The 57,083-nt window shown below is 65.5% G+C and carries 53 protein-coding genes and 1 tRNA gene (2 of these 54 running past the window's edge); 18 read left to right on the top strand and 36 right to left on the bottom strand.

The annotated features are described in order from the left end of the window. Positions 1-213 carry the 3' end of a threonine aldolase family protein gene (locus I6E04_RS05440; protein ID WP_235422176.1) on the top strand. The gene continues 861 nt to the left of window position 1, outside the view, so the window shows 213 of its 1,074 coding nt (coding positions 862-1,074); the start codon falls outside the window, past its left edge; the stop codon is at positions 211-213. Here the strand turns inward: I6E04_RS05440 and I6E04_RS05435 are convergent. The 3 genes from I6E04_RS05435 to I6E04_RS05425 form a co-directional block, all read right to left on the bottom strand. Continuing rightward, positions 210-1,190: a DMT family transporter gene (locus I6E04_RS05435; protein ID WP_235422174.1), complete on the bottom strand. Its 981-nt coding sequence runs from the start codon at positions 1,188-1,190 to the stop codon at positions 210-212. The genes I6E04_RS05440 and I6E04_RS05435 overlap by 4 nt on opposite strands. Positions 1,191-1,667: 477 nt before the next feature. Continuing rightward, complete coding sequence (gene pyk / locus I6E04_RS05430; protein ID WP_235422171.1) at positions 1,668-3,125, bottom strand: pyruvate kinase; 1,458 nt, start codon at positions 3,123-3,125, stop codon at positions 1,668-1,670. 319 nt (positions 3,126-3,444) lie between these two features. Next, positions 3,445-4,293, bottom strand: coding sequence for a class II fructose-bisphosphate aldolase (locus tag I6E04_RS05425; RefSeq protein ID WP_235422170.1), 849 nt, complete (start codon positions 4,291-4,293; stop codon positions 3,445-3,447). Positions 4,294-4,677: 384 nt separating this feature from the next. Between I6E04_RS05425 and I6E04_RS05420 the strand changes: the two genes are divergently transcribed. From I6E04_RS05420 to I6E04_RS05410, 3 genes are all read left to right on the top strand, one after another. After that, the gene (locus I6E04_RS05420) at positions 4,678-5,475 is read left to right on the top strand and encodes a DeoR/GlpR family DNA-binding transcription regulator (protein WP_235422168.1); all 798 of its coding nucleotides are present in this window, start codon (positions 4,678-4,680) and stop codon (positions 5,473-5,475) included. A gap of 373 nt (positions 5,476-5,848) precedes the next feature. Then, positions 5,849-6,781, top strand: a complete 933-nt coding sequence (locus I6E04_RS05415) for a hypothetical protein (RefSeq protein ID WP_235422166.1) — start codon at positions 5,849-5,851, stop codon at positions 6,779-6,781. A 72-nt stretch (positions 6,782-6,853) separates the two neighbouring features. Further along, positions 6,854-7,534 (top strand): PspA/IM30 family protein, encoded by a 681-nt coding sequence (locus tag I6E04_RS05410; RefSeq protein ID WP_235422165.1) that lies wholly within the window; start codon positions 6,854-6,856, stop codon positions 7,532-7,534. Between the two features lie 114 nt (positions 7,535-7,648). On the opposite strand, the gene I6E04_RS05405 is transcribed toward I6E04_RS05410, so the two are convergent. Continuing rightward, on the bottom strand, positions 7,649-8,584 hold the full coding sequence (locus I6E04_RS05405) for a hexose kinase (protein WP_235422163.1): 936 nt from the start codon (positions 8,582-8,584) through the stop codon (positions 7,649-7,651). A 229-nt stretch (positions 8,585-8,813) separates the two neighbouring features. On the opposite strand from I6E04_RS05405, the gene I6E04_RS05400 reads away from it, so the two are divergent. Then, positions 8,814-9,869, top strand: a complete 1,056-nt coding sequence (locus tag I6E04_RS05400) for an aldose epimerase family protein (protein WP_235422162.1) — start codon at positions 8,814-8,816, stop codon at positions 9,867-9,869. 552 nt (positions 9,870-10,421) lie between these two features. On the opposite strand, the gene nagA is transcribed toward I6E04_RS05400, so the two are convergent. The 21 genes from nagA to tmk all read right to left on the bottom strand — a co-directional run bounded on the left by nagA (position 10,422) and on the right by tmk (position 30,483). Further along, entirely contained in the window at positions 10,422-11,582 is a 1,161-nt protein-coding gene (gene nagA, locus I6E04_RS05395; protein WP_235422160.1) for an N-acetylglucosamine-6-phosphate deacetylase, read from the bottom strand. A 116-nt stretch (positions 11,583-11,698) separates the two neighbouring features. Further along, on the bottom strand, positions 11,699-12,856 hold the full coding sequence (locus I6E04_RS05390) for an SIS domain-containing protein (RefSeq protein ID WP_235422159.1): 1,158 nt from the start codon (positions 12,854-12,856) through the stop codon (positions 11,699-11,701). A 145-nt stretch (positions 12,857-13,001) separates the two neighbouring features. Then, complete coding sequence (locus tag I6E04_RS05385; RefSeq protein WP_235422158.1) at positions 13,002-13,736, bottom strand: GntR family transcriptional regulator; 735 nt, start codon at positions 13,734-13,736, stop codon at positions 13,002-13,004. Between the two features lie 195 nt (positions 13,737-13,931). Then, on the bottom strand, positions 13,932-15,005 hold the full coding sequence (locus I6E04_RS05380; protein WP_235422156.1) for a PTS system mannose/fructose/sorbose family transporter subunit IID: 1,074 nt from the start codon (positions 15,003-15,005) through the stop codon (positions 13,932-13,934). Further along, positions 14,995-15,792: a PTS mannose/fructose/sorbose/N-acetylgalactosamine transporter subunit IIC gene (locus I6E04_RS05375; RefSeq protein WP_235422155.1), complete on the bottom strand. Its 798-nt coding sequence runs from the start codon at positions 15,790-15,792 to the stop codon at positions 14,995-14,997. Before I6E04_RS05375 ends, I6E04_RS05380 begins: the two co-directional genes overlap by 11 nt. Positions 15,793-15,880: 88 nt before the next feature. Continuing rightward, positions 15,881-16,363 (bottom strand): PTS N-acetylgalactosamine transporter subunit IIB, encoded by a 483-nt coding sequence (agaV, locus tag I6E04_RS05370; protein ID WP_235422154.1) that lies wholly within the window; start codon positions 16,361-16,363, stop codon positions 15,881-15,883. 107 nt (positions 16,364-16,470) lie between these two features. Next, on the bottom strand, positions 16,471-16,758 hold the full coding sequence (gene yajC / locus I6E04_RS05365; RefSeq protein ID WP_235422153.1) for a preprotein translocase subunit YajC: 288 nt from the start codon (positions 16,756-16,758) through the stop codon (positions 16,471-16,473). Continuing rightward, positions 16,758-17,195 carry a PTS sugar transporter subunit IIA gene (locus I6E04_RS05360; protein WP_235422151.1) on the bottom strand — a complete coding sequence of 146 codons (438 nt, stop codon included), beginning with the start codon at positions 17,193-17,195 and terminating at the stop codon, positions 16,758-16,760. The genes yajC and I6E04_RS05360 overlap by 1 nt, the downstream gene beginning before the upstream one ends. 627 nt (positions 17,196-17,822) lie before the next feature. Further along, positions 17,823-17,898 (bottom strand) — tRNA-Thr (locus I6E04_RS05355). A gap of 111 nt (positions 17,899-18,009) precedes the next feature. Then, on the bottom strand, positions 18,010-19,242 hold the full coding sequence (locus tag I6E04_RS05350) for a purine-nucleoside phosphorylase (RefSeq protein WP_235422150.1): 1,233 nt from the start codon (positions 19,240-19,242) through the stop codon (positions 18,010-18,012). 9 nt (positions 19,243-19,251) lie between these two features. After that, positions 19,252-20,331 (bottom strand): SurA N-terminal domain-containing protein, encoded by a 1,080-nt coding sequence (locus I6E04_RS05345; protein WP_235422149.1) that lies wholly within the window; start codon positions 20,329-20,331, stop codon positions 19,252-19,254. Positions 20,332-20,379: 48 nt separating this feature from the next. Then, the gene (locus tag I6E04_RS05340) at positions 20,380-21,075 is read right to left on the bottom strand and encodes a hypothetical protein (protein ID WP_235422148.1); all 696 of its coding nucleotides are present in this window, start codon (positions 21,073-21,075) and stop codon (positions 20,380-20,382) included. A gap of 6 nt (positions 21,076-21,081) precedes the next feature. Continuing rightward, a complete protein-coding gene (locus I6E04_RS05335; protein WP_235422146.1) occupies positions 21,082-21,513 on the bottom strand; it encodes a hypothetical protein in 432 nt (143 codons plus the stop codon). 3 nt (positions 21,514-21,516) lie between these two features. Next, positions 21,517-22,608: an NAD(P)-binding domain-containing protein gene (locus I6E04_RS05330; protein WP_235422145.1), complete on the bottom strand. Its 1,092-nt coding sequence runs from the start codon at positions 22,606-22,608 to the stop codon at positions 21,517-21,519. Positions 22,609-22,706: 98 nt separating this feature from the next. Further along, positions 22,707-23,660, bottom strand: a complete 954-nt coding sequence (locus I6E04_RS05325; RefSeq protein ID WP_235422143.1) for a DegV family protein — start codon at positions 23,658-23,660, stop codon at positions 22,707-22,709. A 118-nt stretch (positions 23,661-23,778) separates the two neighbouring features. Then, positions 23,779-24,363: a ribosome hibernation-promoting factor, HPF/YfiA family gene (gene hpf / locus I6E04_RS05320; RefSeq protein WP_235422142.1), complete on the bottom strand. Its 585-nt coding sequence runs from the start codon at positions 24,361-24,363 to the stop codon at positions 23,779-23,781. 189 nt (positions 24,364-24,552) lie between these two features. After that, on the bottom strand, positions 24,553-25,512 hold the full coding sequence (locus I6E04_RS05315; protein WP_235422140.1) for a substrate-binding periplasmic protein: 960 nt from the start codon (positions 25,510-25,512) through the stop codon (positions 24,553-24,555). A gap of 646 nt (positions 25,513-26,158) precedes the next feature. After that, on the bottom strand, positions 26,159-26,983 hold the full coding sequence (locus I6E04_RS05310) for a ComF family protein (RefSeq protein ID WP_235422139.1): 825 nt from the start codon (positions 26,981-26,983) through the stop codon (positions 26,159-26,161). A 79-nt stretch (positions 26,984-27,062) separates the two neighbouring features. Continuing rightward, positions 27,063-28,673, bottom strand: a complete 1,611-nt coding sequence (gene ricT / locus I6E04_RS05305; protein WP_235422137.1) for a PSP1 domain-containing protein — start codon at positions 28,671-28,673, stop codon at positions 27,063-27,065. Continuing rightward, positions 28,664-29,803, bottom strand: a complete 1,140-nt coding sequence (locus I6E04_RS05300; protein WP_235422226.1) for a DNA polymerase III subunit — start codon at positions 29,801-29,803, stop codon at positions 28,664-28,666. The genes ricT and I6E04_RS05300 overlap by 10 nt, the downstream gene beginning before the upstream one ends. Positions 29,804-29,808: 5 nt before the next feature. Further along, on the bottom strand, positions 29,809-30,483 hold the full coding sequence (gene tmk / locus I6E04_RS05295; RefSeq protein WP_235422136.1) for a dTMP kinase: 675 nt from the start codon (positions 30,481-30,483) through the stop codon (positions 29,809-29,811). A 197-nt stretch (positions 30,484-30,680) separates the two neighbouring features. Here tmk and I6E04_RS05290 point away from each other — a divergent pair, with 197 nt between their 5' ends. After that, entirely contained in the window at positions 30,681-32,846 is a 2,166-nt protein-coding gene (locus I6E04_RS05290) for a zinc-ribbon domain-containing protein (RefSeq protein ID WP_235422135.1), read from the top strand. Between the two features lie 122 nt (positions 32,847-32,968). Here I6E04_RS05290 and I6E04_RS05285 read toward each other — a convergent pair whose 3' ends face one another. From I6E04_RS05285 to I6E04_RS05255, 7 genes are all read right to left on the bottom strand, one after another. Then, entirely contained in the window at positions 32,969-35,548 is a 2,580-nt protein-coding gene (locus I6E04_RS05285; protein WP_235422134.1) for a DNA topoisomerase I, read from the bottom strand. 188 nt (positions 35,549-35,736) lie between these two features. Beyond that, positions 35,737-36,411 (bottom strand): hydrogenase nickel incorporation protein HypB, encoded by a 675-nt coding sequence (gene hypB, locus I6E04_RS05280; RefSeq protein WP_235422133.1) that lies wholly within the window; start codon positions 36,409-36,411, stop codon positions 35,737-35,739. Between the two features lie 90 nt (positions 36,412-36,501). Next, positions 36,502-36,855, bottom strand: coding sequence for a hydrogenase maturation nickel metallochaperone HypA/HybF (locus I6E04_RS05275; protein ID WP_235422132.1), 354 nt, complete (start codon positions 36,853-36,855; stop codon positions 36,502-36,504). A gap of 5 nt (positions 36,856-36,860) precedes the next feature. Continuing rightward, positions 36,861-37,652 carry a twin-arginine translocase subunit TatC gene (tatC, locus tag I6E04_RS05270; RefSeq protein ID WP_235422130.1) on the bottom strand — a complete coding sequence of 264 codons (792 nt, stop codon included), beginning with the start codon at positions 37,650-37,652 and terminating at the stop codon, positions 36,861-36,863. Continuing rightward, positions 37,652-38,248 (bottom strand): Sec-independent protein translocase subunit TatA/TatB, encoded by a 597-nt coding sequence (locus tag I6E04_RS05265; RefSeq protein WP_235422128.1) that lies wholly within the window; start codon positions 38,246-38,248, stop codon positions 37,652-37,654. Before I6E04_RS05265 ends, tatC begins: the two co-directional genes overlap by 1 nt. 148 nt (positions 38,249-38,396) lie before the next feature. Further along, positions 38,397-38,711 (bottom strand): STAS domain-containing protein, encoded by a 315-nt coding sequence (locus tag I6E04_RS05260; RefSeq protein ID WP_235422126.1) that lies wholly within the window; start codon positions 38,709-38,711, stop codon positions 38,397-38,399. Between the two features lie 103 nt (positions 38,712-38,814). Beyond that, a complete protein-coding gene (locus I6E04_RS05255) occupies positions 38,815-40,098 on the bottom strand; it encodes an aminotransferase class I/II-fold pyridoxal phosphate-dependent enzyme (RefSeq protein ID WP_235422125.1) in 1,284 nt (427 codons plus the stop codon). 257 nt (positions 40,099-40,355) lie between these two features. On the opposite strand from I6E04_RS05255, the gene I6E04_RS05250 reads away from it, so the two are divergent. Both I6E04_RS05250 and I6E04_RS05245 read left to right on the top strand, forming a co-directional pair. Further along, entirely contained in the window at positions 40,356-40,610 is a 255-nt protein-coding gene (locus I6E04_RS05250) for a hypothetical protein (RefSeq protein ID WP_235422124.1), read from the top strand. Positions 40,611-40,654: 44 nt separating this feature from the next. Then, positions 40,655-41,068 (top strand): hypothetical protein, encoded by a 414-nt coding sequence (locus I6E04_RS05245; protein ID WP_235422123.1) that lies wholly within the window; start codon positions 40,655-40,657, stop codon positions 41,066-41,068. A gap of 277 nt (positions 41,069-41,345) precedes the next feature. Here the strand turns inward: I6E04_RS05245 and nhaA are convergent, their stop codons facing one another. Then, positions 41,346-42,767: a Na+/H+ antiporter NhaA gene (nhaA, locus tag I6E04_RS05240; protein WP_419179989.1), complete on the bottom strand. Its 1,422-nt coding sequence runs from the start codon at positions 42,765-42,767 to the stop codon at positions 41,346-41,348. Positions 42,768-43,309: 542 nt separating this feature from the next. On the opposite strand from nhaA, the gene thiS reads away from it, so the two are divergent. From thiS to I6E04_RS05215, 5 genes are all read left to right on the top strand, one after another. Continuing rightward, the gene (gene thiS / locus I6E04_RS05235) at positions 43,310-43,507 is read left to right on the top strand and encodes a sulfur carrier protein ThiS (RefSeq protein ID WP_066828748.1); all 198 of its coding nucleotides are present in this window, start codon (positions 43,310-43,312) and stop codon (positions 43,505-43,507) included. After that, a complete protein-coding gene (gene thiF / locus I6E04_RS05230) occupies positions 43,507-44,154 on the top strand; it encodes a sulfur carrier protein ThiS adenylyltransferase ThiF (protein WP_204563170.1) in 648 nt (215 codons plus the stop codon). Before thiS ends, thiF begins: the two co-directional genes overlap by 1 nt. A gap of 107 nt (positions 44,155-44,261) precedes the next feature. Beyond that, complete coding sequence (locus I6E04_RS05225) at positions 44,262-45,071, top strand: thiazole synthase (RefSeq protein WP_066828750.1); 810 nt, start codon at positions 44,262-44,264, stop codon at positions 45,069-45,071. Between the two features lie 2 nt (positions 45,072-45,073). After that, on the top strand, positions 45,074-46,405 hold the full coding sequence (thiH, locus tag I6E04_RS05220; RefSeq protein ID WP_235422121.1) for a 2-iminoacetate synthase ThiH: 1,332 nt from the start codon (positions 45,074-45,076) through the stop codon (positions 46,403-46,405). Between the two features lie 57 nt (positions 46,406-46,462). Next, the gene (locus I6E04_RS05215; RefSeq protein ID WP_235422119.1) at positions 46,463-47,182 is read left to right on the top strand and encodes a thiamine phosphate synthase; all 720 of its coding nucleotides are present in this window, start codon (positions 46,463-46,465) and stop codon (positions 47,180-47,182) included. A gap of 330 nt (positions 47,183-47,512) precedes the next feature. On the opposite strand, the gene I6E04_RS05210 is transcribed toward I6E04_RS05215, so the two are convergent. Then, positions 47,513-48,439 (bottom strand): DHH family phosphoesterase, encoded by a 927-nt coding sequence (locus I6E04_RS05210; RefSeq protein WP_235422118.1) that lies wholly within the window; start codon positions 48,437-48,439, stop codon positions 47,513-47,515. A 281-nt stretch (positions 48,440-48,720) separates the two neighbouring features. Beyond that, positions 48,721-49,575, bottom strand: coding sequence for an AraC family transcriptional regulator (locus I6E04_RS05205; protein WP_235422117.1), 855 nt, complete (start codon positions 49,573-49,575; stop codon positions 48,721-48,723). A gap of 412 nt (positions 49,576-49,987) precedes the next feature. On the opposite strand from I6E04_RS05205, the gene I6E04_RS05200 reads away from it, so the two are divergent. From I6E04_RS05200 to I6E04_RS05180, 5 genes are all read left to right on the top strand, one after another. Next, positions 49,988-51,103 carry an ABC transporter ATP-binding protein gene (locus I6E04_RS05200; RefSeq protein WP_235422116.1) on the top strand — a complete coding sequence of 372 codons (1,116 nt, stop codon included), beginning with the start codon at positions 49,988-49,990 and terminating at the stop codon, positions 51,101-51,103. Between the two features lie 21 nt (positions 51,104-51,124). Next, positions 51,125-52,408: an ABC transporter substrate-binding protein gene (locus I6E04_RS05195; protein ID WP_235422114.1), complete on the top strand. Its 1,284-nt coding sequence runs from the start codon at positions 51,125-51,127 to the stop codon at positions 52,406-52,408. A 12-nt stretch (positions 52,409-52,420) separates the two neighbouring features. Beyond that, entirely contained in the window at positions 52,421-53,284 is an 864-nt protein-coding gene (locus I6E04_RS05190) for a carbohydrate ABC transporter permease (protein ID WP_235422113.1), read from the top strand. Beyond that, positions 53,284-54,129, top strand: a complete 846-nt coding sequence (locus I6E04_RS05185; protein ID WP_235422110.1) for a carbohydrate ABC transporter permease — start codon at positions 53,284-53,286, stop codon at positions 54,127-54,129. Before I6E04_RS05190 ends, I6E04_RS05185 begins: the two co-directional genes overlap by 1 nt. Before the next feature lie 174 nt (positions 54,130-54,303). After that, positions 54,304-56,499 (top strand): alpha-galactosidase, encoded by a 2,196-nt coding sequence (locus tag I6E04_RS05180; protein WP_235422108.1) that lies wholly within the window; start codon positions 54,304-54,306, stop codon positions 56,497-56,499. Between the two features lie 345 nt (positions 56,500-56,844). Here I6E04_RS05180 and I6E04_RS05175 read toward each other — a convergent pair whose 3' ends face one another. Beyond that, positions 56,845-57,083 carry the final stretch of a UDP-glucose--hexose-1-phosphate uridylyltransferase gene (locus tag I6E04_RS05175; RefSeq protein WP_235422107.1) on the bottom strand. It continues 1,429 nt past the right edge of the window, so 239 of the gene's 1,668 nt are visible here — the last part of the coding sequence; its start codon lies off the right edge, out of view; it ends in the stop codon at positions 56,845-56,847.

The raw sequence follows: 57,083 nt of genomic DNA, 5'->3' as shown, positions 1-57,083 counted from the left end.
GAGCCGTATCTGGAAGCCACAGGCAACCAGCAGTTCTTCTGGGTCGCACCCGAGATCGGCGAGCGGCTGGGCCACGCGCTCGGCGCCGAGGTCTCGCTGGTGGACGACCCCACGGGCGCCGGGCGCGTCGTGGCGCGCTTCGTCACCAGCTGGGCGACGCCCGCGGACGCCGTGGATAAGGCCGTCGCCTGCGCCGCCGAGCTGCTCGCCTAGACCCGAGCGCGTGCGCGACGCCCGCGCCGCAGGAACGAGAAGTGGGTCTCCGACAGCACGATCGAGCAGAAAATCAGCGCGAAGCCCGCAAGGAGACGGCCGGTGAGCATCTCGCCGGCCAACACGACCGAGAAGAACACACCCGAGGGCGACTCCATCGACAGCAACAGCGAGCCGGTGGAGGAGGGCACGTGCGCCAGACCGATGTTCTGGATGAGCAGGCCCACGCAGGTGCAGATGATCGAGAGGAACGCGATCACGCCCACGAGCTGCGGCGTCCAGGCGCTCGCCGGCACAGCGGGCTCGCATGCCAGCGAGCTTACAAGGCTCAGCACGCCCACCGCGGCGAACATCCAAAACGTGAGCACGTTGATATCCATGTCCTGGCCGTACTTCGCCGCCATCGCGATCTGGAAGGCGAAGAAGATCGCGCCGCCGAGCGTGAGCGCGTCGCCCAGCCCGACGGTAAGGCTGTCGAGCGCCACCAGACCGATTCCCGTCAGGCACAGCAGCGCCGCTCCCAGGTTGTAGCGCGTCAGCTTCTCGCGACTGATCAGGTAGCTGATGAAAGGCACGAGGATGCAGTAGGTCCCGGTCAGAAACGCGCTCTTGCCCGCCGTGGTATCCGTGAGGCCGATGGTCTGCAGGCTGTAGGCCGCCCATTCGAGGACGCCCATACCGAGCCCCACGGCCAGGTAGCGAGCGTTGAAGTGCGCCCGAACGCGGCGCCGGAACAAAACGAGCATAATGATCGCCGAGGAGCCGAAGCGCCACGCGAGCAGATAGAAGCTCGGCAGCACATCGAGGGCATCCTTCACCACGTAAAACGAGAAGCCCCAGATACAGGCCATGGATACGAGCAGCAGTTTCCAAAAGAGCGGCGAGCGCGCGCCGGCACCGCGCAGGTGCCCCGCGCCGCGGTCCTCCGGCGCGACCGGCGCGTCGCTGCCCCATATGTGCTTCTTGATGGTTTCCATGCGGACCAATGTATCAGGATGCGCATGTCCGCTCAACGCAGGACGAAAACGGCGTCGAGAATTAACACGGCGCCCGCGGCGGATTTCGCGGAGCCTGCGGAGACATGTGGGGCTCTTCCGCGAGATGTCGCCCGCGTCGGACCGCGCATGCGGCCGTATATGGGACCATGTGGGCCCCCGAAAAAACAAAACCCGCTTTATGGTTCGGTTTATCCGGGGCAAGCCGAGTATACGGCTCAGTGCACCCTCAATCTACCTGCAGTTCTTTGCGTTGCCATCGGCGTTCTACTCGGCATGTCCCCATCAAACCGAACCATAAAGCCGATCAGTACGTCGGATGGTGGATTCCGCTCGACCAAGAGGCATCCGATGGGGCAAAACGCATGCGAAAACCCGCACGTCGGAGGCCGCGCAGCGAAAAGGGGATCGCCGCAACCCGCAGCGATCCCCTTCGTCGTTCGGCTATCGGGTGTCCGATTAGCGCACCTGCGCCACGTGCACCACGTTGGTGGAGGTCACGCCGTCGGTGAAGGTGATCGAGGTGTCGGGGTCGCCCACCGTGAGGACGGCGACGTCGCCCACGCGCACCACGCCGCGCTTCTTGGCGCACTCGAGCGCCGTGCGGACGATGTAGCGCTTGTCGCCGATCTCGCCCTCGGTGACCGGGTCGACGCCCCAGTAGATCGTCATCTTGCGCGTGGCGGCGTCGTGCGGCGTCACGGCCAGGATCGGCAGCATGGGACGGAAGTTGGACACCAGGCGCGCGGAGCGGCCGGACTCGGTCGGAATGATGATCGCGCGGGCCTTGACGTTGAAGGCCGTGCTCACCGCCGCAAGACCGATGGCGCTGTTGATGGCGCGGATGCCCGTCTCGTCGGTGTGGATGTCCAGGCGGTTGTGCTCGGGCATGGTGGCCTCGGCGATCAGCGCGATGTTGGCCATCATCTTGACGGCCTCGAGCGGGTACTTGCCGGCGGCGGTCTCGCCGGACAGCATCGTGGCGTCGGTGCCGTCGTTGATGGCGTTGGCGACGTCGGTGACCTCGGCGCGCGTCGGACGCGGGTTGCGGATCATGGAATCGAGCATCTGCGTGGCGGTGATGACCGGCTTATACGCCTTGTTGCACTTCTGGATGATCTCCTTCTGGATGGTCGGGCACACCTCCGGCGCGACCTCGACGCCCAAGTCGCCGCGGGCGACCATGATGCCGTCGGACTCCTTCAGGATCTCGTCGAAGTGGTAGACGGCAACGGCGCACTCGATCTTGGGGAAGATGTCGATGTTCCCGCCGCCGTTCTCCTGGCACAGCTTGCGGATCTCGCGCACGCCGGCGGCGTCGCGGATGAAGGACGCGGCGATGAAGTCGATGCCCTCCTCGATGCCGAACAGGATGTCCTTGCGATCCTGCTCGGTGATCGTGGGCAGCGACAGCTTGGCGTTGGGGACGTTGACGCCCTTCTTCTCGCCCAGCTCGCCGCCGTTGTCCACATGGCAGATGATGTCCTGGCCGGAGATGCTCTTGACGGTGAGGCCGATCAGGCCGTCGTCGATCAGGATCGTGCCACCGGGGTGCACTTCGCGCGGAAGCTCGAGGTGGTCGAGGTAGAAGTGTTCAGCGGTGCCCTGAAGGTCCTCGGAGGTCTCCGCCGCGGTGACCGTGACCGTGGAGCCCGCCGCGAGCGTGACCTTGGCATGGTCCTTGAGGAAGCCCGTGCGGATCTCGGGGCCCTTGGTGTCGAGCAGGATACCGACGGGGATGCCCAGCTCGCGGGAGATGCGCTTGACGCGCTCCATGCGGATGTGCTGTTCCTCGTGGCTGCCGTGCGAGAAGTTGAAGCGGGCGACGTTCATGCCCGCCTTGATCATCTCGCGCAGGATGTCGTCGTCATCGCAGGCCGGTCCCATCGTGCATACGATCTTGGTGCGCTTGTTCATACAGAACCTCCGTCTTCCGTTGTCCGAACCAGTTTGCAGGGGTTAAACGTAGTCGGTCACAGACAGATTCAGCTTACTGCAAATCTGTCCTCGGAGACGACGATATCGGCGACGGACGGTAATGTTTGGTGAGCGTACCACCAGCTCAGCGATATCAGGCATTCCCGAATGTTATATCTCCCAATCGCGCCAACCGGATGGGCGGAGACGGCACAGCCGGGGGTGTTCAACAGGGCGCGGCGGCAGAGCACCGCCCCTCATGAAAAAAGCCCCGAAGCGCGAGGCTTCGGGGCTCGATGCGACAGGGGGGATCGGCGTCTTACGCGCGACCGACCGAACCGAGGTTCTCCATGCGGATCTTGACGATCTTGGTGATCTCGGCCATGCCCGCCTGGCCCGGCTTCTTGGGATCGAAGCAGGTAGGGTTCTCGGCCATGTAGGCCATGAAGCCCTTCGTGAAGGCCTGGCGCAGCTCGGTGGCGTAGTTGACCTTGCAGATGCCGTTCTTCACGGCCTCGGCGACCTGCTCATCGGGCACACCGGAGGTGCCGTGCAGGACGAGCGGCACGTCCACGGCGGCGCGGATCGCCTTGACGACGTCCTGCTCGATGTGGGGCTCGGCGGTGTAGACGCCGTGCGAGGTGCCGACGCCGATGGCGAGCGAGGTGCAGCCGGTGCGCTCGACGAACTCGCGGGCCTCATCCGGATCGGTGTAGGGGCTCTCGCCCTCGACCTCGACGTCGTCCTCCTTGCCGCCGACCTTGCCGAGCTCGGCCTCGACGGGCACGCCCATGGCGGCGCCGGCGTCGGCCACGAGCTTGGTCAGCGCGATGTTGTCCTCGAAGGTCTCGTGGCTGCCGTCGATCATGACGGAGGTGTAGCCGCAGCGCAGGGCCTTCATGCAGCGATCGTAGCCGTCGCCGTGATCGAGGTGCAGGGCCACGGGCACCGAGGTGCGCTCGGCGGCGGCCTTGACCATGCCGTAGAAGTAATCGAGGCCGGTCATCTTGATGGTGCCGGACGTGGTCTGCATGATGACGGGGGACTTGGTCTCCTCCGCGGCGGCGAGCACCGCCATGACGAACTCGAGGTTCTCGACGTTGAAGGCGCCGACGGCGTAGTGGTTCTTCTGCGCGTCGAGCAGCATCTCCTTGGTGGTCACGAGCATGGGCGATTCGCTCCCTCCTGCCGCCGCGCACCGCGCGGACCGGCACACTTGGCGCCGCATCCCTCAGCGCGGCGCTCCCGTTGCCCCTATTGTACGAAAACGCGAAACCGCCTGTTCATCGCATAGGCGAGCGGCAACCGTACAACCGGAAAGCAAAGGTAAGCCCCCGCGCGCGACGCGCGATCGCGCGCAACGCGGACGGCCGCGAAACGGTGCGGCTGGTGCCGGCCCGGTCGTTCGCGCCGCTCCGACTGGGCCGCCCACCGTACCCGATTTGCGTTAAAACAAAGGAAACGCACGTCGTTTGCTTTCCAAAAAGAAAAGTAAAGCAAAATAGCATCAGCACAATCAGCACACATTTCCCCGACAGCAGAGGAGCCACCGATGGCGGAAACCACCCATTCGTTTGCCGAGGAGCGCCGTGCCGCCATCATGGACATGCTCGATCGAACGGCATCGGTGCAGGTATCCGAGCTGTCGCGCACGTTCGGCGTGTCGGCGGTCACCATCCGCGGCGACCTCGACGCACTCGAAGCCGACGGCAAGCTGCGCCGCACGCACGGCGGGGCCGTCTCGCTGCACAAGACGCTCACCGTCTCCATCCAGGACCGACGCGTGAACGTCAACGTGGCGGCCAAGCAGGCGATCGCGCGCACGGCGCTGCGTCTTGTCGACAACGGCGACGCGCTGCTCGTCGACTCCGGCACCACCGCCCTCGAGTTCGTGCGCATGCTCGGCCAGCGCTCGGATATCACCGTCATCACCGCCGACCTGACGATCGCCAACTTTATCGATGAGAGCCTGCCGGGGGTGGACGCCATCCTGCTCGGCGGGTCTCTGCGCAAGGGCCACCGGTACCTGCAAGGGCCGCTCGCCATGCGCTCGCTCGACATCATCCATGCCGACAAAGCCTTCCTGTGCCCCACCGCGATCGTGCCGGGATGCGGCCTCATGACGAACTACGAGCAGATGGCCGAGGTCAAGGCCGGCATGATGCGCGCGGCGCGCCAGCGCATCATGCTCGCCGACGCCAGCAAGATCAACGGGCGCGGGCTGTTCCGCTTCTCCGGTCTCGACGAGATCGATATCGCGGTGATGGACGATGATCCCGACGGGGTCGTCGCCGCCGAACTCGAGCAGCTGCCGGAAGGGACGCCGCGGCCGCGCCTCATCTTCGACTGAGCGCCTCATCGAGAAAGCGCATCGACCGCAGTCGGCATCGACCGGAGCCCCCTCATCCCCTTTGTCGAACACGCCGCTCTCGAGGGATTCGAGGGGGCATCATATAAAACTCCGGTTGACGGGCAGGCACATCCGGACAAGTGGGCATAATCTGTTCTATGGAAAAGATCGCGCGGATGTCCGCGCAAGCGCGAAAGGGTGCACGGTGGGCAGATCTGGTTTCGGCGGAGGAGGCCGTGGCGGCGGATTCCGCGGCGGTGGCGGCCGCTCATCAGGTGGATTCTCCGGAGGTCGGCGTGGCTTCGGCGGAGGTCGCAGCCCGTTTGGCGGCGGCTTCGGCGGGGGCTTCGGCGGCCCGCGGCCCGGCGGCCCGATGGGCGGACCTCCGCGGCGTTCGTCGGGCGGCGGTTTTCTCACCGGCATGATGCTCGGCAGCCTCATGAACCGCAACCGTACCGTCATCGTCAACAACGGTGGAGGCGACAACCCACCCGCCTCCCCCGCCGTGCAGGCGACCGGATGCGCCGGCGGGTGCCTGGGCATCGTCGTGGCGTTCATCATCCTCGGCCTCATCAGCGCCCTGGCCACGACCCTGATCCCCTCCTGCTCGACCGATTACGCCGAGCAGGGTGCCTCGACGGTCGTGCGCGAGCCGCTACCGGCGGGCTCGGTCCATAAGACCGCCTATTACACCGACGAGGACGGCGACTGGATCCACGACGCCTCCGAGCTCGAATCTGGCCTGCGAGCGTTCTACGACAAGACGGGCGTCCAGCCCTACGTGTACATCCTGCCCAACGGCACGACCGCCTCGGTCTCGCAGCTCACAAGCGCCGCCGAGCGCGCCTATGACCAGCTGTTCGACGACGAGGGGCACTTCCTGCTCGTGTTCTGCGACGACGGGAACGCCTCCTACAACTGCGGATACACCTCAGGATCGCTCGCCGCGCAGGTCATGGACAGCGAGGCGATCGGCATCCTTTCCGAGCAGATCGAGCGGGCGTATAACGATTACTCGCTGTCCGAGGAGGAGATCTTCTCGGAAGCGTTCTCACGGACCGCGGACCTGATCATGGGGGCCGCCGAGCGCCAGCAGACCTCGGACACCATGGCCAAGGTCGGCCTCGCCGTCGTCGCCGTCGTCGTGATCGGTGGCATCGCCTACGTCGTGATCAAGCGCCGCCGCGATGCCGAGGAGGCGCGCCGCAGGCAAGCAGAGGAGATCCTCAACACGCCGCTCGAGAAGTTCAACGACGACGACATCGAGGACCTCGCCGACAAATATGAGGACGACGCCGACAGGTGACCGGCGCTCCGACAGTGCGGCCGCCGTCGCACGCAACCAGGTAATCGGGAGCCCACGAGAAAGGATACGACCATGGGAATCCTCGACCGCTTCGCAACCATCGTGAAGGCCAACATCAACGAGCTGCTCGACCACGCAGAGGATCCGGCGAAGATGATCGACCAGTACCTCGTCGACCTCACCGACTCGCTCACCGAGGTCAAGAAGGAGACCGCCTGCGTCATGGCGGAGGAGAAGCGCGCCAAGCGCATGGTCGACGAGAACGCCTCCGAGGTCGCACGCATGGAGGAGCTCGCCAAGAAGGCGCTCACGGCGGGCAACGAGGGCGACGCCCGCGCCTTCCTCGGCAAGAAGCAGCAGCTCGCGACCGCAGGCGCCGAACTCGTCAAGGCCTACGAGGCCGCGCATGCCAACGCCGACAAGATGCGTCAGATGCACGACAAGCTCGTGAGCGACATCGAGAACCTCAAGAGCCGTCGCGAGACCATCAAGGCCAAGGTCGCCGTCGCCAAGACGCAGGAGAAGGTCGCCGGCTTCACGTCGAGCGCCGACCGCGCCGAGAGCGCCATCGCCGCGTTCGACCGCATGGAGGCCAAGGCCGATCGCATGCTCGACACCGCCGACGCCATGGCCGAGCTCAACGAGGAGACTGTCGACGAGGTTGCGTCGCTCGAGGAGAAGTACGCCTCGGCGACCGACGATGCCGCCGTGGAGGACGACCTCGCCCGCCTGAAGGCCGAGCTGGGGCTGTAACGCCACGGGACCGCGGCCGGCGGGAGGCCGCGATGCGGATTCGCGCAAACGCAAGGCGCCTGCCGGCGGCGATCGCCGGCAGGCGCCTTTTCCATGCTATGCGCGGGACCGCCGCTACAGCTCGAAGATCTCCACACCGCCGTGGATCTCGTCCCACTTGTCCATGACCAGATGGCCGGTCTGCGGGTCCATCGCGTTGAGCGTGCCGCACGCGTTACCGCAGCGCAGCACCTCCTCGTCATCGGCACCGGCGGCGATGGCGTGCGCGAAGCCCGCGATGGTGGAATCGCCCGAACCGGTGGCGTTCACGGCCTCGATGCGCGGTGCGCGGGCGCGCAGCACGCGACCGCCGTGGAAGGCGACCGATCCGGCGGCGCCCATGCTCACCACGACCCAGTCGATGCCCGCGAAACGCGGATCGGCGGCAAGCGTGCGCTGCAGGTCGAGCAGATCATCGGAGGTAAACGACGTGCCCAACAGATCGTTGATCTCGGTGAGGTTGGGCTTGACGAGCGTCGGCTTGACTTCGGCTTCCAGTGCGGCATCCAGCGCGGCGCCCGATGTGTCCAACAGCACCGGCACGCCCGCGGCGGCCGCGATCGCGATCAGGCGCGCGTAGGTATCGGCGGGAACGCCCTTGGGCAGCGAGCCGGACAGGGTCACGCAGGATGCCTGACCGACAAGATCGGAGAAGTTCGCGACGAACGCCTCGAGCTCCTCAGCGCTTACCACGGGACCGCTTTCCAGCAGCTCGGTCTGGTTGCCGTCGTGCAGCAACGCGATGCACGTGCGTGACTCGCCGGCGATGGGCGTGAAACGATGGGGGATGCCGTCGGCATCCATCAGATCGCCGAGGTAGGCGCCCGAATGGCCGCCGAGCAGACCGGTCGCGACCACCTCGTCGCCCAGCTGCACGAGCACGCGGCTGACGTTCAGCCCCTTGCCGCCCGCCGTCTTGGCGGGCACCACGCGGTTCACATCGTCGACGACCAGATGGTCGATGGTATAGCGGGTATCGATGGAGGGGTTCATGGTCACGGTGAGGATCATAGCCGTCCCTTTCTTCGGACAGGTTGACGATGATGCCATTGTAGCGCGGGCGGACGGCGCGCCCACACCGCCCGCGCCGTGCAGCGCCTATCGGTCCGCAAGCAAACGCAAGCGCCCCCGTCCTCCGACAGCACGGCGGACATGTGGCAAACGCCGCATCGACGACAACGAATCCCCTGCCCAGACGTATAATAGGCGCGTCGCTGTTATTCCGTCGTAAGGATCGCCCATGATCACCACCGCACCTTTCGGAACCGCCCCCGACGGCTCCCCCGTCACCTGCTACAGCATCTCGGCAGGCGGCATCACCGTTCGCGTCATGGACTTCGGAGCCACCATCCTCGGCATCGATGCTCCCGACGCCGCCGGCAACGTCGCCGACGTCGTGCTGGGCTATGGCTCGCTCGACGGCTACGCCGCCGCCAATCCCTCGTGCTACGGCGCCACAATCGCACCGTCGGCCAACCGTATCCGCGGTGGCCATCTCGTCATCGACGGTACCGAATGGCAGCTCGTCAAAAACGAGGGCGACAACAACCTGCATACCGACTTCGATCGCGGCCTGCACAAGCGCGTGTGGGACGTCGAAGTCGACGAGGATGCCGACACCGTCCGCATGACCACCGCACTCGCCCACGGAGAGCTCGATCTTCCCGGTGAGCGCACCTTTACCGCCGAGTTCTCCGTGAGCCCGGCCGGGGTCTTCCGTCTGTACTATCGCTGCGAGTCCGACCGCCGCACCTTCGCGAACATGACGAACCACGTGTACTTCAACCTCGGCGGTCATGATTCCGGCACGATCCGCGACCATGTGGTGTCCATCGACGCCTCGCGTTTCGCCGTCATCGACGCCGGTTCGGTCTCCACCGGCGAGCTGCGAGATGTCGCCGGCACCCCGCTCGACTTCCGCACACCCAAGCCCCTGGGCGCCGAGATCGATGCCGACTACGAGCAGATCCAGCTCGCACACGGCTACGATCACTGCATGTGCGTGGACGGTTTCTGGGCCTGCGGGCGTCTCCGTCACGCCCTCCACGCCGAGGACCCCGCAAGCGGCCGCACCCTCGACATCTCGATCACCGCGCCCGGCGCGCATCTCTATAGCGGCAACTTCCTCGGCGACGAGCATGCGAAGGATGACGCCACCTACAGCGCCAACGACGGCTTCGCCTTCGAGCCCGAGTATTATCCCGACTGCCCCAACATCCCGAGCTTCCCGCAGTGCTTCTGCGGGCCGGGTTTCCCCTACGAGAGCACCATCGAGTACCGCTTCGGCACGATCTGATCTACGCGGAGGCCCTCGTCTCGGCAGGATGCGCGTGTATGCACATCTGAGGCGGTTATATGCATGTTTTTTGGGAGCGTCGCCCTCGCGGGCGACGCTCCCTCGTTTCATAAACGGACATACCTGACATTTTGATCTTCCCGCATCGGTCGCATTCGTTCATACCGCCCAGCAGTTACAAAAACGCGTACTTTCTAGTTGATTATTCGAGTCGCAGCGCCCGACCAGCAAATCAAATGAACCTTCCACGCACCTCGGACACCGAAATCCCCCGAATTCATGCCATGGACCCGTCTGCCTGTCGATGTATAAAGATCCCCGCAGCCCCAAAGCGGTGTAGAACACGAGGCCTTGGCGTCCATTCAGCTAGAACGCGTGCGTTTTTGTCACTCGTATTCCGGATGAACATATTCCGTCCGATTCTGCGCCGCCCAAATGGCCGATTCGGCCACCCTCGCAACGAAACGAGGGCGACCTCCGTATGGAGATCGCCCTCGTGAGCGTCGATAGATTCCAAGGGGAAGTCAGCCCCCTCGGGAACGCGCGCGGCCGTTACGCCTTGTACACCGAGGTGCCGCCCAGATAGGTCTCGGCGAGCGTCATGTCGTGCCCCAGCACGACGAAATCGGCATCGCGGCCGGGACGGATCGAGCCGCAAACATCGTCGATCTCGTTCGCCTCGGCGGGAGCCTGCGTCGCCATGTAGATGGCCTCGGCGGGAGACGCGATACCCCAATCGACCACGTTCTTGACCGCTTGGTTCATGCGCAGGATGGAACCGGCCAGCGAGCCGCCGTCCTTGAGGCGCGCGGTGCCGTTCTGCACGATGACGGGCAGCTCACCCAGGAAGTAATCGCCGTCGGGCATGCCGCCGGCGCACATGCAGTCGGTGATCAGACAGGTGTGCTCATGGCCCTTGGCGCGCATGACGATCGCCGCGGCGATCGGGTTCACATGATGCCCGTCGCAGATGAGCTCGGAGAAGGACTTGTCGCCCGAGAACAGGGCGGCACCCACCATGCCCGGCTCGCGATGGTGCAGCGGGCTCATGCCGTTATAGGTGTGCACGAACACGCTCGCGCCGGCATCGAGGCAGGCCAGGGCATCGTTCGCGCCGGCATCGGAATGGCCGAGCGCCACGACGACGCCCATCTCGCGCGCCTCGCGGATGAACGCGGGGCTCTCGGGATACTCCGCGGCGATGGCGATCTTCTTAATCAGACCATGCGCCGACTCCTGCCACGCGCGCAGCGTGTCGATATCGGGAGCCGAAAGGTAGGCGGGGTTCTGGGCGCCCTTGTGCTTCTCGGTGAAGAAGGGGCCCTCGAGGAAGATACCCTGGATGCGCGCCATGGGCTCGTCGCCCGGGTTCTCGGCGGCCTCGTAGGTGCAGGCGCACGCATCGGAAAGCTGCTCGGTGGTGGCGGTGAGCGTCGTCGGCAGCCACGAGGTCACGCCGTTGCGCAGGATGCCGCGCGAGATGGTGCGGACGCTGTCGGCCTTGCAGTCCATGACGTCGCAGTTATCGAAACCGTGGATATGCGTATCGACGAAACCCGGTGCGATCTGGTAACCGGTGTAGTCGACGATCTCGCAGTCGGGCTCCTCGGTCGTGTAGGCGCCGAACACGCCGTCCTCGACCAGCAGGTATCCGCCGCGGGCGACACGGGTGGGCAGATAGAACGTATCGGCCTTGATGGCATAGGTGCTCATTGAGCTCTCCTCTCACATTCGATGCGACGGCGTCCCCATCGCGGGGCCGTCATCGCAAAGCGCCCGCCCGCCGGAATCGACGTGGCGGGCGCCGGAAACATCACGGAACGCGTATGTTAGCCCCAAGGATGGATCGTCACACCCTTGACGACACGGTTCACGGTACCGGTGGGGCTCGGCGTGTCGGGAGTGTTGCCCACGCGCACCGAGTTGAGCAGGCTCACGGTCTGGCCGACCATGATGAAGGGCAGCGCGAGGTAGCCCTCGGGCAGCGCGTCATAGCCCTCGAAGGTGAACGAGGCGTGGCCGAACGCGGTCTCGCCGGCCTGCTGGACGGCGATCGTCTTCATGGCGATGCCGTCGCCGTTGATCTCCTCGAGGATGTCCAGGTCGTACTGACGCGTGTAGGCATCGTTGTTCACGAACACGAACACGAGGGTCCTATCGTCGACGAAGGACTTGGGTCCGTGGCGATAGCCCATGGAGGTGTCCCACGACGTGGCCACGAGACCGTGCGCGAGCTCGAGGATCTTGAGCTGAGCCTCCTGAGCCAGGCCGCCGAAGGAGCCGGAACCCAGATAGGTCACGCGGTTGAAGTCGCACGCCAGGAAGTCGGCGATCTCCGCCTCGCGGGCGACGACCTCCTCGCCCATCTTGGCAGCGGTCTCGACCCACGCGGCCTTCTGCCCCTCGTCGGAGCAGTCGAACAGCAGCATCGAGATGAGCGACATGCAGGAGTAGCTGCCGGTCATCGCGAAGCCCTTGTCGTTGGCGCGCGGGATGAGGATGGTGTAGGCGTTGGGGTCGTCGGCGCTCTCGACGGCGAGCTTGCCCTCGGGCGCGCAGGTGATGTTCAGGAACTTGACGTTCTTGACCACCTTGCGGGCGACCTCGACGGCAGCGAGGCTCTCGGGGCTGTTGCCGGAGCGGGCGAAGGACACGACGAGTGTCGGGTCCTCAGGACGTAGGAAATCGAGGGGCGCGGACACGATGTCGGTCGTGGCGACGGGCATGAAGTTGTAGGCGTCCGTATCGCCCGCGTGACGCAGGTAGGGCGCCACGGTGTCGCCGACGTAGTCGGACGTGCCGGCACCGGCGAACACGACGGTAACGCGGCCGAGCTCCTTGAGGTCGGCCAGAAACGCCTCGACGGCATCCTTGTTCTGCTGGTAGATGGTATAGGCATCGCGCCACAGATCAGGCTGCTGCTTGATCTCGAGCGTGGTGATGTCGGCGCCGAGGGACTTGAGCTCCTCGATATCCTTCTCGAACATTGCAACTCCTTTGCTCTATAGCCGCCCGGCCCCTTCCCGGGCGCTGCCAATCCCTATGGGATATGACGTTGAGAACAGGTTTCCCCTCTGCGTGCGATCATCACGCGACGAATCGACAGTCACGAAATCTGCTCTGAACGGCACATCACCCCTCGGTGCGATAGTGGAAGATCTTGTACTTGAACTGGTCGGCGCGGGCGACCGACAGGGTGTACTCGATGATCTCGTTGCCGGTATCGTACGTCGTGCGGACGAGGTCGAGCACGGGCGCCCCCTCGCCGATATCGAGCAGGTGGGCGTCGGCCGGACGCGCGATGCTCGCGAAGAACTCCTCCTCCGCCACGCGGATCTTCTCGTGGAAGTCATGCTCGATCACGTGGTAGAGCGAGGCGCGCTCGAGCATCGGCCGCTTGAGCGACATGAACTTGCGCACCGGCAGGTACGTGCGCTCGACCATCATCGGCATACCGTCGGCGCTGCGCAGGCGCTTGAGCTTGAACAGCTTGTCGCCGATGCGGACGCGCAGGTTCTCGGCAAGATTCTTGTCAGCTTCGATCTCGCAGAACTCCAGTATCGTCGTCTTGGGTTCGCGACCCATCTCGCGCATTTGGTCGGTGAAGCTGTACGTCTGGGAGAGGTTGGTCGTCTGGACGGAGCGGTCGGCGACGAACGTGCCGCGTCCGTGCTGGCGGACCACGAGCCCCAAGCGCTCCAGCTCCTGCAGGGCCAAGCGGACCGTCGTGCGGGACAGGCCGTAGTGACGGGACAGATCGCGCTCGGAGGGGATGAGGTCGCCGGGGCGGTACTCATGCTCGATCTTCTCGGCGAGGATATCGACGAGCTGATCGTAGAGCGGCTGCTTGCGAGCTCCGATTGCCATAGCGGTCGCCCTCCTTATCCGATCGTGTCATATGGCCTGCATATCTGCGATGGTGCCGTGCGCCGGCACCGAAGCGAGCCGTGGTGAGAAAAACGGCCGCGTCCCTCAACGCGTGCGGGGCGCGGCCGTTCACATCAGACACGGCTGATTGGAGGGACGCGCGACCGCGCGGTGCGCGTCCCTAAAGAACCGTTCCTAGCCCCAGAGGTTGATCATGGGGAGAGCGCCCACGATACCGATGAAGAGCAGCAGGATGATGCCCTTGATCGGGGTGAAGTTCTTCTTGGCGAACAGGAAGTACAGCAGAAGAACGAGCGCGAGCGGAACGAGCTTGGGCAGCACGGAGTCGAGCGTGGAGGCCACGGAGTAGGAAACCGGGGTCTCGGTGACCTCAGCGTAGGTCACGGAGCTCATGCCGTTGCCCAGGTCGGTGATGCCGGTGGTGACGGCGTTGCCATCAGCGTCGGCAGCAGCCAGGCCATTGCCCTCCATGTCGGAGATGGCGAGGGTACCGGCCTCGGCGGTGTCGGTGTCGACGGCGAGGTCGGCGAAGTTCTCGGCATCCTCGTTGGAGACGACGACCGTGTGGGCCACGAGGCCACGGGTGGTGCCGTTGGGGATCGTCAGGTTGATCTGAGTGGCACCCATGGTGACGGTCAGGCAGCCGACGACGAAGACGCCCAGGATGGAAGCGGCGCGGGTGAAGGCCTGCATGTTGGCGGTCAGCGCGTCGATGGCGCCGGTGCCGACACGGTAGGACCAGTTCATCAGGCCGAAGCGGCACGCGAACTGCGCGATGTTGAAGATCACCAGGAAGATGATCGGGGCCGCGATGTTACCGGCGATGGCCATGTTGGAGGTGATGCCGGCCGTGATGGGCACGAGCGTCAGCCAGAACAGGGCGTCGCCGATGCCGCCCAGCGGCGAAGCCGCGGAGATGCGGACGGCGCGGATGGTCTGGGTATCGACCTTGTTCTGCTCGAGGGACAGAACGATACCCATAACGAAGGTCACGAGGAACGGGTGCGTGTTGATGAAGTCCAGGTTGTGGTACATCGACGCAGCGAGGTCCTTCTTGTTGGTGTGGACCTTCTCGAGACCGGGGATCATGGCGAAGAGCCAGCCGCCGGACTGCATGGTCTCGTAGTTGAACGAAGACTGGAGCCAGCAAGAGCGCAGGGCCATACGGTTCAGGGTCTTCTGGTCGACCTGCGGAGCAGGGGTCAGATCCTCATAGCGCTCGGGGACAACGAACTCATTAGATGCCATCGGTGAAGTCACCTCCGTCAGCAACAGCACCCTTCAGCTCGGTCTGCTGCTGGAAGTCCCAGAAAGCGATGCCGAAGCCGATGAGGGTGAGGATGAGCAGCGCGGGGCCGGCGATGGCCTCGATGTTGCTCGCGATCAGGGCAAGGCCGAAGCCCATGAAGAAGAAGCCCCACATATCGCGATTCATCATGATCTTGAGCAGGATGGCGAAGCCGACGAACTTCATCATGTTGCCCGCCTGGGACAGACCGGTGTTGAGCCATGCGGGGATGGCGTCGACGATCTGCTGGCCGACGGCGAGGCCGCCGATGAAGAACAGGGTCACGATCACGGCGAAGATCACGCCGAGAATGCACTCGGAGATGATCGTCCACTTGGTGATGGCCTTGGTGTCAGCGTTCTCGGCAGCGCCGCGGAAGAACTCGAGCAGCGGAGCACGGAGCGTGAAGAACAGGGTCACGCCGTACTGGCCGAGGAGCGCGAACGGGATCGCGGTGGCGACGGCCATGTCGGGATCCATGTCCAGCGTGCAAGCGAACACAGCAGCCATAATGCCGCCGATGACCGCGTTGGGGGGCTGGGCACCTCCGATCGGCATGTTACCGATGGTCATGAGCTGGTAGGTACCGCCGACGATGAGGCCGGTGTTGATATCGCCCAGGATAGCGCCGATGACGGCACCGGTGACGATAGGCTGGTACAGCGACTCAAGGAAGTCGAACTGGTCGATAGCCGCGACGAAGGTGACCAAGAAGACCAACACGATCTGAACAGCATTTACGTCCATCTATGCTCCTCCTTTCAAAGATGTTCTGAAAACGAACCGTCACGTACGCGCGCACGGGCACATGCAACCGTGCGCAGAGGATGAGCCCTTACGCGAAGAGCTTGTTGACATCCTCAACCGGCGTGCTCGGAACACGCCTGATCTCCAGTTCCACCCCCAAATCCTGAAGCTCCTTGAAAGCGGCGACGTCGGCGTCGTCAACGGCGACCGTCGTTGCAACCTGCCGCTTTCCTTCCGACATGTGCATGTTGCCGATGTTGACCTTCTTTATAGGCACCCCGCCCTTGACGAGCTTGAGCACGTCATGCGGGTTCTCGGCCACGATGAAGATCTTCTGCTTGGGCGACGCCTTCGAGATGATGTCGATGGTGTGCTGCAGCGAGAAGAAACGGGTGGCGACGCCGGCCGGGGCCGCCATCTTCATGAGGTTCTGACGCATGGTGTTGGTGGACACCTCGTCGTTGGCGACGAGGATGAGGTTGGCGCCCAGCGTGGAGTTCCACTGCGTGGCGACCTGGCCATGGATCAGACGGTTGTCGATGCGGGTAAGGAGAATGTTGGGCTCAGCCATGGTTGGTACGCATCCTTTCCTATGCCTTACGGGCCTGTACGTACAATGTCCTATCGCGAAGTCCTCGGTCTATCCGACCAGGACCCGTGGGAACCGAACGGTAAACGCTACTTCGAGATCTGCTGGATGGCGTAGCGGGACACATCCAACACGGCACCGGAGCGGACCTTGACCTCGATACGGTCGCCGTCGATGCTCTTGACCGTTCCGAAGATGCCGCCCGCGAACATGATCTCCTGGCCGGGGGCGAGCTCGGTGTGGAGCTCCTTGAAGTAGTTGCGCTTCTTGCGCACGCCCACCTGCGTCCAGATGATGTAGACGACACCCATGATGGCGAAAAGTATCAGCAGCGCCACCGAGGATGCCAGCACGTTCTGCCAGAAATCGGCACCCATTAGATGCCGTCCTCATCGAAGTCGTCGGCCTCGGCGGCGACGGGCTCGAGCTTCTTGTGGACGATGCCGGCCTGGCCCACCGCGACCGCCTGGTCGGCGAGCTCGTCGAGCGTGGAACCGGCGCCGCGGGTGAGCAGCAACTCGATGAGCATGGGGAGGTTGGTGCCGGTGACGACCTCGACGTTGTCGATGTCCTGGGAGATCATCATGGCCTGGTTGAACGGGGTGCCGCCGAGCAGGTCGACGAAGACGAGCACGCCCTCGCACTCGCCGCGCATGGCGGTGATGGCGGCGCGGAGGTCGTCGCCGTAGGAAGCAGCCTGGGCGCCGTCGAAGGGCACGATCTTGAACGCAGGCTGATCGCCCGCGACCATGTCGACCGCGCTGGCGAGACCATTCGAGAACTCCGCATGTCCCGTAAGGATGAATCCGATCATCTAAGCCACCTCTCCTGCGCATCCCTGCGCCCCGGACCACCAAACTGGTAGTAACCATGTAACGTGTGCCCCTATCATAGCAGGCTCGCTAGTGTTCTTCATGTGTTTTCGCCTCAGCGGCTGTTTTGTGCCGTTCGCAGGCCGTTCCCTACCGTTCATCGTGAGATGGCGAATTTTCCTGCGATTTTGTTGACAACTTGACAAAGAGATGTCCGATTTTGACAAATCGGACAGTCGATATAGGAAATACCAGTGGTATGTTCATCCATCCATACTTCCTCCACCATTGTGGAGAAATCGCCACTGGTATGAAATCGGTCCCATGGTCGCGCCCCAAGCGGAGCCACGTCCGACCTGAGCTCGCATGGTCGCGGTTCGAATCCGCCCGTCTCTCACGTAAACGAAAAGGACCCCTTTGCAGGAGCCCTTTTGGATTCGATGGAGCCAACGAGCGGATGTCCCCATGCCTTCGGCATGGGGCGGCTGCGGGCGCTCACGCGCCCTTGCCCGCTGCGCTGGCAAACGCTCGACGCGTTCGCCGAGCTCCGCGCCGCCATCGCGGTTCGAATCCGCCCGTCTCCCCCGTAAACGAAAAGGGCCCCTTTGCAGGAGCCCTTTTGGATTCGATGGAGCCAACGAGCGGATTCGAACCGCTGACCCACGCATTACGAGTGCGTTGCTCTACCAGCTGAGCCACGTTGGCGTACCTATCCGCAGCGCACATGGGTGTCGCTGCGGTTATTTATAGTACGGGCAAACGCCGGGAAGTGCAAGCGGATTTTTGTATCTTCACGAGCACGCTGCCCGCCCTCCCCTAGCGGCCTCCCAGCGTGTGCAGCACGCCCAAGATCACCTTGCCCGCATCGTGCGCGGCGGCATCCGCGCAGCACAGCACCTCCTCGTGGGCGTTGCCGGCAAGCCCGGCCTTGTTGGTCACGATCGTGAGGCCGAGTGCCTGCATACCGAGGGCATGGGCCATGATCGCCTCGCACACCGTCGACATGCCGACGAAATCGGCGCCGAGCACGCCGAGTGCACGTACCTCGGCGACCGTCTCGTACGTCGGCCCGAGCAGGCCCGCATACACTCCGCGCGCGAGCGCCACGTCGGCGTCGTCGGCCGCAGCTTGCGCGCACGCGGACAGATATGCGGAATAGGCGCCCGCCATGGCGACGAACGGTTGGTCGATCTCTGCCGCGGCGACGCACTCGGCGCTCGCCAGCGGGTTCACACCCGTCAGGTTCATCTGGTCGTCGATGATGCCGACGGTCCCCGGCTCGATATCGCCCACCGCACCCGAGGCGCAGGTCAATATGATGTCATGACACCCCAGACGATGCGCATGGCGCACGAGCGAGGTCACCTGCAGCGCCGAATAGCCCTGGTACAGGTGAACGCGGCCCGGGTACACCACGACCGGCACGTCGTCGATCGTCCCCACGATCACCTCGAAGCGATGGCCCTCGACCGGGATCGCCTCATGCGGGAACCCGTCGATATCCTCGTAGGGGATGCGCCGAACCACGCGGACGCGATCGGCGAGCACACCCAGTCCGCTGCCCAGCACGATGGCCACCGGATGCTCGAAACTCGGCTCACAGAACCCGACCAGCTGCTCATCCACCACGATGCATCCTCCTCGTCTCAAAGCTGCCGCCGCCACGCCGTCGCCCGCGATGAGCCGACCGGAAAATCTCCCGTCGTATATCGCACCGACGCCACATGCCGGACTTCGTGATTTCAGGATAGCAAGCGTGGCGCGCGTGCGCCGCGCGATATCGACCGAGCGGGCGGCTCCGTCCGTATACGCGCGCGTCACATCGTCGCTCGCGCGTGTCACGACCCGGTCGCCCGAGCGCTCCGCCGCGGGACGGGGACAGGGCAGGCCGCCGAGCATCTCGGGGCAGATCTTCGCCACCGCATCGACACCACCGTGCTCGCGAAGGCGGCGTGCCAAGCGCGAACAGGCCGCATACGGCTTGGAGCCCCCGTCGTAGCGACAAGGGGCCCCAAGCAGGCACGAACTTATGACGGCGCGAAGCGGCATCGACGGCGTTTACGCGTACAGGCCGTACAGATCGATGGTCGCGTTCGCGAACAGGGTGTTCTGAAAATCGGTCCACGCGGAGCTGTACTCGCTGCTGTCATCGGTATACGCCTGGTAGGCGGCGTAGTACGCCAGCAGCGCCTCCTCGTAGCTCGCGGAATCGGCGGAGAAGTCCGTATCGGCGAGCGCCTGGGCGTACACGCTGTCCTCGGACGCCCAATCGCCCTTCTCGGCATCCCAATCGTCGCCGGCGAGCGCGATGATGTAGTCGGCGTAATCCTTGGAGCGGGCGGACGTGTCACCGTCCTCGGGCTCGGTGGGAACCTCGGGCTCGACCAGCTCGTTTTCGGGCATGACCTGCTCGTAGAGCTTCTGGATCGTGGCGTTTTGGCGCACGACGGCACGGGCCTGGTCCTCGGTCAGCTGGTACTGCTCGGCCATCGCGGCGTAATCGGACGTGCCGATCGAGGCCTCGGCGTACTCGGCCATCTCGTCATCGGTCACCTCGATGCCGCGTGCCTCGGCCTCGCCGAGCACGATCTGGGTGCGGACGTAGTTCAAGATCCCGTCGGCGGACGGCGTGGGATAGGTGCCGTCCTCCTGTTTGTAGGCGTCGAGGCTGTACTGGGACTCCATGACCTCGCGCGCGGTGATGTCGTGCGATGCGCCGTCGTAGGTGTAGTGCGCAACGACGGTGTCGAGCTGGTCCTCGGTCAGCGTGGCGGACCCGGTGCCGCCGCTGCCGGCGAATCCGCCGGAGCCCACGAAGTAGCCGGCGATACCCGCGACGATCACGGCGATGACCGCGATCGCGATGACCACGGCACCCGGCCCGCGACGACCGGCGCCGTCGTCATCACGATCGCCGTGAACGACGGCATCTTCGTCATCGGAAACGGGCGCACCGTCGTTGACCTCGTCAGCCGACTCATCGGCATCCTTGCCGTCAGCGGCGATATCCTCAGCGCTCTTGCCGCCGACCAGGTCGTAGTCGGTCGTGGGGAGATCGTCGGGCGTATCCCCGCTCTCGATGACCTCGATCCCCTCGATCACCTCGCGCTCCTCGTCCTTTTTCTGGATCAGTCCCATGTAGATCAACTCCTTGATGTCCGGAAATCCGCAACGGAAGCGTGCTCGCTACTCCTCGTCGTCCAAGTCGTCGTTTTTCGCGACGACGCGGGCGCGCTTCTGCGGATGGTCGAGTTTGAAACGCTTGACGAGCATGTTGTAGATCTCGGCGGAACGGGCCTTGAGATAGCTGCCCTTGCCGTTCTCGGCGTCGAACTGCAAGCGTCCGGCGAGCTCGCCGGCAACCCCTCCCTCGATCTTGCCGTTCGCGAACTCGAGCAGGTAGCCGAGCATGTCGCGATACTCGAGGTCGCCGTGGTAGCACTGGATCGCCTCGTCAAGAATCGGCCAGACCTTCTTGGAGCGGCCGCGCTCGGTCGCGCCCCAGCAGCACAGCAAGCGGAACGCCGACAGGCGCAGCGTGGACGAGAGCTCGTCGAACAGGGCGGTCTCGGCGCCCTCGAACGCCGCGCCGATCTCCTTGGCGTAATCGGGCACGAGGATCGTCAACGCGTCGAGCACCTCCCAGCGGGTCTGGGCCTCGGGGCGGTACAGCGCGTCGATGAGATCGGAGGTGTAAGGCGCGAGCAGTTCCGGCTCGCGCTGCGCGACGAGATGCACCACGCGGGCGGCGAGCTGGCGCTTGCGACGGCTGTTGCCTGAAAGGTCCTCCACCAGCGCGGCGAGGGCGGCGCGGTCGTGCTCGATCGTCGCGAGCTGTGCGGCCTCCTCGCTGGAGATCTCCTCGATTGCCTGATCTGCCATGTTGTATTACCTCGCATTCCTCGCGTTATCGTCACCGTGTGCGGCATCGTCGGCCACCGAGATCACGTCGGGCGCGGACGCACCGGTACGCTTGCGGCGACGGCGGGCGGCACCCGAACCGCTCTCGGCGGCATCGCGGTGCGCCTTGTTGATGTTATAGAACCGGTCGAGCGCGCGCCACGGACCGCTCGACTCGCCGAACCCCATCTTGAGACCCGCGATGCAACCCGCCAGCAGCCCGATGATCGCGCCGTAGAGCAGGGGCAGACCCGCCAGGATGCAGCTCAAAAGCACCGTCACGACGATCGCTCCGGCGTTGAGCTTCCAGTAGTCCGCCGTGGTGCAGGCCCGCTCGCCCAGATGGCTGCCGATGGAGAACCCCACGTACAGGCCGAACAGCAACAACAGCAGGGCGCAGATGAAGAAGGCGGCTCCCATCGACTACTCCGCGTGCCCGTGGTGTCCGCAGCCGCACTCGTGATCATGGTCATGCTCGTGACCATGGCCGCCGCAGCATTCGTGATCGCCGTGCTCGTGGTCGTGGCCGCAGCCGCACTCGTGGTCGTGGCCGTGATCGTGACCGCAGCCGCACTCCTCGTCGTGCTCGTGCGCGGAGGTGTACAGCGACCAGTCGAGCCCGGCGGCGACCGCCTCGGCCTCCTCCTGGTACAGCAGCGTGATGGCCTGGGTACCCAGGTTACCGCCGCCGATGGCCTCGAGCATGTCGTAGAGCGTGAAGGCGGTGTCGGCGCCGGGCAGGGCGATCTCCTTGTCCTCGGCGACCTGCAGCGCCAGGCCGATGTCCTTGAGGAAGTGCTTGACCATGAAGCCGGGCTTCCAGTCGCCGTCGAGCGACTTGGGCGCGAGCTGCTCCATGGCGCCCGAGGCGCCGGTGCCGCCGAGGATCATCTCGCGGGTGAGCGCGAGGTCCAGGTCGGACTGCTGGGCAAACGACAGCGCGTCGGCCATGCCCACCATGGAGGCGGCAAGCGCCACCTGGTTGGCGAGCTTGGCGGCCTGACCCTTGCCCGCGCCGCCGAAGCAGAAGATCTTGGACGAGAAGGACTCGAGGATCGGACGGACCGGGGCGATGTCGGCCTCGGTGGCGCCCACGATCAGCGTGAGCGTGCCGTTGACGGCACCGGCCTCGCCGCCGGTGACCGGGCAGTCGAACGCATGCTTGTCCATGGTCTCGGCCGCCTCGGAGATATCGCGGGCAAGCTCGGGCGAGCTCGTGGTGAGGTCGATGAGGTAGGCGCCGGACTTGGCCGTGGACAGCAGGCCGTCGCCGGACAGGTAGATCTCCTCGACGTCCGTCGGGAACCCGACCATGGTGAACACCACGTCGGCGTCGGCAGCCGCCTCCTGGGGGCTCGCCGCCCAATGCGCGCCGCGCGCGACGAGGGCGTCGGTCTTGGACTTGGTGCGGTTGTAGACCGTCACATCGCAGCCGGCGTCCATGATGTGGCCCGCGATGGGCGCGCCCATGATACCGGTGCCGATGAATGCGACTTTCTGCTTGCTATCCGCCATAACCTCTACTCCTTTTGGTCGTTGGAAACAAATGGCGATCGATCATGCGGCGCTTTCCCGCCCGACGCAGCGAGGGGCGGGGAAGCGCGAGCGATAAGCTACCCGCGCACTCGCTTCGCGATGCGGTCGGTCAGCGAGATCTTGTCGGCGCGGTTGCGGCCCCAGAAGATGACCGCCACCATGCCGGGACCCACGTGGGCGCCGATCGTGGGGCCCACCGAGCCGCGGATGATGGTCGCGTTGGCGCACCCCTCCTCGCGGCGCAGGGCGGCCTCCACCCAATCGGCGTCCTTCTCGGCGTCGGCCGACACGACCGTGATGGGCAGTGCCGGATCGGGCACGTAGTTCTCCTTGAAGGATTTGATGAGCGACTTGAGCGCCTTCTTGCGGCCGCGGTTCACACCGATCAGCGACAGCGAACCGGACAGGTCGAACGACAGCTCGGGCTTGATGTCGAGTTTGGAGGAGAGCTGGGCCGCCGCAGGCGGGATGCGCCCGCCCGCCGCCAGCGAATCCAGGCTGTCGAGGGTGAAATAGCCGTGGACGTAGGTCTTGGCCTCGTCGGCCCACGCCGCGAGCTGCTGGGCGTTGAGCCCCGCGGCGCGCTGCCGCACCGCCTCGAGCGCCAACAGCTCGCCGCACGCGCACGGCAGGGCGTTGTCGACCACGTACAGCTCGAAATCGGGATACTGGGCGCGCACCTGCTCGGCAGCCGTGACCGCCGAGTCGTAGCTGCTCGAGAGCGCGGAGGTGAAGCACAGGTACACCGTCGGCGTGCCCTCCTCGGCGCACTGCGTGAAGTACTCGAGGTAGCGACCGATCGAGATCGCCGAAGTCGACGCCTTCACGCCCGCGCGGATCTGATCGTAGAACTCCTGCGGGGTGATGGACGTCCAGATGTCGTCGGTGTGCTCGACCCCGTCCAAGATATACGGGAAGCCCAGGATGTCGACGTCGAGCGACGCGGCGATCTCGGGGGTCAGGTCGGCGCAGGTGTCGACGACGATCCTGCAGCGCTGCGCATGGCCGGAGCCCGATGTGGTGCTGTTCAATGTACGCCCTTTCGCGAAACGGTCGTTCTCGTATCGTGCGAGCATCGCGTCCACAACAAAGAGGCGGCCATCCCGCATGGGACGGCCGCCGCTGTGACCTCATGCTCGGGTATGTATTCTACCCGTCAAGTTCCTCGATCTTGGGCTTGATGATGCCGTATCCACCATTCTTACGGTGATACACCACATTGATGAGGCCGGTGGTCGCGTTCTCGAAGACGTAGAAGTCGTGACCGAGCAGGTCGGTCTGCACGAGCGCCTGCTCCTCGGTCATCGGCGTGATCTCGATGACCTTCTCGCGTACGAGCTGATCGTCCTCCTCCTCGGGGATGAGCAGGTCGGCGAGATCCTCGACGGGCTCGAACGGCGTGACCTCCGCTGCGGACGGTCCCTGCTGACGGTTGTCGACGACCTTGGTCTTGAACTTACGCAGCTGACGCGTCACCTTATCGGACGAAGCGTCGATGGCGGAGTACATATCGGCGCCGTGCTCGGCGACGCGGATGACCGAACCGCGGGCGCGGACGGTGACCTCGACGATCGCGGGATTGGGGTTGGAGGGGTTCTTCTCGTAACGCAATACGACGTCGACGGTCATGGGTTCTATGTCGAACACCTTGCAGGCATCGCCGACCTTCTCTTCCACGCGCGCACGCAGAGCATCGGTAACTGTGGTCTTACGCCCAGAAACCTTGATATCCATACGTGGCTCCTTTTCTATCCGGGAACAGGACGTATCTGTTTTGTACCCACAAATGTTGAGAGGTTTACGGCAATTCGAACCCGTCCGTTGACGAAACGGACACCACCGGATACCGAAGAGTGCCGCTCTCACCCGACCGTTTCGGGTAAGGGCGGCACTCGGAACGCCACGGCTGTTCGGGCGCGATGACTAGCCGTCGAACTCGTTGATATCGGAGAGGTCCATACCCTGCTCGGCGGCATCGTCCGCCGCCGAGGTCGCGCTCTCGGGTTCGTCGGCCTCCTTCTCGGTCAGCTCGACGCCGGGCAGCAGGGCATCGGACAGCGACAGGGGCAGCGAGCCGTACCACGAGGCGTGGATCGCGCCGAGCGAACCGTCGGCCGACAGGCTGTCGAACGCCGAGGACACCTGCTCTGTGAGCACACTGTTGCCCGCGCTCACCGCGATGCCCGACACCGTCGTCGTATCGAGCGTGCCCGCGAAGGCGATATCGCCGTAGATGCTCGCGAGATACGCGCCCGCGGTCGCGTCGCACGCCACGCAGTCGGCCTGACCGGAGGCGACCGCCTCGAAGCACTCGTTCACGTTGGAGCACGGAAGCTGCTCGGCGGCGACACCGGCCTTGTTGAGCGCGTCTTGCGCGGCGGATGCCGTCTGCACGGCGACCGTCTTGCCGGAAAGGGCCGCCACCGATGCGGTCTGCGCATCGGCATCGAGCATGAACAGGGAGGGCGCATCCTCCAAGCAGCTGCCGAACACCGTCAGCTCATCGTCGGCGTCGGCGGCCTTCGCGCCGATGAAGACATCCGCGGCGCCCTCGCCCACCGACGAGCCGGCCGAAGCGGCGTCGACGAAGGCGACGTGCAGTCCCAGCTCGGACGCGAGCGCGCGGGCGACGTCGGCGTAGTAGCCGGTCATCGCACCCTCGGCGTCGACCATGCACTGCGGGGCATCGGTCGTGTCGAGGGCGACGGTCAGCACGCCCTCCTGGACGAGCGCGCTCGCATCGACCGTGGCGCTCGTCGCGGGCTGCTCGACCTCGTCCCGCGATGGCGTCATCAGCGAGCATCCGCATGCCAACAGCGCGACGAGCAGCGCCGCCGCGGCCGCGACGAACCTCGCCGGATGCGCGTTCCCGCCCTGAATCATATCGACCGTCTCCAATCCCCCCGACACGACGCGTATACACGATCGCGCCGGCATACGCCGGCGTCCCATGCGATCTTACGTTCCCTCCAGCTGACCTGGTCTTTGACCCCACACCTGCGCACCGGGGTGTTTGCTCGGACGGCCGCAACCGTCCTCACGACTAACCCGCTCGCCCGCGGGGCGCGTGTCGCCCCTCAAGTAGAACGGACGGTGCGGCTTACCTCTAGGACGCGCCATGATCGCGGCCGCGCGCACGCGACTCGCTTACGTGGATCCCTTTGGCCGCGTCTGCCTTGGACTGAGAGGGCCTCCGTCGCGGACGCGCTATCGCGTCCTGCGGCCCTCCGCAACCACAGCCTGGCGGGAACGACGGCATTATAGCAGCTCGCAGTCGAACGTGTTCGACGATCGGCAGGGTGTCGGTTCCATCACCACACGCAATGCGGAATATGGGCGGCGACCGGCCCGAAATGGGGGTCCTTGCCGACACGGGACGCGCGCAGCTCGGCACGGATCGGTCAGCGTCCCCTCAAGGCGAAGGTCATCGGCTCGAATCCGGCACGCGGCAGCCCGTGGGAAAATAGGGACAGTCCCCTTTTTCCCAGTCCCCATTTTCCCACGATTCCGCATGGCGGACGCAACCCGGTCAGCGTCCCCATACGCGGGCGAGCACGAGGGCATCCACGTGGCACGCCCCCGCCTGCCGCAACGCCTCGGCGGCGGCGTCGAGCGTGGCACCCGTCGTGCGGACGTCGTCCACGAGCAGCAGGTGCATGTCGCGCACCCGCTCCACCACCTCGAAGGCGCCACGTATGCCCGCCCGCCGCTCCTCACGATCGAGCGCGCGCTGGTCGGCGCCGCCGAGCTTGGCCAACGCGTCGAGCATGGGCGCGCCGCTTCGCCGGGAGAGCTCGACGGCGATCTGCTCCATGTGGTCGTAGCCGCGCCGCGCGTACGCGTCGGCCGTCGCGGGCACGAAGACCAGCGCATCCGCGCCGCTCATCACGCCGCCGTAGCGTGCCGGCGACACGCGTTCGGCATGGGCCGCCGTGTCGGCGAGCATCTCGGCCAGCAAAGGTGCGAGCCTGAGCTCGCCGGCATCCTTGTAGACGCGGATGATGCGGTCCAAGGGATCCTCATAGGTCGCCATGGCGAGGCATCGGGCGATGGGTGACGCATCCGCACCCGCGCCATCCCGGTCGCATTCGGTGCACACGATCTCCCCGAACGGGGCTCCGCACCGCACGCAGGCGCGACGTGGGTCGATGAGCGGCAGACGCGCAAGGCAGCGCTCGCAGATGAGCGCCCCCGGCCGCTCGCATCCCGCGCAGCGCGTCGGGGACAGCGCCTCGAGCGCAGCGACATGCAGGCGCCTTGCCGCACGACGATACCACGACGCCTCGACACCACCGACGTCGTGGGCGGCCGAAGAAGCACCCGATTCGCATCCGACAGGATTCCGACACGACATGAACGGCCCTCCTCCGAACGTGTCTCGGAGGAGGGCCTGGGTTGCGATCAGTATAACGCGGGGGCGAGCCGCGCGGACGTTACGCCTCGGACGAGGGTGCGGCGCCGGGATTCTCGCCACCGGAGCGCGGCTTGCGCGAACGACGGCGACGGCGGCGCTTCTTCTCCGAGCCCTCGGTCGTATCGGCGCGGGCGGCATCCGCGGGAGCGGCGGCGTTGCCGTTCGCGCGTGCGGCGCCCCCACCATCACCCGGACGACGGCGGGCGACACGGACCTCGCCGGTCGCGACCTGCTCGGCCACGGAGGGCACGTCGGGCTTGACCGACTTGCCGCGCGGAGCATCGGAGGCCTGCTTATGACGACGACGCTGGCGTCCCTGACCGGCTGCCTGCTCGTCGGAGGGCTGCTGGCGGCGCTTGCCCTCGGAAGCCTGCGGGCGCTCCTGCTCGCGGCCGGCGGCGGCGCGGAACGCCTCGTCGCGCTCCTCGGGACTCAGGTGACGGCGGCGGCGGCGCGACGGCTGACCCTGCGAGGCGGCGGCTGCATCTGCCGGCGTGGCTTCCTCGGCGCGACGGCGACGGCGGCGCGACGACGGCGCCTCGGAAGCGGCCTCCTCGCCGGACCGGCCCTTGCCGCGCGTGCGACCGGACGCCTTGCCGCCCTGCTCGCCTGCCGCGGACTCGCCGCGCTGCTTCTTGCGACGGGGCGTGGGACCGGAGGTCACGATGCGGTCGGCGCGATCGAGCCCGTCGCCCACGTCGACGCCCATCTCGCGGTCGAGCTCCATGAGCGCCATGCGCATCTCGGGCGATTCGATCCGATCGAGCACCTCGCGCGTCACCGTATCGGGCCGACAGGTGCAGTTCTGCTCCTGGGAGCGCTTGATGCACTCGTCCGAGCACGTCATATCCGACAGGCTCACGCGGAACACCTTGCCGCTCTCAAGGCGCAACACGAGCTGCTCCTTGGGCGTGTCGTACTCCTGGATGCGCGCGCGGCCGAGCGGCGTGTCGATGAGCGTCTTCTTTTTGGGAGCACGGCTCTTGAAGTCCTTGTAGGCCTCGAACTCGTAGCGCAAACAGCACATGAGGCGTCCGCACACGCCCGAGATCTTGGACGAGTTGAGCGGCAGGTCCTGCTCTTTGGCCATGCGGATGGACACCGGCTCGAACTGCCCGCCGAATCGGGTGCAGCACAGCTCCTGACCGCAGTGGGCGTACCCGCCCACCAGGCGGGTCTCGTCGCGCACGCCGATCTGGCGCATGTCGACACGCGTGCGGAACCTGCTCGACAGGTCCTTGACGAGCTGGCGGAAGTCGACGCGGTCCTCGGCGGCGAAGTAGAACACGGCCTTCTCGCCACCGAACAGGAACTCGACGCCCACCGGCTTCATGTCGAGCCCGTTTTTGGCAACGAGCTCACGGAAGTCGGCCATGGCGGCCTCGCCCTTGCGCGCGAGCTCGTCGGCGCGGTCCAGATCGGCGTCCGACGCGATGCCGAGGACGGGCTTGAGCGGGGCGGAAAGATCGGACTCGGCCACCTCGTGCGGATCGGCCGTCACCAGGCCGAGCTCGGTGCCGCGCTCGGTGGAGCAGATCGCGTAGTCCCCTTTGACGATATCGAGCCCCTGCGGGTCGAACCACAGGTCGCGCGAGGCGAAGGGGAACTTCACGGAAACGACTACAGGCATGTAAGCGCCTTTCTGATATCGAAGAGCATGACCTCGATGGTCAGCTGGGGGGTAATGTTGCGGGCGATGCGCCGCTCGGCGTGCGCCACGGCGTCGAGCGCGGCGACGGCACCGGATACCGTGCACGTCCGGCTCAACCGCTCGACGATATCGGACGCGTCGGCGTTCACGGTCTCGTCGGGGGCGCCCTGCACGACCATCAGCACGTCGCGCAGCAGGGTGCGTGCGCTCGCCAGCGCTTCCATGATACCCGAACGCTCCCGCGCGGACAGTTCGCGCTTGTTTCTCTCCTCAAGCTGCTTCAATGCTCCACGGGAGAGGTAGTCGGCGTTCTGGTCGAGAATCGCCTGCTGCGTGGATTTGACGTCCGCCAACGGCGCCTTGATGGTGCCCATGAGGTCGCGGACGGCGAGCAGGATATCCGCCTCATCCGCACGTGGAAGCGAGTCGATGAGGCGCAGCATCGCGCGGCGTGCCTCCTGGCGCTCGGCGCTCTTGAGGAACTCGACCGCACGCACCGGGCTTCCCGCCACCGCGACCGCCATACGGCAGCGCGGCTCGTCGAGCCCGGTCGCTCGGACGACCGCGGCCGCCGATTCGCGCGCCGACAGCATGCGGAACGGAACGCACTGGCAACGTGAGACGATCGTCGGCAGCATGACGTCGGTCGAGGTTCCCAGCAGCACGAACGTCACGTTCGCCGGCGGCTCCTCGAGCGTCTTGAGCAGGGCGTTCGCGGTGTTTGCGCGCAGCTGCTCGGCACGGTCGACGATATAGACCTTATGGCGCGCGCGGATGGGCGCGAGCGCCACGTCGTCGAGCAGGTCGCGCACCTGCGCGATCAGATAGCCCGTCGCGCTCTCGGGCGCGAAGTAGTGGACGTCGGGATGCGTGTGGCGCGCCACGCGGATGCACCCGTCGCATGCGCCGCAGCCGTGCTCGCCGTCGCGCTCGCACAGCAATGCCTGGGCGAGCGCCCAGGCGGCGTCGAGCTTGCCCGACCCGGGCGCGCCCACGAACAGGTAGGCATGGCTCGCGCGATCGGACGTCACGGCGCGCATGAGGAAGTCGCGCACACGGGGTTGCGTATCGAGTTTTGCGAGCAGGCCTTGCGGGGCGGCGGCGGTCATCTCGATCACTCCGTCGGCGCCATGAGCGCGGCGAGCGCCGAGCGCGCGTCGTCGGCGCTGACGGCGAGACCCGCACTCGCGAGCTCCGCCAACGCGCAGGCGAACACGGCGTCGACGGTCTGGCTCGCGTCGATGAGCCGCACGCGGCCGGGCTGCTCGCGCGCGATGGCACGGAAGCCCTCCGCCACGCGGCGCTGGTAGTCGAGACCTTTGGCCTCCATGCGATCGGGCGCCCCCGCGCGCGTATCGGCACGCTCGGCGGCGAGCTCGGGGTCGATGTCGAAGACGAGGGTCAGCGCGGGCACGCAGTCGCTCACGGCGAGCGCGTTGGCCGTCTCGGCCGCCTCGCGGCTCGACGTCCCGGCGAATCCCTGATAGGCGGTCGTGGAATCGAAGAACCGGTCGCACACGACCACGCGCCCCGCGTTGAGCGCCGGACGGATCACCTCGTGGACGAGCTGGGCGCGTGCCGCTTCGTAGAGTAGAAGCTCGCATGCGTCGCACATGGCGTCGTTCTCGGGGTCGAGCAGCAGCGCGCGGATCTTCTCCGAGATGGCCACGCCGCCCGGCTCGCGCAGGCTCAGCACATCGTGGCCGGCATGCGCGAGCGCCGCCGCGATCAGGCGCGCCTGTGTCGACTTGCCGCAGCCATCGATTCCCTCGAGCGTGATGAACGGCATGGACCTCTCCCCTTTCCTCTCAGTTGAGCACCTCGTCATGATACCCCACGTTCGCGCCTCGACGCCGCCGCGGACGCTTGCGGCCGATCTCCAACACAAGCCCGACCGCGCACGGCGGTGGTCGTATCATGGATGAAGACGGGTACGCACCCTCCCTGAGGCGATGCGTAGGACGCCATCGGATGGAAAGGCACCACATGTTTTGCACGAACTGCGGAAACGAGCTGAAGGAAGGCGCGCGCTTCTGCCCGCGTTGCGGAACGCCCATCGCCTCGACGCCCTCAGACGTCCCAAGTGCCGCGCAGGCGCCCACCACGCCGGTGGACACCGCGGCTCAGGCAGCCGTTGACACCAGCGCCCCTGCCACCACCGCGCCGGCGCCCGCCGCTGCCGACGCCGCCCCTTCGGCCGAGGCGTGCCCCGCCGGCGCCGATGCGTGCCCCGCCGTCGACACCGCCGCGGCGCAGCCCAAAAGCCGTCGCGGCCTGGTCGTCGGCATCGTCGTGGGCATCGTCGCCATCATCGTCGCCGCGGTGATCGGCGCATCGTTCTTCCTCAAACAGCCGACCACCGTGGTATACGGCCAGGACGACCCCGTGTCCGTCTCGTTGATCACGCGCATCCGCCCGCAGGGCGTCGACGGCACGCCGCTTACCACCTATACCGTTACCCTCGTCGAGCCCGATGCCACCGGCGACGAGACGGATCTCTCGTCTGCCGCCACCACGCCCTACAAGATCCGCGTCGACGGCGAAGGCGGCTTCCGCATGGCCGACTTCGGCGACGTGCCCGACAACGGCTATACGCTCGTCATCGTCGACGAGAGCGATGACGGCGACGACATCCCGCGCGAGCTTCCCGTCGACTACGGCGAGGACAACCCCGACGCCGCCGACGAAATCGTCGTCGCACCGCCCGCCGACGATGCCCCCGACGAGCAGCCTTCGAGCACCAACGATCAGCAGCCCCCGAGCGCCTACGAGCTGTACTGGGATACGTGCCGTGAATACCTCGACGCCTATGGCGATCCGAGCTGGATCCGCGCGGAGGACGGGTCGTATATGATGACCGGCCTGTGCGTCGCGCATCTCATCGATTTCGACGGCGACGGCACCGAGGAGCTCGCGCTCGTCTACAACACGCTCGACGACTTCGTGCCCAATACCGTCAACGGCTATCTCGATCAGCAGATAGACGGGTTTACCGTCGAAATCTGGGCGTACCGCGACGGCCAGGTCGAGCTCGTCTACGACGAGGCGGACAGCCTGGAGATCGCCAACGGCGGCACCGCCTGGTTCACCGTATACGGCAAGGATGGCGAAGTTCCTGCTATGCGCACCGACGTCTTCAACGACTCGACCATCGAGTGGGCGTCGGATATGGACACCGAGACCACCACGTACTACGAGTACGACGGCTCTACCTTCGACCCTGTGCTCACGCTCGACTACCTCATAGCCGAAGGGGGCGTGCAGACCTACATCGACGGAAAGCCGTCGTCGCCCGATGACGCAACCGCCGCCGAGGCGTACAGCACGCGCATCGTCCAGCAGGTGCTCTACTCGCTTTCCATGGGTGCCGACTCGCTCGACGGAGACTTCGATGCGACGAGCGCCGCCACGCAGGCGACACTCGACTCCCTTGAGCGGGCCGCCTCGGGAGAGGACGTCGAGACCGCTGCCGAGCCGTCCTATTCGATCGAATCCCATGAGGAGACGGCGCCGCTTACCAGCTCGCAGGGAGTGGATGCCGGGTTCACCACGGACGTCATCTGGCGCTATTCCGAGATCGTCGTCAGCGGCGGCGAAGCCCCGGCGGGCGTCGCCAAGATCAACGACAGCCTTCGTGCGATGGTCGCCGACGCGCGCGCTTCGGCAGAGGCTTGGACGATCGAGTCCGGCGACATACAGGACCAGGGGTACACCGCCGACATCGTGTCGATCGCAGACGGTATCGTGTCCGTGCGCACGGACACCTACGGATTCGCCGGCGGCGCGCACGGCACGGAGTTCATCGAGGGCATCTTCTATGATCTGGAAACCGGCGAGGAGCTCTCGGCCTCTGAGGCCCTGGGCATCGACGATGCCCAGCTTCGGGACCTTGCCGCCGACGGCATCCGGACGTTTTTCTCCCACACGCCGAGCGACCTGCTCACCACGGACGCAGATATCGAGGATGCCATCGCATCCATCACGCAAAACGCCGAGAGCTGGCGCTACTACCGCTGCGAGGGCGGCATCGCGTTCGTGGCGATCGAAGGCGAGCTCGGCTCAACCGCATTCGGCAGCCACGAGATCATCATCCAGGGCGAGGGCGGCGTATCCGTGGGCAGCGAGACCGATTTCGGAACGTCGCTCGCCTGATCGAAGGCGCTTCGGACAGGGGCGGACCGCCCGCCGCGGCGCGCGTCCTTGCAGGAAATCGTCCTCTCGTGACCACGGCGGGCATCGCAAACGCGACAGGCCGCCCAAAAGGCGGCCTGATATCACTTGGACGTCGACTTTTTCGCCGTCGTTTTCTTCGTCGTCTTCTTGGCGGCCGTTTTCTTAGCCGCAGACTTCTTTGCCGCCGCCCCCTTGCGCGCGCTCCCGCGGCCGCGAGACGCCTTCTTCTCCTTGCCGGGGCAGTCCATGTTCACGCAGATGCGCCACGGACCGCGCGCGGTTTGGACCACGACGATGGGCGCGCCGCAGTGCTCGCAGACCTCGCCGGTGGCCTCGAGCTTGCCGCGGCCGGGCAGCGGGTAGGACACGCCGCATTCCTCGTAGTTGCTGCAGCGGATGAAGCGCTTGCCGCTCTTTTCCGACTTATGCGCGATCAGGTCGCCGTGACGTCCCGCCTCGGCGCACACCGAGCACTCCCCCACCTTGAGGTCGGGCTCGTAGTTGGTGGGGCACTTGGGGTTGACGCACACCTCGTAGGCCTTCTGCCTGAACGGCTGGCACTTGATGCGCGGCGCACCGCATTCGGGGCACACGGCCGCCTCGCCCTCGAGCGGGCTCACGCGCACGCCGGAGGGCACCGGATAGGTCACGTCGCAGTCCGGCCATCCCATGCAGCCGATGAAGCTGCCGCGGGTCTTGGCGCTCGTCTTCATGACGAGGTCCTTGCCGCACTTGGGGCAGGCGCCCACGCGCGCATCGGCGGTCACGGCGTCCGAGATCGCCTCGCCCAGGTCGTCCTTGTGCTCGATCAGCGCGTCGAGCATGCCGGCGAGCAGCGCGCGCGAATGGTAGACCACCTGGTCCTGGGTATCGGTACCCTCGGCCACGTGCGTCATGTCCTCTTCGAGCTCGCTCGTCATGTCCGGCGTGGTGATGCGCGGCGCGAACTCGTGCAGCGCGTCGATGATGGCCATGCCCAGCTGGCTCGGCTCGATGGGTCCGCTCGGCGTGCCCTTGAAGTACTTCACCGCGTAGAGGCGCTCGATGATGCTCGCGCGCGTGGACTTGGTGCCCAGGCCGCGCTTTTCCATCTCCTGGACGAGCTTGCCCTGGGAATAGCGCGCGGGCGGCTCGGTCTGCTTGGCCTCGAGCTGCATGTCGCGCACGTCGACGGTATCGCCGGTCTCGAGCGCCGGCAGCTGCTCGTCCTTCTTGAGGCCGAAGGGGTACACGGCGCGGAAGCCCGGCACCTTGAGTACGTCACCGGATGCCACGAACGGCTCGCCCGCGACGTCGATCTCGATCTTGGTACCCTCGATGACGGCGGGGTCGGACAGCGTCGCCAGGAAGCGGCGGGCGATGAGGTTGTAGAGCTTCCACTGGGCGGGCTCAAGCTTTGTCGGATCGGCCGCCGCCGTGGGGTAGATGGGCGGGTGATCGGTTGTCTCGGTCTTGCCGCGCGTGGCGGTGAGTTTCTCGCGGGACAGTAGCTCGCGGCAGGCGAGCGCGTACTGCGGGACGCTCGAGATCGCCTTCACGGTGGCGCGCAGGTCGAGCGAACGCGGGTAGACGGTGTTGTCCACGCGCGGATAGGAGATGAGGCCGTCCATGTAGAGGGACTCGGCGATGCGCATGGTGCGCGCGGGGCTGATGCCCTCGGCGGCGGCTGCTGCCTGCAGCGACGTGGTGTTGAACGGCGTGGGCGGACGCTGGGTGCGGCTCTTCTTCACGACGTCGGTGACCGTGCCGGTCGTCGCGTTCTCCACATGGGAGAACGCCGTGGCGGCGGCAGCCTGGTCGGTGAAGCGTCCCTGCGCATGGGAGATCTTGAAGGCGTCCTCGTCGCCGGCACCTGCGGGGCGCGCCTCGCCGGAGATGATCCAGTAGTCCTCCGGCACGAAGGCAAGGCGTTCGCGCTCGCGCTCCACCACGAGCGCCAAGGTCGGCGTCTGCACGCGGCCGGCGGAGCGGACGTTACCGAAGCCGCCGAACTTGGCCATGGTGAGGTAGCGCGTGAGCGCCGCACCCCAGATGAGGTCGATGTACTGGCGGGACTCGCCGGCGTCGGCCAGGTTCTGGTCGAGTTCGACGAGGTTGTTGAAGGCATGGTCGATCTCGGCCTTGGTGAAGGCGGAGTAGCGCGCGCGGGACACGGGCACATCGGGCGCCACGTCGCGCACCATGGCGAGCGCATCCGAGCCGATGAGCTCACCCTCGCGGTCGAAGTCGGTGCCGATCACGACGGAGTCCGCCTTCTTGGCGAGGTTCTTGAGTGCGCGGATGATCTCCTTCTCGGCGGGCAGCTTCTCGATGGGCGCCCACACGAGGTACGGCAGGCTCGGCACCTTCCAACCCTTGATGTCGATGCCGTCCTTGAGGAAGGGCTTGCGCTTGGACTCGTACGGCGGGCGGGCCAGGCCGTCGGGCACGTCGGCGGGGAGCATCTCGCCCTCCTGGCTCACGGCATACCAGCCGAGCTTCTTGTCGAACTTGAGCTCGGTGGGAAAGTCCGGGGCCAGGATGTGACCGCGCAGACCGATGGTGACCCACTCCTCGCCGTCCACGGTGAAGCGGTAGACGGGCGTGTTGTAGACCTTGTCGGCCTTCGGTTTTCCGACGCTGCACAGCAGGCGTGCGATCTGCTGGGCGGCGTCGTTCTTCTCGGTGATGACGAGCTTCAAAGCGGCTCCTTACTCATATATATGGTGCCGCGGCAGCATTGCCGCGAGCGTCAAGTCGTGTACCGCAACGTACCACAAGTGAGCCGCAAGCGCGAATTATCCTCAAAGCGAACCATGTCGAAACATGTCGAAACCCCTGGGGTTATTTGACACATGTAGAAAAACCCCAGGGGTTTTTCTACATGTGCTTACACGCCCATCTGCGCGGCGAGCCAGGTCACCCACTCGTCCATGCCGGTTCCGCGCGTCGCGCTGATGGAGAAGCGGGGTGCGGTGGGGTTCAGGTCGTCGAGCACGCGCGCGTAGCCCTCCATGTCGAAGTCGAAAGCCGACGCCACGTCGATCTTGTTGAGCAGCAGCGCGCCGGCGTGCTGGAAGATGCCCGGGTACTTGACGGGCTTGTCGTCGCCCTCGGGAACCGAGAGGATCATGACGGCGAGGTTCTCGCCCAAGTCGAAATCGACAGGGCACACGAGATTGCCCACGTTCTCGATGAAGATGACGTCGATCGCGTCGAGCCCCACATCGGCGTCGAGCGCGTCGATCGCCTGCGAGATCATGTTGCCCTCCAGGTGGCACAGACCGCCCGTGTTGATCTGGATGGCCGGCATGCCCGCCTGCTTCATCTTGACGGCGTCCACGTCGCTCGCGATGTCGCCCTCGATGACGGCGCAGCGCAGGCCGTAGCGCTCGCGCAGCAGCTCGTTGGTGGCGAGGATCGTCGAGCTCTTGCCCGAGCCGGGGCTCGACAGCACGTTGATCACATAGGTCCCCGTGCGCTCGAACCGCTCGCGCAGCTCGGCGGCCAGGCGCTCGTTGCGCGACAGGATCGAGCTGCCGATCTCAATCGTCTTTTCTACCATATGATCCTCCACTACACGACACGCTGCCGACAAGTTTGCACCTGGCACCATCTTGTCGCGACAAGATGGTGCCAGGTGCAAACTTGTCGCTCAGGTGCCGTCTTCGATCTCCATGGACACGATATCCATCTCGCGTCCCGCGACGAGCACCGTGTCGGCGCTCCCGCACGCGGGGCAGCGCATATGGAAGCGGTCGTGCTCGAACTCCTCGCCGCAATCGAGGCACACGCTGCTCGGATGCACGTAGGCGACTTCCATCGTCGCCTCCGTGCACAGCGGGTCGTCCTCGCGCAGCACCTCCCAGGCAAACGCCATCGTCTCGGGATTGACCTCGGCCATGTCGCCGATGCGCAGCGAAACGGAAACGACGCGCGAAGCCCCCGCCTCGCGCGCCGTCTTGCCTACCGTCTCTAGTATGCCGGAAACCAGGCCCAGCTCATGCATGATCGCTAGTCATCGTCCTCGTCGTCGGACAAAAACGACAGGCGGCTCTCCGTCAGACCCTTCTTGCCCTCGCGCGCCACGATCACGACGCGCGTGATGGCGAGCGCGATCTCGTAGAGCGACAGCATCGCCGCGTACATGAAGATGAGCGTGACCGGGCTCGCATCCGGCGTGATGGAGGCGGACACCACGAGCATGATCACGTAGATGTAGCGCCAGGCGGCACGGAAGCTCGCGTAGGGCACGATGTGGAACACGGCCAGGTAGAACACGATGAGCGGCAGCTCGAAGGCCACGCCGAAGCCGATCATGAGCAGCAGCTCGATGTTGATGTAGTCCTCGAGATTCGGGGCGATCTGGCCGATCGTCAGCGACTCGCCGATGAGCCACTCGAAGCCCGCCGGGATGATCACGAAATAGCTGAAGATCGCGCCGAGGAAGAACAGGCCGACGGCGGCGAGCACCGTGGGCACGACCCACTTGCGCTCGTTGGGCTTGAGCGCGGGAAGGAAGAACGCCAGGATCTGCCAGACGATCATGGGAGTGCACATGACGATCGCCACCTTGATGGCGATGTTGAAACGCAGCGCGAAGCCGCCGAGCGAGGTGAAGATGTAGAAGTCCGTACCCTCGGGAAGCTTCGGCAGGATGGGGTCCTTCAGGATGTCGACGAGCACCGGGGTGGCGAAGTACATGACCACCGTCGCGATGAGCACCGAAGCGATGATGATGGTCAGGCGACGGCGCAGCTCGCCGATATGATCCATGAGCGGCATGCGTGCGGGTCCGATAGGCATTACTGCTCACCGCCTTCCTCGGCGGCGTCCGTCGCAGCCGGCTCGTCGGCATCCGCGGCGCGACGGCGGCGCGGGCGGCGGGCGTAGAGGTCCTCGGTGGTGAGCTCCGCGGGCTCCTCGTCCTGAGACGCAGCGTCCTCGGTGGCGGCGGGTTCCACGACCGCGGCAGCCTCCGGTGCGGGCTCGGCCGCAGCGGCGGCGGAGGGCTCCTGTGCGCCCTCGCCTGCGCTCTCGGCCTCGGCGGCCTCCTTCTGCGCCTTCTCGGCCGCCAGGCGCGCACGGCGCTCGGCGAAGGTCTCCTTGCGGCGCGGCGCGGGCGCGGCCTCGCCCTCCGCGACGTCGGCATCCTCGTCGTCGATATCCGCCGACGCGTCGTCATCCTGCGCGGCGGCGCCCTTCTTGGGCGCGTTGGCCGCAGCGGCCATGGGGTCGACGACCTCGGTCTGGACGACGTTGGTCAGCTTCTCCTGCGTCTCGCGGAACTGGCGCAGGGCGCGGCCGATCGTGCGGCCCATCTGGGGAAGCTTGTCGGGGCCGAAGAGCAAAAAGGCGAACACCAGGATGATCACCAGCTCCGTTCCGCCGATACTTGGCACGGGGCACCTCCACAAACCATCGGATGCGGCCGATACGAAGCCGGCCGCCGGTTTTATCCATACACAATTGCAGCAGTATACCGCGCAGGGCGGCAGCTCGCCGACCCTGCGCGAAATGCGCATGTAAAGAGCGCGTTATCGGGCGCTGCTACGCGCCGATGATGCCGATCTCGCCGTCGACGCCGAGCAGCTGCGCCACGCGCATGACGTTGGGCTGGGCGTTGATGACCTCAAAGCCCTTTTGATGCTCGGCGGCATGATGCGCTGCCCCGACGAGCACGCCGATGCCCGTCGAGTCGATATAGGACACGTTGGCGAAATCCAGCGTGAGCTTGGCCGTGGGCTGCTCGAGCGCCAGATCGATGATGTCGCGCAGGGCGTCGACGTTGGAGATGTCGACCTCGCCCGTCACCGACACGAGGTAGCGCTCGGGCGTGGGCGTGGTGTTGATTCCGAGTTCCATAGATGTTGCTCCTTACCGTTGAACAACCAAGGATAGCACGAACGCGACGATGCGCCCAACCACGCCCGCGTACCCGGGCGAACAGCGCCGAGGCGCGCGTCGCCTACGCGCGCTCCTCGCGGGCGAGCTGGGCGGATACCAGCTTGACGGCGAGCACGAGCACGTCGAGGGCGGCGGCGAGCTCATCCACGGTCGGATAGGTCGGGGCGATGCGGATGTTGGTGTCGCGCGGGTCATGGCCGCCGGGCCAGGTGGCACCCGCCGGCGTCAGCTTGACGCCCATCTCGGCGCACAGGGCGCCCACACGCTTGGCCGAGCCCTCCGGGCCGTCGAACGACACGAAGTAGCCGCCGTTCGGATGCGACCAGGTGCCGCAACCCGTACCGACCAGGCCCGCCTCGAGCTTCTCCTCGACGCAGGCGAAGCGCGGGCGCAGGAACTCGGCATGCTTGCGCATGTGCTCGTGGACCGCGTCGAGCGTCGGCAAAAAGCGCGTATGCATGAGCTGGTTGAGCTTGTTGGCGCTGATGAGGCCGACCTTGAGCGTACTGGCGACCTCGGCGACGTTGGCCGGGCTGGAGCCGAAAAACGCGATGCCCGCGCCCGGGAACGTGATCTTGGAAGTGGAGGCGACGCCCAGGATGCGGTCCTCGTTGCCCGCCTCGCGCGCGTAGTCGAACACGTTGGCGAGCTGGTCGGGCTCATCGGTGAGATCGTGGACCGCATAGGCGTTGTCCCACACGATGCGGAAGTCCGGCGCGGCCTTCATGGTCGCCAGACGGCGCACCGTGTCGTCGGAGTAGGTGACGCCGGTGGGGTTCGAGTACTTGGGGACGCAGAACATGCCCTTGATGGAGTCGTCCGCCGCGCACAGGCGCTCGACCTCGTCCATGTCCGGACCGGTCTCGGTCATGCGCACCGGCACGTTCTCGATGCCCAGATCCTGCGTGATGCCGAAGTGGCGGTCGTAGCCCGGCGCGGGGCACAGGAACTTGACGTGGTCGAGCTTGCTCCACGGCGTGTAGCCGGGCACGCCCTTCTCCCAGTAGTGGATGAGCACGGACTGCATGATGTTCAGGCTCGACGAGCCGAGCACGATGGTCTGCTCGGCCGGCACGCCGAGGAACTCACCAGCCAGGCGACGCGCCGAGGGGATGCCCTCGAAGCAGCCGTAGTTGGAGCAGTCGACACCCTCATCGGTGAGGTCCGCATCGCTGCTCAGGAGATCGAGCATGGGACGGGAGATGTCGACCTGCGCCGGCGACGGCTTACCGCGCGCCATATCGAGCGCAAGGTTCTTCGCCTTGACGGCCTCGACCTCGGATACGAGCTCGGCGATGGCGGCATCGAGTTCCTCGGTTCCCATCTGCTGGTAGATCGTTTGCATAGCGGTCCTCTCCCCCTCAAGCGATGCCCGGCGTTTTCGCAGCGTAGCGGCGTATGCCAAAGCTTCGCGAATCCACATGCTGCATAAGTATACCCACGTGTGTGTTTCGACTGTGTATCCGAGGCCGTGGTTTTTCGCAGTGGATCTCGGTGCCCGGCCCTGCCAAACGATGCCGGCTGATCGCGCATCCCGCGGTCCGCGTATTCCGCTAGACTGGACACGTGAACGCCAACGCATGCGAAGGAGGACGCACCGGCATGAGACTCGGATCGTTTCAGGCGGAGGAATTCGGCGACCTGCAGCGCCTGGTGGACGGCATGTTCATAGGACGCGAGACCGTGGACCGCCTCGACCTCGTGGTTCAAGCCGAGGTCCTGGACCTCGCCGACGACCTTATGGAGATCGTGACGCTGCTGCCGCCGGGCATCTACGACCGGCGGCGCCTATGCGACCAGCTCAACTCGGCGCTCGCCGCCCACGGCTGGGGCGGAACCTACGGCACGGTGGAGTAGGCGGGCGGCCCGGGACCGAACGCTCACCTTGGAGGAGGCATCGCATGGACAAAGACCTGCGCACAGAGATCGATGAGGCCATCGAGGCCGCGGACCGCGCGCTCGAGCACCTGTACCGCGCGCGCGACCTGCTGCACTCGGCGCGCAACTGGGGCGCGTTCGACATCTTGGCGGGCGGCTTCATCTCATCGCTCATCAAGCGCGGCAAGATGTCCGACGCCCAAGACGAGCTCGACGCGGCCCGCAGCGCGCTCGCGACCTTCGCCTACGAGCTGCGCGATATCGACGGCTCGCAGGGCGTGAACATCCAAACGGGCAATCTGGTGCTGGCGGCCGACCTGTTTTTGGACAACCCCTTTGTGGATATGTACGTCCAGGGAAAGATCGACGATGCCCGCTACCAGGTCAACCGCGCCATCGAGCAGGTCGAAAAGGTGCGCCGGCAGCTGGCGGGCTGACGCGGGGCGTGCCCATGCCGAGGCCGCGTCGCGCGCTATGATTTCGCGATCTTGGTCAATTCACCCATCGAACCGGGTTCGGTTCATGGCTGAGACAATATATTGCGATGCGTCCCTTCACTTCTTGCAAGACTGAGCGGCGCTTCATGCCCATGGCAAACGAAAAAACCCGCCCGGAGAGCTTCCCTGGGCGGGTTTGTCCGTTTATGCGCAGCCGGCATTCCCGGTTCGATGGGTGAATTGACCACGGTCGCGGATAGATACCGCGCCACGGCCCCTACGCGCGCTTATGGCACACGAAATGCATGTAGATCAGGCCGATAAGCGCCGCGGAAATCGATCCCGCCAGGATCGCCGTCTTGGCGGCGAGCAGCTCCGCGGGGATCTCGGTGAACGCCAGGCCGGCGATCAGGATGGACATGGTGAAACCGATGCCGCCCAGGATGCCGACGCCGACGACATGCGGCCAGCGCACGCCGGTCGGGAGCTCGGCGAGCTTCGTCTTGACGAGCAGCGCGGTCATGCCCACGATGCCGATCGGCTTGCCCAGCAGCATGCCGAAGTACACGCCGAGCGCGACGGGGTCGAACAGAAGCGTCGCGGGATCGACGCCGACCAGCCTGACCTGTGCGTTCACGAACGCGAAAATCGGCAGGATGATGAAGTTCACCGGCGTGGAGATGGCGTGCTCCAGACGCTGCAGCGGCGGCGTCACGCGGTGCATCACGCGCTCGACGCCGTTGACCGCATGCGTGAAGTCGTGCTGGCCGAGGATGTGCGCCTCGTCGTCAAAGCGGTCGTCGAGCTCGGGGAGCTTCGCGCGCACCCATTCCACCAGGCCGCCCGCATCGATATCGGAGCGCGCCGGGATGGTGAAGGCCAGGATCACGCCGGCGAGCGTCGCATGGACGCCGGACTGGTACAGGCAGAACCACAGCACGAGGCCGAGGGCCAGATACGGCGCCAGGCGGAAGTGCCTGCGGATGTTGAGGACGACCAACAGCGCGGTCACCACCGCGGCGGCACCGAGCCACATCATGCTCGGGGCATGGCCGTAGAACAGGGCGATGGCCACGATGGCCAGCAGGTCGTCGGCGATGGCGAGCGTCGAGAAGAACACCTTGATCGCCGGGGGCACGCGGTTGCCCAGAAGCGAGAGCACGCCGAGCGCGAAGGCGATATCGGTCGCCATGGGGATGGCCCAGCCGTAGACCGCTCCCCCGCGGTTCACGAACGCGTAGATGCAGGCGGGCGCGATCACGCCGCCCACCGCAGCGAGCATCGGCAGCATGGCCTGGCGCGGGCGCCTGAGCTCTCCGACGGTCATCTCGTATTTGAGCTCGGTGCCGACGAGCAAAAAGAAGATCGCCATGAGGAAGTCGTTGACGAACAGCTCGAAGCTGAACGAGAACTCCCACCCGGCGATGCCGATCGACACCGGCAGGGCGAACCACTCGTGCAGCGCATAGTACGCATCGGTGTTCGCGCAGATCACCGCGGCGACGGCGGCGAGGATCATCACGCAGGCGGAGATGGTGCCGTTGGAGGTGATGCGGTCGAGCACGCTACGGCGCTCGATGCGCAGGCGCTGCTCATCGCTCATGAGCGGCACCGGTATGCTCGGAGCATCCAGGGCAAGCGCCTTGCGCTCGACCGCCTTGGCCGTCCGCTGGTTGTGCATGCGCTTACGCTTTGTCATGTCAGCTCCGATCCTTTCTGCTCCAAGCGTCCTTCTCACAAAACCGCGGGCGCCGTATCCGACGTCCCGCGGTTCGTAATAAGTTATTATTGAATCACAAGCCCTCATGCGGCAGTTCTTTGGGAACGCGCGGCAAAAGCGGGCAAGCGGTCTGTAGGCTCCGGGGAAGCCCCGAATACAGCATCCCCTGCCCGTGATAAAAGCCCACCGATTCGATAGGCGATAACATGGAACATCCACGGGTCGTGCGCAGGTTCTGCACAGGGCGCTTCACAGCAAGGCCCGGCGCTCGCGGGCCCATCGCCACGCCCCCCCCTCCGCTTTGCTGACGGCGCGACCACAGCGTATTGACGGGCCGGCTTCGGCGGGGTATCCTTCACGTCAGAGTACGCAGCGCGTACGAAGGGGCGCACCACCTCGGGTGCGGTGTCCCTTCGTGCGCGCTTTTTTGTTGGCTCGACGCCCCACTCTTGCAGCGGAGGCGCGGTGGCCGCGGGTGCGTGCTCTTGGCTGGCGACGATTCCGTAACGAGAGGAGGTCCCATGGCACGGGTGAACGGCAAGGAGGATCCGTCGGTCGACGGCCTTACGCTGGCGCAGCTGCTCGACCGGATGGACTTTGAGGGCACGCGCGTGGCGTGCGAGCTCAACGGCGACATCGTGCCGCGCGCGCAGTTTGCCGAACGCACGCTGCGCGCCGACGATGCGCTGGAGATCGTACGGTTTGTGGGAGGCGGCTGATGGACGAGGGCAGCGTGCGCGCCGGAGCGGCAGACCCCCTTGCGGCGCGCATCGGAACGGCGGCGCGCGAGCGCCTGCGCGCGGCCTGCGTAGGCATCGCCGGCGCCGGCGGGCTGGGGTCGAACATCGCGGTCATGCTGGCGCGTAGCGGCATCGGCGCCCTGCGCATCGTGGACTTCGACGCGGTCGATGCGAGCAACCTCAACCGCCAGCATTACTTCCGGCAGCACGTAGGCATGCCCAAGGTCGAGGCGCTAGCCGATCAACTGCGCGCCATCGACCCGAAGATCGTCGTGGACGCCCGGTGCGAACGCGTGACGGCGGCCAACGCACGCGCGCTCTTTGCCGGCTGCCCCCTTGTATGCGAGGCGTTCGACGCCCCGGAGGCCAAGGCGCTCCTGGTCGAGGAGCTTCTCGCCCAGCCTGACGGCCCGGTGGTCATCGCCGGCAACGGCATGGCGGGCCTGGGGCCGGCGGCGGAAATCGTCACGCGCCGGATGGGCCGACGGCTTTACCTCTGCGGCGATGGAAGGTCGGACGTGGGCGCGGGCCAGGTGCTCTACGCGCCGCGCGTGGCGCTGTGCGCCGCCCAGCAGGCGCTTCTCGCCCTGCGCCTCATCATGGGAGAGGAAGCACCGGAAGGCTAGGGCGCGTTCCCTCGTCCCTATCGCACGTAACGCAACGACCCTCTGCGCCCCGTCCCAGCGATGGAGCAGGCGCGGCAAGGGTCCCAGAAAAGAGAGGAGCATCATCAATGTCAGAGCATACGCAAACCGCCTGCCAGGCCCCGGAGGCGGATACCTGGCTACTGGGCGGCAAGGAGTTCAGCTCGCGCTTCATCCTGGGTTCTGGCAAGTTCAGGCTGGACCTGGTCCGCGCGGCCGTCGAGGACGCCGGCGCCGAGATCGTGACCTTGGCCGTGCGGCGCGCCAACACCGGCCAGGAAGGCAACATCCTGGACGCCATCCCGGACGGCGTGACCCTGCTGCCCAACACGTCGGGCGCCCGCACCGCCGAGGAAGCCGTGCGCATCGCCCGCCTGGCGCGCGAGCTGGGTTGCGGCGACCTCGTCAAGGTGGAGGTCATCCGCGACACCAAATACCTGCTGCCGGATAACGTCGAGACCGTCCGCGCCACCGAGCTCCTTGCCGACGAGGGCTTCACCGTGCTGCCCTACATGTACCCCGACCTCAACGTGGCGCGCGATCTGGTCTCCGCCGGCGCCGCCGCGGTCATGCCGCTAGGCGCGCCCATCGGGTCCAACAAGGGCCTGGTCACACGGGATTTCATCCGCATCCTCATCGAGGAGATCGATCTGCCGGTGATCGTGGACGCCGGGATCGGCCGGCCGTCGCAGGCGTGCGAAGCCATGGAGATGGGCGCCACGGCGGTCATGGCCAACACGGCCGTGGCCACCGCCGGAGACATCCGCCTTATGGCTCGCGCCTTCGGCCAAGCGGTGGATGCCGGTCGCGCGGCGTACCGGGCCGGCCTGGGCCGCGTGCTGGACACAGGCGAGGCGTCGTCCCCGCTGACCGGCTTTCTTGAGGAAGAGGGGCGGTAGCCATGGCGGACAAGACCGAGCAGGGCGAGAAGGACGCATCGGGCACCGTTCCCGAAAACGCCGCCGCGGCCCTGGCCGCCGGCGACCTCACCACGGCCGACCTTCCGCGCGAAGCGGTGGGCACGCGCGCGTACCGCCTCGCACCGCTGTCCCAGGAGGCGCTCGACGCGGCCATTCACACGGATCGCGCCCTCGATCCGCTCACGTTCCTGCCGGACATGGACGTGCTGGGCGGCGGCATGTTCGACCGGGTGCTCGATGCCGCCGAGGCGTACGATCCGAGCGCCGTGACCGCCGCCGACGTACGCCGCGTGCTGGCCGAGGACACGGTGGGGCCGGAGGACTTCGGCGTGCTTCTCGCCCCCGCAGCAGAACCGTATCTGGAGCAGATGGCCGTACGCGCCCAGCACGAGCGCGCGCGGTGGTTTGGCACCAACGTGCAGTTCTTCACGCCCCTCTACATCGCCAACTACTGCGAGAACCGCTGCGTGTACTGCGGTTTCAACTGCGCAAGCGACATCCGCCGCGCGCAGCTGAACGAGACCGAGATCATAGCGGAGCTCGACGCCATCGCGGCCACGGGCCAGGAGGAGATCCTGCTGCTCACCGGCGAGGACCCGCAGCGCAGCAGCGTGGACTATATCGCACGCGCCTGCGAGCTCGCGGCGGAGCGCTTCCGCACGGTGGGCGTGGAGGTCTACCCCGCCAACGTGGCGGACTACGCGCGCCTGCGCGCCGCCGGCGTCGACTACGTCACCGTGTTCCAAGAGACCTACGATCCCGTGCGCTACGGCAAGCTCCACCTGCGCGGCCGCAAGCGCATCATGCCGTACCGCTTCGAGGCGCAGGAGCGCGCGCTGCGCGGCGGCATGCGCGGCGTGGCGTTTGCGCCGCTGCTGGGCCTAGCCGACTTCCGCCGCGATGCCCTGGCCTGCGGCCTGCACGCATGGGAGATCCAGCGCGCCTACCCCGCGGCCGAGATCAGCTTCTCGTGCCCGCGCATGCGCCCGGCCAAGGGCGGCGTCGCTCCGCATGCGCCGCACGTGAGCGAGCGCCAGCTCATGCAGGTCATCTGCGCGTACCGCATCTTCATGCCGTTTGCGGGGCTCACGGTGTCCTCGCGCGAAAGCGCGCGGTTCCGCGACCACGCGGCCGTCATCACGGCCACCAAGGTATCGGCCGGCGTGTCGACGGGCGTGGGCGAGCACACCCACCAGGCCGACGAGGGCGACGATCAGTTTGAGATAGCAGACACCCGCGACCTCCCCACCATGTGCGCCGCCATGCGACGGCTGGGTCTGGAGCCGGTGATGAACGACCACGTGCTGGTGTAGCCGCCGCGCCCGCCCGCAGGCGATGCGCCGATCAACGAAAACCCAGAGGGGAGCGCCATGGTTGACGAGCATATCGTATCCGGTCGATCAATGGAGGTGAGAGCCGTCGGTGCCGCGGGGACGACCGGGGCGGCCAGTCCTGCCGCCATGCAGACGTCCGCCCCGGCTGCCGCCGGCGCTGGGACGGCACCCGCTGGCGCGCCGAGCCTTGCCGTGCTCTTCTCATCCGGACGATTCGCTCGCGTGGCGATAACGGATCGGCTCAACTGCACACGCCCGCTTCCCGATCAGGTGGAGCGGCTGGCCGGCAAGGTCGACGCGCTGGTCCTGCGCGAGAAGGACCTGGCGCCAGACGCCTACGAGCGCTTGGCGCGCGACGTGCGCGCAGCCTGCGAGCGCGCGCACGTCGCCTTCATCGCCCACTCCTTTGTCGAGCCCGCCCGGCGCGCGGGCGCTCGGAGCCTGCACCTGCCGCTACCCGTGCTGGCGCGCACGGGCCACCCGGCGGGCTTTGAGCTGGTGGGCACCAACGTTCACGAGCTGGACGAGATCGTCGGCGCGGAGGCCCTGGGCGCAGACTACCTCATTGCCAGCCCTGTCTTCGCCCCGTCGTGCAAGCCGCTGCCCGGGCGCGGCCTGGATTTCCTCAACGCGGTTATCGCCCGGGCCCATGTTCCGGTGCTCGCCCTGGGCGGCGTCACCGACACCACCGAGCAACAGGTCCGCCAGACCAAGGCCGCAGGAGCCTGCCGCATGTCGGGCTACATGCGCCTCTGACGAGGCTTATGCAAGAGACCGCTCCTGCATGCGGAGCTATCGCCGCGGCATACGCGATCGGCACGCATCGTTATTCTCAATGTAAACAGGGTATGACTCGCCGATTGCCGTTCAAAGAGGGTGACGCGACCCTTGGGAAGAAGACGGCAGGCGCGGGCGCTTCACCGGAGATCTCGAATTGATGCCGGCCCGGGGAATAAGGCTGGATTCGCCACCGGCGGTCGCAGGGGCGCCCAGCTTGTCTTCCGGCACCGTTGCGCGCAGCCGGAAGACAATGCCCGGCACCGCATCACGCGGCGCCGGGCATTGAAGAGACAGCTTGCGATCAGGCTACTCGGCGGCGGCGAGGATCGGCGCAGCCACCTGCTTCTTGCGGGAGAGCACGCCGGGCATCCACACGCCCTCGGGCACGTCGTCGATGCCGAGACCCTTCTGGGCGACGTCGGTCTTGCCCTCGAAGAGCACCTGGGAGCCCTCCTCCATGATGTCGGTCAGGCACAGCACGATGCCGTCGGCGCCCTTGGCGGCCTGGTAGGCGCGCATGGCCTCGCGGATCTCGGGGATCATACCGAGCGCACGGGTCTTGTCGACGGTCTCGTACTGGCCGATGAGCAGCTTGTCGGCGCCGACCTCGAACTGCTTGATGTCGTTGCCGACCATCTGCTCGGCCGTGAAGGAGCCGGACGGACGGGTGAGGAAGACCTCCATGCCGAACTTGACCGGGTCGACGCCGAGCTGCTCGCCGAGGCGGGCGGCGACGGCGCGGTCGACATCGGTCGTGGTGGGGCTCTTGAGCATGAGGGTGTCGGTCATCATGGCCGAGAGCAGCAGCTTGGCCTGCGCGTCAGTCGGCTGCTGTCCGAAGACCTCGAACAGCCTCGCCACGATGCAGCAGCTGGAGCCCCAGGGCAGGGAGATGATGTGCAGCGGCGCCGCGGTGGTGAAGCCGCCGAAACGATGGTGGTCGACGACGCCGACGATCTGGGCGCCCTCGAGCCCGGCGACGGACTGGCCGGCCTCGTTGTGGTCGGTGAGCACGACCTGCTGGCCCTCCTCGACCGACTCGAGCAGCTCGGGCTCGGCGATGCCGTTGTCGGCGAGCAGCTTGGCGGACTCGGCGGGCAGCGGGCCCAGGCGACGGGCCTCGTAGGTGTCGCCGTTGTAGTTGACCTGGTTCAGCAGCTGGGTGAGGACGACGGCGCTCATGATGGCGTCGTTGTCGGGATTCTGGTGTCCGAAGACAAGCACGTTGCTCATGGAAATCCTCCAAGGTGCGAGGTGGTTTGCAAACATCCCTATCCTAGCACGCTGCGCCGTCGATGGAATCGAAGCGACAAGTTGGTGCCGGGTTCAAACTCGTCGCGACAAGATGGCGACAAGATGGGGCCCGACAAGATGGGGCCGGGTTCATTCTTGTCGCAAACCTGTCGCCACGTTCTGCCCATGGGTTTGTTTCACGAAACGTCCTCTACCTGAAACAAACCCATAGACAGAATGTTTTCGGCCACGGGGCAGCCATGGCAGGCGCGAGCCCCGCGTCAGTTGAAGGTGTTCACACGGCGCCATTCGCGCGGGCACAGCCCGAACGAGCTTTTGAACGCGCGCGAGAAATGCAGCTGGTTGGGATAGCCCACCGCGCGCCCCACCTCGCCGACCGACAGCGCCGTGAGCTTGAGCAACTGGGCGGCCTTGGTCATGCGGTAGTCGATGAGGTACTGTTGCGGCGACTTATCGGTCGCGCTCTTGAAGATCTTGCCGAAATAGCTGCGGTTGAGGCCGGTCTGGCGCGCGACGTCCTCCACGGTGATCCCGTTTTGGTAGTTCTGCTCGATGTAGGTCATGGCCTCGCGGATGTAGAGGTCCTGCAGCTTGTTGGTCGTCGCGGCCTTCTGCGTGAGCACCGAGCGCAACAGATAGTCTAAAAAGAGGTACGTATGCCCGATGAGCTGGAAGGCCGACGCCTCCTGATGGTCGACCAGATAGCGCATCTCCTGCTCCATCGCGGCGCGCATCTCGGCTTTCTCGGTCTGATACACCGGCGACGATTCGGAAAGACCCACGAGCGACAGCGACTCCTTGACGCGGATGCCGTCGAACTCCACCCAGATATATTCCCATGGGTCGTCCATATCGGCGTAATACGTGTTCGTCTGGCCGGGGAAGATCATGAAACCCTCCCCAGCGCTCAGGCGGTAGGTGCTCTGCTTGCCCGTCTCGTCGGTCGCCACGAGCGTGCCCGATCCCGAGATGATGTAATGGAACAGGTAGTGGCTCCTGCGGAACGGCCCGAACGCATGGCCGGGCGTGCACACCTCGCGTCCGTACTGATACGGCATCAAGTCGATGTACTTACCCCTGGAAAACGTCGAGGAGACGATTTCGTGCGCTGGCATGGGCGTTCCTCCTGCGATCGAACGTATGGCAACATGCTGGCTCAGGCACCGAATCCGTGCTGAGCGCGATATAAGTTTATGCGATTTTTATCACTCATTAGGGTATATTTATATGTATATGTGTGGCTCCTTACCAAAATGGCAGGTAGTACCCTATAAATATACCTATTTGTGACGTGACCACCTCCGCATACAAAACCGTTACCGGCGCATTACCAGCCGTTTGCCGAACATGGACGGTTTTCGACCCTCTTGGTCATAATCCTTTACCTGCATAAAGCAGCATTTAGTAAGATCGTATATCTTCATGGATGCTTTTGTATGCAAAATGCCAACATACTATAAAACATGCAGTAAGAATGGCCCGCATGTGAAAGAAGCACTTGCGGGCACGCAGGAAGGGGTTTAAGCAATGGCAGAACTCTCTCTTGAACACGTGGGGAAGAAGTACCCGAACGGTTATGAGGGCGTCAAGGACTTCAACCTCGAGATCGCCGACAAGGAGTTCATCATCTTCGTCGGCCCCTCGGGCTGCGGCAAGTCCACGACCCTGCGCATGATCGCGGGCCTGGAGGACATCACCTCGGGCACCCTCAAGATCGACGGCCGCGTGGTCAACGACGTGGAGCCCAAGGACCGCGACATCGCGATGGTGTTCCAGAACTACGCGCTCTACCCGCACATGACCGTCTATGACAACATGGCCTTCCCGATGAAGCTGCGCAAGGCAAGCCCCGACGAGATCGATAAGGCGGTCCGCGAGGCAGCGCGCATCCTCGACCTCGAGAAGCTGCTCGACCGCAAGCCTTCCGCGCTCTCCGGCGGCCAGCGTCAGCGCGTCGCCATGGGCCGCGCCATCTGCCGCGCCCCGAAGGTCTACCTCATGGACGAGCCGCTGTCCAACCTCGACGCCAAGCTCCGCGTCCAGATGCGCGCCGAGATCTCCAAGCTCCATGATCGTCTGGGCGCCACCATCATCTACGTCACGCACGACCAGACCGAGGCCATGACGCTCGGCACCCGCATCGTCGTCATGAAGGACGGCGTCATGCAGCAGGTCGACACCCCGACCAAGCTCTACTCCGAGCCCTGCAACCTGTTCGTGGCAGGCTTCATCGGCTCCCCGCAGATGAACTTCATCGACGCCAGCGTGGGCGAGACTGCCGGCAAGGTTACCTTGAGCTTCGGCTCGAACACCATCACCCTGCCCGAGGCCAAGGGCAAGGTTCTGAAGGACAAGGGCTACGTGGGCAAGGCTGTCACCATGGGCATCCGCCCGGAGGACGTCGTGGACTCCAACGAGCACCCCGCAGACCGCAACCTCTCCGAGGCCATCGATGCCACGGTCACCGTCTACGAGCTGCTGGGCTCCGAGGCCATGATCTACGCCGACGTCGACGGCGGCGCCATCTCCAGCCACGTCTCGTCCACCAACCCCGCCCGCGTCGGCTCCCGCATCAAGGTCGCGTTCGATCTGGACAAGATCCATGCCTTCGACAAGCAGTCCGAACTCGCCATCGTTCACTAGTCGCAAAGGAAGGCACCCGATATGCTGAACAAGCCTATTTCACGCCGCTCGCTTCTGGGGCTCGGCGCTGCAGGAGCGGCATCGCTGCTGTTCGCCGGCTGCACCTCGGAGCGTTCAGACGGCAAGATCGAGGTGGAGATCGTCAGCTACAAGCAGGAGGCCGTGAGCATCTTCGAGCACCTCATGGAGGAGTTCAACGCCACGCATGACGACATCTACCTCAACATCACGAGCCCCGCGGACGCCGTGACCATCATGAAGACGCGTTTCGTCCGCGAGAACTACCCCGACGTCATCGGCATCGGTGGCGACGCCGACTACGCCAGCTTCGTGGACTCGAACATCCTCGCCGACGTCACCGACTACGAGGGCATGGATAAGGTCCAGGACGCCTACAAGGACATCCTGAAGAGCGTGACCTACATCCCCATGGACGGCATCTACGGCGTGCCGTATGTGGCCAACGCCGCCGGCATGCTCTACAACAAGGACATGTTCGAGGAAAAGGGTTGGACCATCCCCGAGACCTGGGACGAGATGATCGACCTCTTCGACGAGATCAAGGCCGAGGGCGAGGTCCTGCCCATCTATCTGGGATACCTCGACACCTGGACCATCCTGTCGCCGTGGAACTCCATCACCATCAATATGGTGCCCGCCGACCACTGCCGTCAGGTGAACGCCGGTGAGGCCAAGTTCGCCGACTTCTACCGCAAGCCTGCCGAGCGCATGCTGCAGCTGCTCGACTACGCCGAGGAGGGCCCGTTCGCCTACAGCTACAACGACGCCTGCACGGCCTTCGCGCGCGGCCAGGCGGCCATGTACCCCTGCGGCTCGTTCGCCGTGCCCCAAATCCTGTCGGTGAACCCCGACATGAACATCGGCATGTTCGCCATGCCCTCAGCCGACAACCCCGACGACCGAATCGTGGTCTCCGGCGTCGACCTGCAGTGGTGCGTGGCCGCGACCTGCGATCACAAAGACGCCGTCTACGAGGTCATCTCCTTCCTGAACCAGCAGGAAAACGTGCAGACCTACATCGACGACCAGCGTGCGCTGCCCTGCTCCGAGGGCGACTACGAGCTCGACCCGCTGTTCGACGACATCAAGACGTTTTTGGACGAGGGTCAGGTCCTCGACTACCTCGACCACTCCTACCAGTCCTCCATGGCCTGCGACGCCCAGCTGCAGACGATGCTGCTCAACGGCGACATCGATGCGTTCTTGGAGAAGTGGGACACCGATTGGCAGCGCTACAACCGCAACGTCATCCGCAAGGTACAGGAATACGAGAGCCAGCAGTAAGGAGGACGCGCTATGGCAAGTACGGCCGCAATCGGGTCGAACCGCAGGAAGACCTTCATGGCGATTTTGATCCCGGTCCTAGTGCTTTTCTGCGCATTCAATACGTTCCCGCTCATCACGGGCTTTTTGTACAGCTTCACCGACTCCAAGGGCTACGGCAGCTTTAACATCGTCGGCATCCAGAACTACATCGACATGTTCAGCGATACCCGTATCCTGAACTCCTACCTGTTCACGTTCAAGGTGGCCATCGTCGCCACGCTCGGCACGAACGTCATCTCGCTCATGCTGGCCATCGGCCTGTCGAGCAAGATCAAGTTCAAGAGCGCGCTGCGCGGCATCTACTTCGTGCCCCGCATCCTGGGCGCCCTGGTCGTCGGCTACGTGTTCAGCTACTTCTTCACCTACATCGTGCCCGCCATCACCGGCGGCGAGTCCATCCTCGCCAGCACCGAATGGGCATGGGTGGCCATCGTGATCGTCGTCGTGTGGCAAGCCTGCGCGCAGACCACGATCATCTACATCACCGGCCTGTCGTCGGTTCCCGAGGACGTCTACGAGGCCGGCGCGCTCGATGGCGCCACCGGCTGGGACAAGTTCCGCTACATCACGTTCCCGCTCATCATGCCGAGCGTCACCACCAACATGGTGCTCGTCATGAAGGACATGCTGATGGTCTTCGACCAGATCGTCTCGATGACCTCCGGCGGTCCGGCGCAGTCCACCGAGTCCATCTCCTACCTCATCTACAACAACGGTCTGTCCGGCGGCCAGTTCGGCTACCAGTGCGCCAACGCGGTGATCTTCTTCATCCTCATCGCCGTCGTCTCCATCCTGCAGACCAAGTTCTTGAACAGTAAGGAGGAGCAGCTCTAATGGCTAAAGACAAAGTGAAAGAGCGGGTCAACTGGCCTGTCACCATCCTGCTCATCATCGGCCTCATCACTATCATCTTCCCGCTCTACATGGCGGTCGTCATCGCCTTCAAGGATCCCTCCGAGATGACGAACGACATCGCCGGCATCCTGTCGCTGCCGAGCACGTGGAGCCTCGACAACTTCATTCAGGCCATCCAGGTCACCGATTTCTTCCATTCGTTCTTGAACTCGCTGATCATCACCGTCGTGGCCGTCGTGGCGTCCATCCTGATCCACAGCCTCGCCGCCTACGCGATCGGCCGCAACATGGATCACAGCCGTGTCTACAAGGCGTCCTACTACTTCATCATCGCCGGCATGTACGTGCCCTTCGCGATCCTGATGATGCCGCTCGTCAAGCAGACCGCCGTGATGCACCTCGACAACATGGTCGGCGTCATGCTCCTCTACATCGTGTTCTACATGCCCATGAACATGATGCTCTACACCGGCTACCTGCGTAACATCCCCATCGCGCTCGAGGAGGCCGCGCGCATGGACGGCGCCTCCACCTGGAGCACCTACTGGAAGGTCATCTTCCCGCTCATGAAGCCCATGCACGCCACCGTCGCCGTCATCACCGGTCTGGCCGTGTGGAACGACGTCATGACCCCGCTCGTCATCATGGGCGGCCAGGGCGTCAACACCCTGCCGCTCGCGCAGATGAACTTCCAGACCGCGTTCTCCACGAACTACAACCTGGCGTTCGCCTCCTACCTGCTCGCCATGCTCCCGATGATCATCTTCTACATCATCGCGCAGAAGCAGATCATCGGCGGTGTCACCAACGGCGCGGTCAAGTAGCTCTTATGCGACATTACTTGCATATGATGCGACATATGCATAGCAAATGTAGCTTATAGCCCCTGGCACTTGGGCCCCGGAATCGGGGCCCAAGTGCCGTAAAATACCAGCCGCGTGCACGCTTCGTGCACGCGAATCCCACCTGTTCCTACAAGGAGAAATCGAGCGAAGACGATGCCCATTCTCATCGACGAGGCGACCCGTACCTTCACGTTGCACACGCGGAACACGACCTACCAGATGCAGGCGGACCGGTTCGGCTACCTGCTGCATCTGTATTACGGTACCCGCTCCGAGGGCGATATGGGGTACCTGCTCACCTATGCGGACCGCAGCGGATGCTGCACGAGCCCCCACGAGGCCAAGACGCGCACCTACTCGCTCGACGTCCTGCCGCAGGAGTTCCCCTTCCAGGGCAACGGCGACCTGCGCAGCCCCGTGTTCGTCATGCGCGACGGCGACGGCACCTTCGGCTGCGATCTGCGCTACGTGCACCACGAGGTCCGCGAGGGTAAGTACGACCTGCCGGGCCTGCCCGCCGCCTACGCCGATGCCGTGGCCGACGGTGCGCAGACGCTCTCCGTCACGCTCGCCGATACGCGCTGCGGCGTCGAGGTCGAGCTGCTGTTCGGCGTGCTTCCCGAGCTCGATGTCATCACGCGCGCCGCGATCGTGCGCAACGTCGGCGCCCGTCTCGTGGTCGTCGAGAAGCTGCAGACCGCCTGCCTCGACTTCGTCCACGGCGACTTCGACGTCATCACCTTCAACGGCCAGCACTGCATGGAGCGCAAGCCCGACCGCCACGAGGTGCGCCCCGGCTCGTTCAGCGTCGGCAGCCGCCGCGGCCAGTCCTCGCATCAGTACAACCCGTTCATGATCGTGTGCGACCACGACGCCACCGAGACGGCGGGCCGCGCCTGGTCGATGTCATTCGTCTACAGCGGCAACTTCAAGGCTGAGGTCGAGCAGACCCAGTACCAGCAGATCCGCATGCAGATGGGCCTGTCCGACGAGCTGTTCTCCTACCCGCTCGAGGCGGGTGGGCAGATCGTAGCCCCCGAGGTCATCATGACCTACTCCGCGCACGGCCTCGAGCGTATCTCGCACAACCTGCATCGCTGCATCCGCACGCACGTGTGCCGCGGCGACTGGCGCGACCGCCCGCGTCCGATCCTGGTCAACAGCTGGGAGGCGCACTACTTCACCTTCACCGGCGACGAGCTCGTCCGCCTTGCCGCCAAGGCCGCCGACCTGGGCATGGACATGCTCGTCATGGATGACGGCTGGTTCGGCGAGCGCGATGACGACTACCGCTCGCTCGGCGACTGGACCGTCAACGAGGAAAAGCTCGGCGGCACGCTCGGCCAGCTCATCGAGCGCGTCAACGCCCTGGGCGTCAAGTTCGGCATCTGGGTGGAGCCGGAGATGGTCAACGAGAACTCGCGGCTCTTCCGCGAGCATCCCGACTGGGCGCTCGCCGTCCCGGGCAAGCAGCCCGCGCTCGGCCGCGATCAGCTCGTGCTCGACTTCTCCCGCGCCGAGGTGCGCGACAACGTGTTCGAGCAGCTGTGCCATGTGCTCGACCAGGGCAACATCGAGTACCTCAAGTGGGACTTCAACCGCAGCCTCGTCGACATCTACTCGCACGCGACCGCCGACCAGGGCCGCGTGACCTACGACTACTACCTGGGCCTGTACGACGTGCTCGAGCGGCTCGTGCAGCGCTACCCGCACCTGCTCATCGAGGGCTGCGCCGCAGGCGGCGGGCGCTTCGACGCCGGCATGATGCACTACACGCCGCAGATCTGGACGAGCGACAACACCGACGGCCACGACCGTATGACCATCCAGTACGGCACGTCGTTCGGCTACCCCTGCTCCACCGTGGGCGCGCACGTCTCGGCCTGCCCCAACGAGGTCAACGGCCGCACCGTGTCGCTGTCCGCGCGCGGCCTCATCGCCATGGCGGGTGGCGGCTTCGGTTACGAGCTCGATCTGCTTGAGCTACCCGAGCGCGCCTGCGAGCTCATCCGTGGGCAGATCGAGCGTTTCCGCGACATGGAGCGCATCGTGCGCGAGGGCCTGTACTACCGCCTGACGAACCCCGCGACCGACGATCTGTACGCATGGGAATTCGTCGCCGAGGACGGCTCCGAGGCCGTCGTGAACGTCGTGGTCGCGCGCGCCGAGGGCTACGGCGAGGCCAAGTACGTCGTCCCGCGCGGCCTTGTGCCGGGCGCACGGTACCGCGAGGTCAACTCCGACACCGTCTACGCCGCCGACGCGCTCATGGACATGGGGCTCCCCCTGCCCGTCGGCTCGGCGCTCTACATGGCGCGCAGCTATCACTTCGAGCGCGTGGACGGGTAGGTAACGCAGAACACGTCCCCAAGCGACAAGATGGGGCCAGGTTCAATCTTGTCGCACACAGGGAGGGTCCCGCGCCATGGCTGCGCGGGACCCTCCTTTTAGAATGCGCGCCGCAGGGGAAGGCGCACCCATCTTGCCCATGGGTTTGTTTCAGATGGAGCTCGCTTTATGAAACAAACCCATGGGCAAGATGTTTTCGCGACAGGTTTGAACCCGGCCCCAACCTGTCGCGACAGGTTTGAACCCGGCCCCATCTTGTCGCCATCCTGTCGCGACACACAAAAGCGCTCCGTGTCGGGGCATCGAACACGGAGCGCCATGAGAAAGAGGGATGATCGGTGATCGCTACAGGGCGTCGATGAAGCGCACCATCGCGGCACGGCCGGCCTCGTCCCACTTGAACACGCCGGCGTCGGCGAGCACATGCCCGAAGACGTCGCTCACACCGTCGCGGATGATCTGCTCGGCGGTGTCGGCGGTGATGTCGGGATGGGCGCAGGCGAGCTCCAGAGCCCAGGCGGCGTGCGACGCCATCAGCGGGTCGGCCTCAAGCTCGGCGGCAAGCGTCGCATGGTCGGTCTCGC

The sequence above is a fragment of the Collinsella tanakaei genome, from assembly GCF_021531055.1.
Taxonomy (GTDB): domain Bacteria; phylum Actinomycetota; class Coriobacteriia; order Coriobacteriales; family Coriobacteriaceae; genus Collinsella; species Collinsella tanakaei_B.
This window is presented reverse-complemented; position numbering and strand designations above follow the sequence as displayed.

Excerpts from the sequence above, each read along its gene's own strand:
- I6E04_RS05435 (WP_235422174.1), bottom strand. The coding sequence starts at position 1,190 with ATGGAAACCATCAAGAAGCACATATGGGGCAGCGACGCGCCGGTCGCG.
- pyk (WP_235422171.1), bottom strand. The coding sequence starts at position 3,125 with ATGAACAAGCGCACCAAGATCGTATGCACGATGGGACCGGCCTGCGAT.
- I6E04_RS05425 (WP_235422170.1), bottom strand. The coding sequence starts at position 4,293 with ATGCTCGTGACCACCAAGGAGATGCTGCTCGACGCGCAGAAGAACCAC.
- I6E04_RS05420 (WP_235422168.1), top strand. The coding sequence starts at position 4,678 with ATGGCGGAAACCACCCATTCGTTTGCCGAGGAGCGCCGTGCCGCCATC.
- I6E04_RS05415 (WP_235422166.1), top strand. The coding sequence starts at position 5,849 with ATGGGCGGACCTCCGCGGCGTTCGTCGGGCGGCGGTTTTCTCACCGGC.
- I6E04_RS05410 (WP_235422165.1), top strand. The coding sequence starts at position 6,854 with ATGGGAATCCTCGACCGCTTCGCAACCATCGTGAAGGCCAACATCAAC.
- I6E04_RS05405 (WP_235422163.1), bottom strand. The coding sequence starts at position 8,584 with ATGATCCTCACCGTGACCATGAACCCCTCCATCGATACCCGCTATACC.
- I6E04_RS05400 (WP_235422162.1), top strand. The coding sequence starts at position 8,814 with ATGATCACCACCGCACCTTTCGGAACCGCCCCCGACGGCTCCCCCGTC.
- nagA (WP_235422160.1), bottom strand. The coding sequence starts at position 11,582 with ATGAGCACCTATGCCATCAAGGCCGATACGTTCTATCTGCCCACCCGT.
- I6E04_RS05390 (WP_235422159.1), bottom strand. The coding sequence starts at position 12,856 with ATGTTCGAGAAGGATATCGAGGAGCTCAAGTCCCTCGGCGCCGACATC.
- I6E04_RS05385 (WP_235422158.1), bottom strand. The coding sequence starts at position 13,736 with ATGGCAATCGGAGCTCGCAAGCAGCCGCTCTACGATCAGCTCGTCGAT.
- I6E04_RS05380 (WP_235422156.1), bottom strand. The coding sequence starts at position 15,005 with ATGGCATCTAATGAGTTCGTTGTCCCCGAGCGCTATGAGGATCTGACC.
- I6E04_RS05375 (WP_235422155.1), bottom strand. The coding sequence starts at position 15,792 with ATGGACGTAAATGCTGTTCAGATCGTGTTGGTCTTCTTGGTCACCTTC.
- agaV (WP_235422154.1), bottom strand. The coding sequence starts at position 16,363 with ATGGCTGAGCCCAACATTCTCCTTACCCGCATCGACAACCGTCTGATC.
- yajC (WP_235422153.1), bottom strand. The coding sequence starts at position 16,758 with ATGGGTGCCGATTTCTGGCAGAACGTGCTGGCATCCTCGGTGGCGCTG.
- I6E04_RS05360 (WP_235422151.1), bottom strand. The coding sequence starts at position 17,195 with ATGATCGGATTCATCCTTACGGGACATGCGGAGTTCTCGAATGGTCTC.
- I6E04_RS05350 (WP_235422150.1), bottom strand. The coding sequence starts at position 19,242 with ATGCCGCTTCGCGCCGTCATAAGTTCGTGCCTGCTTGGGGCCCCTTGT.
- I6E04_RS05345 (WP_235422149.1), bottom strand. The coding sequence starts at position 20,331 with ATGGGACTGATCCAGAAAAAGGACGAGGAGCGCGAGGTGATCGAGGGG.
- I6E04_RS05340 (WP_235422148.1), bottom strand. The coding sequence starts at position 21,075 with ATGGCAGATCAGGCAATCGAGGAGATCTCCAGCGAGGAGGCCGCACAG.
- I6E04_RS05335 (WP_235422146.1), bottom strand. The coding sequence starts at position 21,513 with ATGGGAGCCGCCTTCTTCATCTGCGCCCTGCTGTTGTTGCTGTTCGGC.
- I6E04_RS05330 (WP_235422145.1), bottom strand. The coding sequence starts at position 22,608 with ATGGCGGATAGCAAGCAGAAAGTCGCATTCATCGGCACCGGTATCATG.
- hpf (WP_235422142.1), bottom strand. The coding sequence starts at position 24,363 with ATGGATATCAAGGTTTCTGGGCGTAAGACCACAGTTACCGATGCTCTG.
- I6E04_RS05315 (WP_235422140.1), bottom strand. The coding sequence starts at position 25,512 with ATGATTCAGGGCGGGAACGCGCATCCGGCGAGGTTCGTCGCGGCCGCG.
- I6E04_RS05310 (WP_235422139.1), bottom strand. The coding sequence starts at position 26,983 with ATGTCGTGTCGGAATCCTGTCGGATGCGAATCGGGTGCTTCTTCGGCC.
- ricT (WP_235422137.1), bottom strand. The coding sequence starts at position 28,673 with ATGCCTGTAGTCGTTTCCGTGAAGTTCCCCTTCGCCTCGCGCGACCTG.
- I6E04_RS05300 (WP_235422226.1), bottom strand. The coding sequence starts at position 29,803 with ATGACCGCCGCCGCCCCGCAAGGCCTGCTCGCAAAACTCGATACGCAA.
- tmk (WP_235422136.1), bottom strand. The coding sequence starts at position 30,483 with ATGCCGTTCATCACGCTCGAGGGAATCGATGGCTGCGGCAAGTCGACA.
- I6E04_RS05290 (WP_235422135.1), top strand. The coding sequence starts at position 30,681 with ATGTTTTGCACGAACTGCGGAAACGAGCTGAAGGAAGGCGCGCGCTTC.
- hypB (WP_235422133.1), bottom strand. The coding sequence starts at position 36,411 with ATGGTAGAAAAGACGATTGAGATCGGCAGCTCGATCCTGTCGCGCAAC.
- I6E04_RS05275 (WP_235422132.1), bottom strand. The coding sequence starts at position 36,855 with ATGCATGAGCTGGGCCTGGTTTCCGGCATACTAGAGACGGTAGGCAAG.
- tatC (WP_235422130.1), bottom strand. The coding sequence starts at position 37,652 with ATGCCTATCGGACCCGCACGCATGCCGCTCATGGATCATATCGGCGAG.
- I6E04_RS05260 (WP_235422126.1), bottom strand. The coding sequence starts at position 38,711 with ATGGAACTCGGAATCAACACCACGCCCACGCCCGAGCGCTACCTCGTG.
- I6E04_RS05255 (WP_235422125.1), bottom strand. The coding sequence starts at position 40,098 with ATGCAAACGATCTACCAGCAGATGGGAACCGAGGAACTCGATGCCGCC.
- I6E04_RS05250 (WP_235422124.1), top strand. The coding sequence starts at position 40,356 with ATGAGACTCGGATCGTTTCAGGCGGAGGAATTCGGCGACCTGCAGCGC.
- I6E04_RS05245 (WP_235422123.1), top strand. The coding sequence starts at position 40,655 with ATGGACAAAGACCTGCGCACAGAGATCGATGAGGCCATCGAGGCCGCG.
- nhaA (WP_419179989.1), bottom strand. The coding sequence starts at position 42,767 with ATGACAAAGCGTAAGCGCATGCACAACCAGCGGACGGCCAAGGCGGTC.
- thiS (WP_066828748.1), top strand. The coding sequence starts at position 43,310 with ATGGCACGGGTGAACGGCAAGGAGGATCCGTCGGTCGACGGCCTTACG.
- thiF (WP_204563170.1), top strand. The coding sequence starts at position 43,507 with ATGGACGAGGGCAGCGTGCGCGCCGGAGCGGCAGACCCCCTTGCGGCG.
- I6E04_RS05225 (WP_066828750.1), top strand. The coding sequence starts at position 44,262 with ATGTCAGAGCATACGCAAACCGCCTGCCAGGCCCCGGAGGCGGATACC.
- thiH (WP_235422121.1), top strand. The coding sequence starts at position 45,074 with ATGGCGGACAAGACCGAGCAGGGCGAGAAGGACGCATCGGGCACCGTT.
- I6E04_RS05215 (WP_235422119.1), top strand. The coding sequence starts at position 46,463 with ATGGTTGACGAGCATATCGTATCCGGTCGATCAATGGAGGTGAGAGCC.
- I6E04_RS05210 (WP_235422118.1), bottom strand. The coding sequence starts at position 48,439 with ATGAGCAACGTGCTTGTCTTCGGACACCAGAATCCCGACAACGACGCC.
- I6E04_RS05205 (WP_235422117.1), bottom strand. The coding sequence starts at position 49,575 with ATGCCAGCGCACGAAATCGTCTCCTCGACGTTTTCCAGGGGTAAGTAC.
- I6E04_RS05200 (WP_235422116.1), top strand. The coding sequence starts at position 49,988 with ATGGCAGAACTCTCTCTTGAACACGTGGGGAAGAAGTACCCGAACGGT.
- I6E04_RS05195 (WP_235422114.1), top strand. The coding sequence starts at position 51,125 with ATGCTGAACAAGCCTATTTCACGCCGCTCGCTTCTGGGGCTCGGCGCT.
- I6E04_RS05190 (WP_235422113.1), top strand. The coding sequence starts at position 52,421 with ATGGCAAGTACGGCCGCAATCGGGTCGAACCGCAGGAAGACCTTCATG.
- I6E04_RS05185 (WP_235422110.1), top strand. The coding sequence starts at position 53,284 with ATGGCTAAAGACAAAGTGAAAGAGCGGGTCAACTGGCCTGTCACCATC.
- I6E04_RS05180 (WP_235422108.1), top strand. The coding sequence starts at position 54,304 with ATGCCCATTCTCATCGACGAGGCGACCCGTACCTTCACGTTGCACACG.